This is a genomic window from Streptomyces sp. TBY4 (genome assembly GCF_024213195.1).
Classification (GTDB): domain Bacteria; phylum Actinomycetota; class Actinomycetes; order Streptomycetales; family Streptomycetaceae; genus Streptomyces.
The window spans coordinates 55,554-110,480 of record NZ_JANAVF010000019.1 but is presented as its reverse complement, the minus strand read 5'-3'; the positions used below and the strand labels follow the sequence as shown (position 1 = coordinate 110,480).

The following is a 54,927-nucleotide window of genomic DNA, read 5'->3' as shown; positions in this document are numbered from 1 at the left end:
GCTTCGCGGACATCCCCGGTCAGCGGTACCTGCACCGGCTCGGGCCGGTCCAGGTCGAGCGGATCCGTTTCCGGTTCGTCAACCGTGACACGGGCGAGGAGCACGTCGAGGAGTTCCCGTTCGACCAGTGGCTGGCGGCGGAGGCGCGCTGGTGGGTGGACCGGGTGATCGAGGCCCCGGCTCCGGAGGAGCTGCGCCGCGACCATGACGGGCCGCAGCTGTCCGCGATCTGCGACAACTGCGCCTTCCTGTCCGCGTGCTGGCCCGACGCGGCCCCGGGGACTCCAGCACAGACCCTGCTCATTCACGACGACGAGGACCGGGCGAAGGCCCTGGACCGCTACGTCCGTGCCCGCGAGCGCGGCAGGGAGGCGGAGCAGGTGAAGAAGCTCGTCCGCGCCATGGTCGACGACTCGCCTGAGGGCAACTACGGCCCCAACCATCTCGGGTGGGAGGGCGGCAAGGACAAGGAAGAGGCCGACGTCGAGGCGATGGTCGGCGCGTTCGAGGACGCCGACCTTGCCGTGCCGATGGTTCCCGACCAGGAGGCGATGGTCCGGATCATGCGCCGCGCCGGCATGACGGTGCCGATGCGCAAGGCGCCGGGCAAGAAGTCGCCCCGGTCGATCAAGGTCTCGAAGGCCCGTCCGGCCGCCTGATGGCACCCCTGGCCGCCTCGCGTGTGCGGGGCGGCCGGATGACCCCAACGCACCCAGCTACACCGCTCATATGCCCTTGGAGGCTCCCCGTGACCATTCTTCGCCGCCACCTCAGCACCGGGTACACCGTGCTGCCGACGGCCACGCTCGAGGATGCGCGGTTGAGTTTCCGGGCCCGGGGCATCTTGGCGTACCTGCTGGCCAAGCCGGACTCGTGGAAGGTTGCCGCCGATCGGATCTCGAAGGCGGGCAAGGAGGGCATCGAGGCGGTCAGGACGGCGCTGCGGGAGTTGCGGGATGCCGGGTACTACCGGGTGGTGACCGAGCGCCTGGCGGACGGCACGTTCCATCGGGTCACCGAGGTCTACGACCAGGCGCAGGAGTGGGCGGCGGAGGAGTTCCGGGAGGCGGAGCAGCGGCGGGCGGCACGCCGGCGGAAGGCCGGGGGCCCGGCTCCGGCGGGGCCGAGTCCGGCCGGGCCGGGGGCTGAGGGTGAGGTCGGCACCGAAACCGGGTTTTCGGGGTTCGGTTCGCCGGGGTCTGGTTCTCCGGCCGCTGGTTCGCCCGGGGTTATAGGTAGTAACCAGAGCAAGTACTCAAAGAAGAACCCCCCAACCCCCGCAGCTGGCGCTGCTGGGGAGCCCGCTGCCGCAGCAGAAGAGACCCCGGCAGCGCCGCAGGAGCCGGGGCGGTGCTCGGCGCATCCGGAGGGCGGTGGGCGGTCCTGCCGTGGCTGCGGGACGAGCCCTCGTCAGCAGCGGGCGGATGAGGAGCGGGCGAAGAAGGAGGCGGCTCGTGCGCGGGAGCGGGCCCGAGACGAGAAGGTGCTGAACGAAGTCCGTTCCGACGGGGCGCCGTTGTCGTCGGTGGCCAGGGATGCGATCGCGGAGATCCGTGTGCGGTCGCGGGCAGCGAAGGAGGCCTCGGCTTCGGTGAACCCCCGGAACAAGAAATAGGCCACGATCTTTCTGTATCCTGACGCCGTCGCCTGATTGACACCCCTACCCCACGTAGTAGAATTTAGATAACGCGGGAGGGGCCCGCGATGCCTCTTGGAGAGAACGCATGAACCAGCCTCAGATCAGCCAGGGCCGCGCCACCGTGACGCCGGAGTACTTGGTGGACGCCCTGACCCGCTCTTGGGAGATCCACGTCAAGAGCTCCACCCGGCGGCCGACGATCCACCTCTACGTCGACCACTTCCAGGTCACAGCACAGAAGCAGCAGGGAACGCAGGGGTGGACGCTGGTCTCCGTACGGGAGTTCACCGACCGCCGGCCCCGACTCGGACTGTCGATGACCGCGATGCCCTGGCAGGTCAGCTTCGCGCTGACGGCCGTGCTTGAGCAGGTACGGGAGCAGGAGTTCGCCGATTCCCGCCTGCTCCAGTACGCCTGACCCTTCAACCGCGTGTAGTGGCCTAGAAATAGGCCACTACTCATCACCTGGAGTAGTTTCATGGAGCCTCCCGCCGCCGCCCCGGCTGTCGGCACGGCGCTCACCGGTGACGACGTCCGGATGGCAGTCCGGGACTTCTTCACTCCGGCACAGCTCGCCGCGTTCGTGGACCTGCCGTACAACTACCAGCGCGCCCAGTGGGGTGAGCAGCAGCTCCTGGACCCCGGCCGGCGGCTACGGATGCGCCGCGTGCCCGGCGAGCCGGAGGCGGGAGCCCTGTGCACCTGGACCCGGGCCCCGCGCGGCTTCACCTACGAGGTCGAGGCACCCGCGGGGATCAGGTCGGGCCTCGTGGCCTGGGTCGACGCCTCCGAACTGATCGACCAACGCCTGACTCCCGTGCGCTACGGAGCACTTCGCCAGGCCGTGGACGACGAGGGAGGGCACGAGCGGGCCTACCACCGCGGACCGACCCCCTTCCGGGACCCGGAGGCGTGGCGGGCCCTCGCCTACGAGCCGTGGTCGCGCACCGCCGCACGCCTGGCCCTGAGGGCGTCGGCGGCCAAGGAGGCCATCACGCCCGCGCCGCACCCCCAGCCCGCCCTGTTCTGACCCAACCGCCCCGCCCGCCCGCCGAGAAGGTGCCAGCCGTGATCAATTCGACCGCCACGACGTCCTGGATGGACCTGGCGCCGTGCGTCGGCGTCGAGGAGTTCGTCTTCGACCCTCCCGCCACCCGCAAGTCCGCCAAGGAGCTGGGCGAGCTCACCGAGCCCCTGGTGCGCACCTGCTTGGGCTGCCCGGTGCTGGCCGAATGCTACGACCGGGTTCGGCCGCAGGGCTCGCAGTTCGATGGCGTGTGCTCCGCGCGGGTGTGGATCAACGGAAGGGTCGTCGCCTCGGCAGCGTCGGCGCCGGCCCTCCCGAAGGGGCTGCCCTCGCGGGCCGGCGTGTGCGGGGAGAGCAGCGGCGTCAAGGGGCACAGGCGCAACGGCGAGCCCCTCTGTGGGCAGTGCCGCGTGACAGCGCAGCGTGCAGAGTCCCGCGCCGCGGGGGCCGCCACGATCCGCAAACGGGGCGCACTCAGCGCCCGCAAGGCCGCGCCAGCCGCAGCCTAGCGTCGACACATCGGGCCTGTGACCTGCGGCTTTGCATTGACACCCCCTCTAAAGATAGTAGAATTTAGATACAAGGAAGGGGGGAAGCCCCGTCCGATGACCAGCCGGAAGGAAACCCGTGAACAGCATCCCGATCCCCGACCCGATCGCCGTCCTGCACGTCGCCCGCAACTACGCCATCACCGAGCAGCAGGCGGAAGTCACGCTCACGTGGGCCTCGGTCAACATGGCTGTCCAGTGGGCGGAGTTCGCCGTGGCCGCCGGGCTGGACGAAGCCGACGGCGAGGCGATGAGCCGCTGGAGCGAGCAGTTCCCGACCATCCGCATCGAGGTGCTCGAGGAAGCGGTCGCGAACGTCACGGCGGCCCCGGCACCCGTCCTGAACCCGGTCGACCGGCTGCTGGCCGAGGTCCGCCGCGCTCCCGCCCCGGCCCTGTGCCGCCCGGCGAGCCCGATGCGCACCAACCGCAGCCGCGTCCGTATCCGCTGAGCGCACTTCTCCCCGGCCCGCCCCGCCACCGGGGCGGGCCGCGCCATGCCGCCACCCGCCACACCACCTGGAGACCCCGATGGGCGCCATCACCTTCTTCGACGTCGTCACCGGAGACGACGTAGCCAAGGCCTTCATGAAGACCCGCAACGAAGCCCTGCACGAGCACGGTTCCGGGGGCTGTAGCGGATCCATCGCCGAGAAGGACCACTACGTCGTCATCGATGACGTCCGCCGCTCCGAGGCCTACGCCATCGGCTGGGCGTTGGAACTCATCTCCGCCAACGACCCCCGTATCGACGACAAGTGGGGACCGGCGGGAGCTCTGCCGGTCACCACGTCCAGCGCCGAGAACGGCTGGCTGTTCTTCGGCTGGGCCAACGACTGAACCCCTCGGCGCGCCCGCACGGGCGCGCCGCCCACACCTCTTGGACTCGGAAGAACCACATGTCCTTCAAGCACCTGCCGCTCCTCGGGACGGCGGAGATCATCGCAACGCTGAACCTGAGCAACGCGCAGACCCAGAGCGCCGCCTCCCTGGCGCACACCGTCGCCCGCCGCGCCTGGTCGCGCCGGCCGGGCCACAAGCACGGCCAGGACTACGAGGAGTTCGCCGCCGCGATACCGGCCTGCAGCTGGCTGACGATGTTCGAGGTCGGCGCGCTCCTCCAGCTCGGGCGTCGGTGCGAGGCCGAAAACCTGATGGCTGCGGCCCGCCTCGTGCACCCGTCCCGCGCGCGCAGCGGTGCCCGCCGATGACCCTCACCCCCGCTGGGCCATCGAAGGCCAGCTCGCCGACACCACGCCCGTCACGCCCGGAATCGAGTAGCCCCATGACTGCCGTACTCCTTGAACAGCTCCGCAACACGGCCCGGAACCTGGCAGCCAGCCCGCACCCCCACGCCCACCGGCTGCTCGCTGCTGTTCCGCAGATGCGGATGACCTGGTGGGGGCTGTCCCCTGAGGACCGCCAGACCGTCCTGCTCTTGATCAGCTGGTCGGCTCGTTCCGTCGAAATCGTGCAGGACGGCACCGATGAGTCCCTTCTCGCGGACGCCCTGACCTCCGCCGCTCGGGCCTGGGCCGCAGCCAACCCGGCGGGGAGCGCCGAGGACTTCGTAGAGACGAAGCACGAGGCCATGCTCCTGGCTCACCTCCTCGCCTTCGGCCCCGACCTTGAGGTCTCCCACCAGCTGTCCCTGGCGATGACCGCGCTCATCCCCTTCGACCAGTGACCGGCGCGACGCCTGCGGGCCGCCCGCACCTACAACCCCGGATGGAGCCAGAGGTGTTCGACCTCTACACGACCCGCACCGCCTTGATCACGGCCGCTACGCTCCTGCGCGTACCCGCCGAACCCCGTACGCCTCTTGAGCTCGCGAAGGACGGCGGGCTGCTGGAGCTGTGGCAGCACACCGGGCCGGAGACGCGCCGGACGCTGCTCCTCCAGGCAGCGTGGGAGGCCCGCGGCGCGTTCCTCGGCGAGGCCGAGGACGATGCCCTGCGCTACGCCTCATACCTGGCAGAGGCCGCGGACGCAGCAGCTCGGGCCGGCATGACCGAGCGGGCCCACTTCGCGCACCGCATCGGCCCTCACTTCCTGGTCGCCCAGTCACTCGCCTTCGACCGGGACGACTTGGAGATATCGCTCGTCGCAACCCTGACCCTCGCGGTCCACATGTCCGACGGGTGGCCGGTATGAACGCCGGGTCCCGCGTGTGGCTACGCCAGGAGGACGGTGAGAACGTCCGTGACCAGGCCGGGGACACCGTGGCCTTCTTCGTGACCGAGGTCCAGGCCCACCGTTGGGGAACGCTGTGCGAGCTCACCGCGGACGACCCCGTCATCCACATCCTCTACGCAGGCTGGCACCCCGTCGGCCGACTCACCCAGATCGGATCGGAAGGAACTTCATCGTGACCATCACGATTTCCCATACTCGCCTCGAAGGCACGCTTCTCAGTGGTTCTCGGAAGGGGGACGGCGTCTTCGAGATCGTCCGGGACCACGGTTTCTGGTTCTCCCGCTCCCTCGGCAGCCTCTACATCCGCCAGTCCCGGGACAAGGAGGCCGACACCTGGCGGATCAACAGCGCGGCCGCCGCGCTCCGCGAGGCCGGTCACGAGGTCACGGTCGAGATCGACGAGGACACCCGGCGCACCTTCAAGGAGGCGGAGGCCGACCGTGAGGAGCGCGCCGACGACCGCGCCGAGAGGTACGGCGACCGCGCGGACCGCGCCAGCCTCTCCTCCGGGGCCCGGCTCGACGCGGCCCGCCAGATCGCAAGGCGCATCCCGTTCGGCCAGCCCATCCCCGTCGGCTACTCCGGCGAGGGCCGCGCCCGCCGGGACGCCGCGCGGATCGACAGCAACATGCGGGCCGGGATAGCCGAGGCCGACCGGGCCGGCTACTGGGCCGACCGCACCCGGGCGGCCGAGAATTTCAAGACGCACCGGAACAACCCGCAGCGCACCCTACGGCGGCTGGAGAAGCTGCGCGCCGACCTGCGCCAGCAGGCTCGGCACCATTCGGAAGCGGCCGAGAAGGGTTGGGACACGGGCGACCGGCATTCCCGGTACGTCCGGGACCTGAAGGAGGAGATCGCCCACTGGGAGGAGGTGATCGAGAAGGCGAAGGCCGACGGGGTGAAGCTCTGGGAGCCCGACGACTTCGCGCCCGGCGACTTCGTGCTCTACCTCAACTCCTGGTACGAGGTGAAAAGGGTCAACCCGAAGACCCTGTCGGTCGCCTGGAATCTGCGGCTGGCCCCCAAGCGGGTGATGACCTTGGAGGACGCCACGTTCGACGGCGGTCGGGTCGGGTCGCATTCCGCGGACTACACCCAGGTGCAGGGGCGATGCCCGGGCGAGGCGATGCGCGTCTTCCTCGCGGACGGCGTGGTGCCGGGCACGAAGTCCGCCCGCGAAGCCTCGGAGGCGGCCCCGGCCGGCCTCATCCGCGAGGCGCAGGCGGCGGCGAAGGCGAAGAAGCCGAAGCAGCGCAGTGCCCCCGCGGGCCCGAAGCGGATCAAGCTCGAATGCAGGCCGGGTTCGCGCGTGGGGAGGGTCACGTGGCTCAACGGCCGTGGCCAGCCGCACAGGGATCACCCGCCGGTGACCATCCCGGGACCGGTGGACCCGACGTGCATCGCGCCCGAGTGGTCGGGAACGCTGCAATCTCAGATCGCCGAGCTGCTGATCGAGCACGGATACGCCTTCCGGAACAGTTGGACCGTCCACCGGGACGGCGGCATCGTCCGCGCCATCGAGCCCGCCCCAGCGTCCGCGGAGAAGCCGGTCACGTAGAGGGCTGCCCGGTGGGTTGAGCTGGCTTGACCCCACCTCATACATAGTAGAATTCATATATAAGGCGAGGGGGTGGCCCTTTCCACCACCCCCTCGCCGCCCTCCAAACATCCACTCCAGGGAGACGCGCATGCCCGATACCGACTACCTGAACGCCCACCTCTTCGAACTCCCGCCCAGCCCCCGCAACGTGACCTCCGCCGCGCTGGCCCTTGCCCGTATCGACGCCCTGGGATGGGCCCCACTGGGGGGATACCCGGGGGGCCGATGTGAACTGGCCCGTGGCCTGCATGTTGTGCGGCTGGCAGGGCGTCCGCTTCTACAGCCACCTGCGGCGAGCCCAGCCGCCGGGCAGGCACTCCGGGTGCGCCCCGAAGGCCGAGTTCCCTCGCCTCCTGGAAGCCCTCACCTCGACTGACAGCGGCTCCTGCACCTGCCGGGTCCGTCACGCCGTCACCGCGCAGGAGTTCTTCGCGGCCGCCCACCTGCTGCTCCTCGCCCACAACGACGGCGAGCAGGCGAAGGCCCTTGCGCTCACGGAACACCTGCTCGGCCCCTGCCCGGCCACAGCCCGGCGCGGCCGTGCCGCACTGAGGGCCTTCCCCCGATCCTGACCCGCCCCGACCCGAGAGCAGTCACATGACCCCGTACAAGATGGGCGACCGCGTGAGCGTCCTGTACCTGTCCACCACCTGCGGCACATGGCTGGCCTACAACCGATACGTACTGGAGGTCGCGCCGGATCCGACGTACGGCCAGCGCGTGTGGGTGGAGATGCCCGACAACTGCGCGGGCGGACCCATCCTCGAGATGCCCGCGCACTCGGACTTCCTCAACGCGATGGAGGCGGAGCCGATCACCTCCCAGACGCCTGGGCTTCTGGAGGCCAACTTGAACTGGCGCGTGGCCATGGCCGCTCCGGACTCCGAGGTCCCCTCGTGGCCCTCCGGGGTTCACGTGCCGGTGACCCCGCGGGAGCGCAGCACCCACGCCGCCAGGGCTGTGCTGCTGATGGAGCAGCTGCGCACCTGCGACCCGGCAGCGTACAGCCGGTGGAAGACGAAGCTCGACGCGAAGATCACCCTCCTGGAGGGCGGGCGGTGAGCGGCGCCGGCCGGGACGCCGCGCCGACGGGAGGCGTATGGCGCGCCCGCTTCCGCAAGCCGGACACCTCTCTGGAGTGGCGCAGCATCGTGCCCGCTCGCCGCATGGGCGCCCGCGGCTGGGCGCGTTCGGAGGCGGCGGCGCCGCACGACGCCGCGAGCACGACCTCGCCCGGCGACGACTGGCCGCAGGCGCAGCTGTACGAGCTGACGTACGTGCCGGTCCTCCGCTCGAAGGAGAGGGCGGTCGCCTGGGCGGCCCTGCGGGAGGTCGGTGCGGTATCAGCCTTCCATGGCTGGACATCCGGCGCCGACCTCGGGCGCGGCCCCCGTGACGAGGCATGGCGGGAGCTCTTGACGGACGCGCACGCGGAGTTCCGTGAGCGGCTGATCGGGCACGGGGATGGCCTCCCGGAGATCATGGCCAGCCTCAACGGCTCCCCGCAGCAGTGGGAGATCGAGGCGTACCGCGACACTTTCGGCGCGGTGAACTGGGTGGCCATGCAGGAGGACATCCACAAGGCGGCGATGTCGATGCTTCGGCAGACCCCCTACGGAATGGTCTGGGTCGACGAGGGCTGACCTGCCCGAGCCCATTTCGGGGAGGTTGACCCTCCCCTTATTCATAGTAGAATTTCGATACGAGTTGGAAGGGACTCCTTCCGGCTCCCGACCCGCCCCGCCTCCCCGGCGGGGCGGGGCGACCCGTTTCAGCACCCCCTCACCAAGGAGAAGCCGTGTCCCTGCAACTGGATCTCTTCGCGAACGCCGAGCCCGAGACCTCGCCGGTGCCTCAGACCTTCGCGGCCAAACCGGCCCCGGCTCCGCGGCCCGCTCCCACCGCAACCGCTGCCGCGACTCCGCCACTTCCGTCCGAGCCCAAGCCGAAGCCCACAGGGACGCACGATCTCCACGCCAAGGCCTTCGCCCTCGGTGAGGCCGTCACCGGGGCGTGGAACCGGGCACACGGCGGCCCGGACATCGCCGTTCCGATCGGGCTCGTGGCCGCTCTCGCCCTTGTGCGGCAGAAGGACTCCGCCGGACCGGACCTCAAGGCGCAGATCCTCGGCCTGAACGGTGGCGAGCTGATCGAGATGTACCGCCAGATCTGGGCGCAGCACTGGGCACACCGACCCGATCTCATCGAGCGGGCCCGCATCCTCCACGAGTGGCTCAACGACGGAAGAACCGTCGACGAACACCGCATCTACGCCGTCCGGGCCGTCACGCAAGCCGCCTTGAAGGGCGGCATCCTCGATCTGACCGGGCATGCCGACCCGTACGAGCGGACCCACACCGACACCCTGTCGCACGTGATGATGCTGCTGCGCAGCAACAGCGCCCAGCAGGGCCTCGGCGAGTACCACACCCCCGCGTCGGTGGCCGACGGGCTGGCCGAGGTGGCGGTCATGGTGTCGATGGAGGCGAAGAAGCCGGAGGCAGGCCAGCACATTTACGACCCGGCCGGCGGGAGTGGCGGCTTGCTGCGCGCGGCCGCCCAGCGGCTTCGCCGTCTCGGCTTCGACCCGGCCGACTTCCAGTGGTCGATGGTCGACATCGACAAGATCGCCGCCGCGTGCGCGGCCGTCAACATGATCGTCTGGGGCATGGGCATGCGGGTGACCGTGGCCTGCGATGACGCTCTGGCGAACCCGCGCGCCGTCGAGGACGCCCAGGCCCAGGCTCGCGCCGTGATAGCCCACCGGGACGAGATACTGGGCAAGGCGCGCATCATCGCCGGGATCCGGCGGACGCAGCAGCTGTTCGAGCAGGTCGTGGCAGCGTGAAGGCGATCAGCTTCGGTGGAGGCGCCCAGAGCATGGGGCTGATGGTCCTTGCGGCCCGCCGCCAGATTCCGCACCGCACCTTCCTCTTCGCCAACGTCGGCGCGGACAGCGAGGACCCGCGCACGCTCGACTATGTGGAGAGGGTCGCCGCCCCGTACGCCCGCGCGCACGGCCTCGACCTGCATGTCCTGGATCGGGTCACGCGTTCGGGGCGGCGTGAGACGTTGTGGGGGCGGCTGATGCGGCCGGGCTCGCGGTCCTTGCCGATCCCCGTGCGGATGTCGAACGGGGCCCCGGGGACTCGCTCGTGCACCAAGGATTTCAAGATCTCGGTGACGGGCAGGTGGCTGAGGGAGCGCGGCGCCGGCCCGGGTGCGCCCGCGGAGGTGGGGATCGGGATCTCCCTGGACGAGATCAGCCGGGCTTCGAACCGGCACGTCGAGAAGTACGAGCGGATCACCTACCCCCTGCTGGACCTGCGGATGCGCCGGACGGACTGCCTGTCCGTCATTGCCGACGAGGGTCTCGAACTTCCGTCGAAGTCGGCGTGCTGGTTCTGTCCGCTGAAGTCTCTGGCGGGCTGGTCGGAGCTGCTCCGGGACCGGCCGGTGCTGTTCGAGCGCGCCTGCGAGCTGGAGGAGACGCTGATCGCCCGGCGGGCCGCCCTGGATCGCGACCCGGTGTTCCTGACACGGACCGGCCGCCCCCTGGCAGAGGCGGTGACGGCGGCACAGGAGGAGCTGCCGATGGATGTCGGCTGCGATTCCGGCTGGTGCATGACCTAGCTTCCCCACCCCTGACCTGCGGCGATGTGATTGACACCCCCCTCAAGCATAGTAGAATTTAGATATGAGCTGAGGGGGAAGCCACCAGCCACAACCAGGAGGAGCACACCGTGACCGGACCGGAGATCGCGCTGCGGATCGACCTCAACGGCAACATCCGCGAGCTGGACATCGGCACCGTCCACAGCCAGCAGATCCGGATCATCGGCCGCGCCCTCCTGGACAACATCCAGGCCGTCGACTTCATCCGGCAGCCCACCGACCCCGACATCGTGATCCTGGCCCGCGCCCACCGCGACTGGCAGGAACCCAACATCCACGCCGCCCGCGCCGTGGACGAACTCGCCGCTCCACTGCCGCACTTGATCCAGGGCGAGGTGGTCTTCGCCGGATACACGGCCACCGGAGCCCTCACCGGCCTGCCTCACGACGCCGCCGAGACCATCCGCGCAGCCTGCCAGCCCAGCTAGACCAACCACCCTTCGGAGAAGACCACATGAGCACCGACACCGCACCCCGCCTGTCCCTCGTCGACCTCTACATCCTGGGCGACCTGATCGCCGCCCGGCTCGGCGACACCTGGACGAAGTCCGACGACACCACCGACGCCGAAGCCATCAGCTTCGACCACACCGCAGGCCACACCATCAGCGTCCGACGGCTGTGGGACGGCGTCGGCGCCCAGACCTCCCTGCACATGGAAGGCCAGCCCACCTACAACGCGGGAGCCGTCTTCAGCGACTCCGAAGCCACCAGCGACACCCTCCTCAAGGCCATCGAGAACCGCCTGCTCCCCGCCCTCGACGGCCACCGGCCCAAGCTCCAGCAGAGCGGAACCCCCCCACCCGCCGCCGGACGCGGACACCGAACGGGCCCCGGCCGGCAGCGAGCCCGCGCAGGACACCCCGACCGTCGACGAGACCGCCGAACCGAGCGACCCGCCCGCCGACACCACGCGCACGGCCCCGCCCGCCGCGAAGCACAGGAAGGCCCCCGCGGCCAAGCCGAAGAAGGCAGCCACAGCAGCGAAGCCCACCACCGTGCGCCGCACCGCCAAGGCCGCCGGGGCCCCCAGGGCCACCAAGCGCGCCACGACCCGCACGACGACCACCAGCGCCTGACAAGACCCCACCGGTGCGGGCGGCGACCCCGCCCGCACCCCCACCCGTAAGGACGAAGACCATGACCGCTACCGCGATCGAGCCCACCACCCCGACCACCATCGCCGCCTACGAAGGCCACTTCGGCTGGTACGACCCCCGCGAGCTGGTGATCGACCCCTTCAACCACCGCAAGACCCGAGGCGAGGACGACAACGGCACCGAGCCCGACCAGGCACTCATCGACTCCATCGTGGAGTTCGGCGTCAACGCCCCTCTGCTGCTGCGCCCGCAGACCGGCGCGCAGGACGGCGCCCTCGGCGTGGTCTTCGGCCAGCGCCGCATGAAGGCTGCGATCATCGCCGCCGAGCGAGCCATAGAAGCGGGACAGCCGATCCGCCTCGTGCCGGCCATCGTCCGCGAGGACCTCCGCGACGTGGACGACGAGGCCCTGGCCCTGTCCGTCATCGAGAACGTCCACCGCCGCCAGGCGACCGCCCTCGATGTCCTCGACGCCGCAGAACAGCTGTCCCTCATGCCGGTCGGCAAGCTGCGCAAGAAGCGTGCCGCCCGCGCCCTGGGCATCAAGCCCGAGGAGGTCGCCGCCGCCCCGCAGGCCGCCAAGCTCAGCGACCGCGCGCTGCGCGAAGCCAACGCCGCCGCCTTCGACCTGGTGGAGATGGCCGACTACCACTCCGTCGAGACCCTCGGGGGTGCCCTGACCACCCTCAAGGGCGCCAAGAGGAAGGACACGGAAGCGGGTGACTCCTCACGCGGCCACTGGGCACACGCCCTCGCCGAGCTCCGCCAGAAGCAGAAGGACGAGGAGGAGCGGGCCCGCCTCGTCGAGGGCTTCAAGGCCAAGGGCATCCCGGTCGTCGCCTGGAACGCGAACCGCGAGCACGGCACCTCGCGCCGCCTCAGCGACCTCGTCAGCGACATCGGCAACACCATGACGGCTGAACTGCACCAGGAGTGCCCCGGCCACGCGGTCGCCCTGGTTCCCGGCGACACCGAGGTGGAGTGGCTGTGCGCGGACTGGAAGCGGTACGACCACGAACTCACCGACTCCGAGTCCGCAGCGGCGAAGGCCCCCAAGTCGACGCCGGAGATGCTGGAGGCCGTCCGCAAGGTGCGGCGCTACAACAAGGCGTGGAGGACGGCCCGCGACGTGCGCCGCGAGTACATCGGCCAGCTCTGCGCGGCCGGCGGCGAGGCCAACGACGCGACGTGGGTGCTGATCCTGTCCACGATCACGGGGGCCTCCGCCAACTACGGCCGGGCGGCCTCCCGCCCGAAGACGGATCTGATCAGCTCCTTCCTCAACATGGCGGACCCGAACGAAGGGCTCAGCCACTGGGACCGTGTGGCCAACCCGTACGGGCCGGTGATCGCCACCACGGCGAAGACGCGGCGCTGGCGCCTGCTGCTGGCCCAGGTGGCAGCGATGTTCGAGAGCGAGGTCATGCACGACGGTGCATGGCGCCACATCGATCAGGACACGGTGACCTGGCTGTCGTTCCTCAAGGAGCAGGGCTACAAGCTGAGCGAGGTCGAGACCGAGGTCCTGGCGGAGGGCATCGAGAAGTACAAGCCCCGCCCGAAGAAGTCCAAGTAGAACCCCTCCCCCCACATCCCCGGCGGCGGCCTCACCGAGGCCGCCGCCGGGCGCACACCCGAAGGCAGACCATGAACGAGAACCTGAACACCACGGACAGCACCATGCCCACGACCTGGCACCGGCCTGAGTTCCAGGGCAGGGAGAAGGAACTCATCCACCTCGCAGCCGGCGCCAAGCTCGCCGGAGTAACCCGGTCAGCAGTCAGTAACTGGGCTGCCCGGCACGCCGACTTCCCCAAGCTCGTCCTGGAGACAGGTCCAAGGACCCGCCGAACCAAGTACGTGGTGGAGGGCGAGTTCATGGAATTCGCGGAGCTGAGGGGTTCGACGATCACCCCGCGGAGGGCCCCTTCGCCGCACAGGCCTGGCGCCGTCATCGACGCGGCGCACCTGGAGCACTGCGAGAGGCAGGTGGCCAGGCTCCGGGACCTTGAGATACGGAGGGCAGCCAAGCTCGCGGAGACCCGACGTGCGTTGAAGGCGGCGCGTGCGCGCCTCGCCGAAGCCGAGGCCACGGCGAGAGCAAGGTAGAGGCCCCCTCGCGGTGGCCCTCCGGCCAGTTGACACCCCCTCTAAGCATAGTAGAATTTCGATATAACAGGACCACCACAGAGGGAGCCCCCATGGAGATCACGATCCCCCGCATCTGCGACGAATGCGGACACCAGCTTGAGCGGCACTGCGCCAGCTGCACCGCGACCATCTGCGTTCCCTGCGGTGACGAGTAGAGGCCGCCCGGCTGGGGGGCGGCACCAAATTCCGCCCCCCGGAATCCATCCTCGGGGCGCCAACATCCGCGCCCATCAACCCCAGACAGGGGATATGCAGTGACCTATTTGAACGAACGCGCCATCAACATCAACGGCGTCTCCGTCACCATCCGCACCAGCAACCGAACCACCCTCGAACTCGACGTAGCCAGCACCGGCAACATCATCGTCCGAGGCCCCGACACCACCACCGACGAAGAAGCCCACGAGCTCGTCAACCGCCGACGCCGCTGGATATACCGCCAGCTCACCCACCTCTGCGAAACCGCACCCGACAACCCGACCAAGACCATCAAGAACGGCGAAACCTTCCCCTTCTTCGGCCGTCCCCACACCCTCCGCATCACCCGACAGGAGCCCGGCGCCAGCGCCGCCATCGCCTACACCCACCCCGACCTCGGCCCCACCCTCGACCTCCGCCACCACGCCGCGACAAACGAGGACGATGCCCGCCGAACCCTCATCAACCTCTACGCCAACGAGACCCGAGAATGGCTGAAAAACCACGGCCGCCGGATCACGCAACTCACCACGAAACCCGACATCGAACTCAAGGTGTCCTGGCGCGCCCGCACCCGATGGATCACCCGCCACAAGGACGGAAGCCTCACCCTCCACTGGGCCCTCAGCCAACTCCCCGCCATCCACCTCCGCGAACTCCTCCACCGCACCCTCGACATCCACTCCGTCGCCGACGGCCGCGAACTCGACCAGCACCTCCAATCACTCTGGCTCGGCCGGCTCCAGCTCGACCCGGCACCCGAACCCGAGCCGTCCACCAACCCCCAGAGCAACACCTGCCCGAAGTGCCACGCACACCCCGGCCACCTCCACACCGACAGGTGCACCCTCGCGCGATGCGCCCTCACCGGACGCCAGCGCAGGGACTGCAACCACCCCGGGACCGGCTGCCTCACGCTCTGGTCTGGACGCTGGCCCGGCGATGAGGAGTGCGAGGAGTACGGCTTCTACTACCGCGACGGCGCCGACGGCTCCGAGCCCTGCAACGCCGACGATGAAGACGCGGCATACGACCTGAACCGGCTCTACCGCGAGTGCACGTGGGACGTACGCCTCCAGCGCATGATCCTCCCCGGCTGAGATGCACATCGCGTGTTCATCACCCAGGGATCGCGAACTGATTGCGGTCGTCAGCACTCTGGAAGACGACCTCTCACCTGCGAATACGCCACCCGGAACTTCAATGCACAGTCACGGTGGACCAGGGCCGGGGGGACAGGCGGGGGACAGAACCGGGGAACGGCGGGGGACAGACGGGGGACAGAAGGGGAAGGAAGATCAAGGAAAGGCAGGGAAGACGTGGGCAGGAACAGGAAGGTCACGGCTCCCGCTCGGACCCTTCACACGCGGCCTGACCTGGGGGAATGCGGCCCGTAGATGCTCACCACCCCTATCGGGTAAGGTGATTGCCGACACAGACCAAACACCCGCCTTCGTAGCTCAGGGGATAGAGCACGGCTCTCCTAAAGCGGGTGTCGCAGGTTCGAATCCTGCCGAGGGCACAAGCGCAAAGGCCCCCAGTCGATCACGACTGGGGGCCTTTGACGTCGACGTCCACAGGTGACACCAACGGCGGCGATCACTGACAGCCCGGCGCCTCTCGAGCCGTCTGCGTCGGTAGCGTTCAAACGCGGAGGCCCCCAGCCGGTTTCGGCTGGGGGCCTCTGGTGTCTGTGCCCGGGGGGGTGGGTCAGAGTTGCTGGATCAGGCGGTGGAGGTTGGTGCTGGGGGCGTGGGGGGCGTTCGGGAGGTAGACGACCTCTACGCCCAGGGTGGTGAAGTCGTTCTCCCAGCGGGTGCTCCGGGGGGTGCCCCGCCAGTTCTCGCCCTTGAAGAGGCGGTGGAAGCCGATCTGCTGCCAGGCGTCCAGGCCCTCCAGGGTCGGGTCCACGATGGCCTCGTCCACGCAGGTCATGGAGCTGACGACCTCGAGGCGCTCGTGGAGGGGGATGGCCGGGGGGAATCCCTTGTGGCAGGCGGCCTCGTCGGTCAGTACCCCGGCCACCAGGTAGTCGCACTGCGCGCGGGCCGCCTTGAGCAGCTGGAGGTGGCCGATGTGGAAGAGGTCGAAGACACCTGAGGCGTAGCCGATGATCTGAGACACAGGGAGCCTCCCGGGCAGTGGGGTGAGGGGTGGGGGTGTAGGGGCGAGGTGGGTGGGTGGGCCGCCCGGGAGGGGGTTGCCCGGGCGGCCCGGTTGTCAGGCGGTGGACCAGCCGAAGGCGGTGCCGGTGGCCGGGAGGCCGTTCTGGCCGGGCTGGTGGGTGGTGACGGCGGCGGCGGCTCCGGTGCGGCCGGCCGTCGTGTTGCCCCACGGGAGGGCGTGGACGGCGCCGGACGGGGTGGCGTTCGGGACGCCGATGCGCAGGGCCGAGGTGGTGGCGCCCAGGTGGGAGCCGATGGCGTGGCCGGCCGTCGGGGTGCCGCCCAGGCCGGAGGCGTCGCCCGCCTGGATCCACTGGTCGGTGTCACCGGGGGCACCGAGCGGGTCGAAGGTCTGCACCGCGCCCGCGTCGGCCGCGCCGCCGATGTCCTTGCCGGGGATGCCGACCGCGAGGACGAGGGTCGCCGGGGTGGCGGGGGTCTCGGGGGCGAGGTTGACCAGGGCCACGCTGTGGCCGAGCTGGTCACCGGCGGCGGCCGTGCCGGTCACTCCGGCGACCTCGGCGGTGATGGAGGCGACCTTGGTGACGGCGCCCGCACCGGTGATGCGGAAGGTGTAGGCCTGGCCGGCGTGGTCGACGGGGGCCGAGGCGACCGTCAGGCCCTCGCCGGGCACGCCCACCGCGAGGAGGGTGTCGGTCGCGGAGGTCCCGCCGGACGGGGTGTAGGCGATGGCGGAGAGGGAGCCGCCGAACAGGTCCCCGGCCTCGGCCAGGCTGGCGACGAGCGGGTCGTTCTGGTTGAGGCCCACGAGGGGGGTCGGCAGGCCGCCGGCGTTCAGCTCGTGGGTGAGCAGCTGGATGTTGCCCGCGTCGGCCGCGGTGCCGATGGCCTCGTTCGGGGTGCCGATGACGATGTGGTTCGCGGAGGCGGTGATGGTCGAGCCGAAGCGGTCGCCGGTCTCGTTGTCGCCGTCCATGGCGGGCTTGTTCTGGTCGGTCACCACGTTGGTGGTCCCGCGCAGGTAGTAGACGGAGCCGGCGTCCTTGACGGCGCCGACGTCCTTGCCGGGCGCGCCGATCAGCAGGTACGGCTGGCCCTGGCCGGTGTAGCCGGCGGCGACGGCGTGGCCGAAGCGGTCCTCGGCCACGGACGCGGCGGCCTTGACGGCGCCTTCGCCGGTGCCCTGGAGCAGGTTGAGGGCGGTCTTGCCGGTGGTCAGGCCGCCGGCGGCACCGTAGAGGACGTTGACGGAGCCGGCGTCGGCGTCCGTGCCGTTGTCCTCGCTCGGGATGCCCACGACGAGGTCGGAGCAGCCGTCCTCGTCCTGGTCGAAGGTGGCGAGGTTCTCGCCGAAGGAGTCACCGGCCTCGGCGTCGTCCGGGACGGTGGCGAGGTCCTGGTGGAACTCGGCCGTGCCCTTGCCGCCGCCGTAGACCACGCGGACCACACCGGCGCCGGCGTCGCCGCCGACGGTCGCCTTCGGGTCACCGATGACGGTGTCCTCGATGGTGTCGCAGTTGAAGTCGGTGAAGCGGGGGCGCAGGGGTGCCGCCGGGACCTCGACCTTGAGGCGGGGGGTGACCGCGCCGGAGTACGTGATGGGCGTGCCGCCCTCCTTCAGGAGGGTCTCCAGCTCGGCGAGGGTCTTGCCGGGGTGGGCCTGGCGCAGGATCGCGAGGGCGCCGGCCACGTGCGGCGCGGCCATCGAGGTGCCGTTCTTGGAGGCGAAGGTGCCGCCGGGGACGGAGGAGGTGATGGCGGTGCCGGGGGCGAGGATGTCCAGGAGCGGGCCGCGGTTGCTGAAGCTGGAGAGCTGGTCGTCGTCCGTCGTCGAGCCGACGGTCAGTGCCGAGGGCACGCAGCCGGGGGAGTTGACGGCGTTCGTGTAGCCGTTGTTGCCGGCCGCGACGACGGTGGCGACGCCCTGGGCGAAGAGGGTGTCGATGATCGGCTTACGGGCATCCGTGTTGCAGGCGGCCGTCCAACGACCGCCGCCCAGGGAGAGGTTGGCCGCGATGACGTTGGTGCCGGCGCTCTTGAGGGCCGAGACCTTCTCCAGGGCCTTGATCTGCGAGCTGGTGAAGCTCAGGACGCAGGGGCTGGCGCCCGGGCCGCAGTAGGAGTCGGAGGTGAACTTGGAGAAGACCTGCATGGCGATGATGTCCGCGCCGGGCGCGACACCTCGTGCGGGGGCTCCGGCCACGCCGGCTCCGTTGCCCGCGGCGATGCCGGCGACGTGGGTGCCGTGGGAGCAGCCGGCGCCGACGGTGGTGCAGGGGCCGCTGTCGGCGTCGGCGCTGCCGGTGCCGTGCTGCTCGGTGGTGCCGTCGGGGCACAGGCTGGTGGCGCCGTAGGCGGGGTCGGTGACGGAGAAGCACGCCTCGGCCTTGACCCGGCCGGCGAGGAAGGGGTGGTTGGTGGCGACACCGGTGTCGAGGATCGCGATCGTGCTGCCCGCGCCGTTCTTTCCGGCGGCGACGGCCGCGTCGCTGCCGATCTTGGCGGTGGACTCGTTCAGCGTCGCCTCGACGGGGATGTCCTCGGTGACGCTGACGACGCCCGCCATCGCGCTCAGCGAGTCCAGGCCGGAGCGGTTCACCCGGAGGGTGACCATCGGCAGGGTCTCGTAGGAGACGAGGACCTCGCCCGCTTCGGAGGCCGAGGAGAGTTCCGACCGGCCGTCGAGGACCACGTTGACGCGGACGGTGCCGCCGTCCTGGGTCTCGTCGAACAGCGGCGGGTCGATGGCTCCGTTGTCCGCGGCGAACGCCGGGGCGGTGCCCGACACGGGGTTGAAGCCGACCGGTACGGCGGTGAGAACGGCGGCTACTGCCGAGGCGGCGAGCACGACCCGCATGGATCTCTTCACGCGTGACTCCATGGGAGGGGTGGGAACGGGGCGGGGGACGGGACTACGGGGCGCGGCCGGGGCGGAGGCCAAGGGCGCGGGGTGGAGCGGAAGTTCATGGGGTGGAGCGGGAGCGGGAGCCGTGGTGGGAGCGGGCGCATGAGCGGGGGCCTGGAAGGCGAGGGCTCAGGGGGAAACGCGCGCTCCGGTGACTCCGGCGGGCTCCGGGGACCTGGGGCCAGGAGTTCCGGGGCTTCCGGGGCCTGGGGCCAGGGGCTTCGGGGGACGCAGGGGCCGGGGCGCCGGACGGGTCGGGCGCCCGGCCCCTGCGTAGTCCTTCGAACGGTTCCGCCGGACGGTTCAGTCGGGCGGTTCCATCAGGTGGTGCGGTCGGACGGGTTCAGTCGGACGGTGCAGTCGGACGGTTCCATCAGGTGGTGCGGTCGGACGGGTTCAGTCGGACGGTGCAGTCGGACGGTTCCGTCAGATGGATCGGCGGGCCGATCAGGTGGCGTTGGCACCGTTCCGCGGGTGACCGTACTTGTAGACGAAGCCGTAGTAGGTGGCGGCCAGGGCCTTGCACTTGCTCTGCGACCACCAGGCGTAGGCCGGGCAGGTGTTGTAGCGCAGCAGGTTGTAGAACGCGGCGTCGGCGTTGTAACCCTGGTTGGTGTCCAGGTACCAGCCGTAACCCTTGTACCTGTTGCCGATGGTGCCGTAGGCGTAGTCGTGCGCGTCACACGCGGCGCGGAAGTCGAAGCCGTACGGGCGGTCGATCGAGGTGGTGCAGTGGTCCTCGTAGATGCCGCGGACCCAGTAGCCGGTGGGCGTCTGCTTCCAGGACGGCCACTTCCAGCCGTAGTGGGCGACCACGGTCGAGCAGTTGCCCCACCAGCGGATCCACGCCTGCGGGGAGGAGCAGGCGGCCGGGTAGGCCAGCGCGCCGCTGGGCTCGCCGACTACGAAGTTCTCGGCGGGCGGGGCCACACCGTCGGGGTTCTCCTGGACGCCGGCCACGATGGAGCCGGCGTCGGGGATGCCACCGCTGGTCTCCTGGGCCTGCGGGGCGGCGGCGTCGCCCGTGAAGGTCAGCTGCCAGTCGCCGCCGTCGCCGCTCGTCAGGGTCGAGAGGCGGTCGGCGCCGTCGTAGGTGTAGGAGCTGAGCTCGGTGCCCGCGGCCGGGTTGGTGACCTCGCGGAGCAGACCGGAGGCCTCGTAGGTGTAGCGGGCCAGCGTCTCGACGGTCTGGCCGGTGGTGACCGTGATGTCCTTGACCTGGCCGGCCACGTCACCGAGGGTCGTGCCCGCCGCGGTGGTCGCGGTGGCGTAGTTCAGGGCGAGGGACCGCGCCGGGTGCTCGCCGGCGGCGGGCTCGTTGACGGTGGCCACGCGGCCCTGGGCGTCGTAGGAGACCTGGGTGGAATTGAGCGCCTTGGTGCCGACGCTCGTGACGCGCCAGGTGTCACCGGTGCCGGACACCTGCTTCCAGGTGTACGTGGGGTGGAGGTCGGCCTCCGGGATGGGGGCGCCGTTCGCGTCGACGGGGCCGCTGTCGCCCTCGGACGCGGCGCCCATGCCGAAGTTCAGCGTCTCGGTGATGCTCGACTTCATCTCACCGGCGAGGTCGTCCCACGTCACGTTCTCGACGATGGTCGAACCGTCGGACGAGGTGTAGGTGTTGACGCTGCCGCCGCCCGGAGCCTCCAGGGAGTCGGTCATCTCGTAGCGGACGGACTCGCTGTTGTCGAGGTCGGTGGTGACGATCGCACCCGACTCCTGGGCCAGCTTGCGGTTCAGCTGGCCACCGACGAACTCGGCCTGCCAGCTGGGACCGAAGACTCCGAGGTCGGAGCGGGTCTGGGGGGCGTCCTGGGCCTGCGAGACGCCCACCGCCTGTCCGGTGATGGTGTGCTTGCGGCCCATGAGGCCGACCGAGAGGTCGCTCTCGAAGATCCGGTAGCTGTCGTTCTCGGACGTGTAGAGGCCGGGGCCGATGTTCGTGACATCGCCCGCGCTGAGAGGTGCGCTGGGCGCCTCTTCGGCGGCGGAGGCCGAGAAATTCTGCGGGAGCAGTAGGGCCATGGACATGGCCGCAACGATGGGGAGCGCGGATCTGCGCACGGTAAACCTCTCGATGGGTGTTCGGATGGAGTGCGAAAGTCTGTGTCTGCCTGTGCCTGTGCCTGTGCCTGTGCCACGGGCTGGGCGGGGCGGGGCGGGTGACCTTGGCATGGGCATGCCATGCCGCGGTCGGAGGGGTTCGGGTCAAGGGTGGGGCGGGGTGAGGTCCGGGCTCGGAAGATCGGACCGGAAGGAGCCGGACCGGAAGGGGCCGGATCCGAAGGGCAGGGTCGAACGCGCCGCCGAGACGGAGCGGTCAGGCGACCCTGGCCGCGAGGTGCGTGGGTTCCTCACGGTCCGCGAGGGGTGTGCGGTCCGCCAGGGGTGTCCGGTCCGCGAGGGCGGTGAGGCCCGGACGGTCCGTACGGTCGGTGCGGTCCGTGCGGCGGGTGTTCGCCGCCTCCGCCACGCGTTCGGCCCAGTCGCGGACCTGTGCGGAGATGTGGGGCGTGGACCGGGCGGTGGCCGCCATCCGGTTCCACAGGTCCTCGTCGGACCACTGGCCGAACCGCCGGTGGGCGTTCTGCCAGGAGACGGGGAAAGACTTCGGCAATGAGCGCCAGGACTCGCCGCTCACCAGGACGTAGAGCACTGCCGCGAAGACCGCCTCCTCGTCCGCTCGGGGAGTGCCGCCCCCCTGAGGGCGGACCGTACCGCTGGCGAGCAGGTGTCGGGCGAGCGGCCAGAGGACCGCCGGCGACAGCCAGGCGAATCGGCCGGTGGTGCGGGGAAGTGCTCCCCGTCGGGCCGGTGAGGTCACCATCGGTGCCTCGTGGACCCTCTTCCCGCCGGACCGGAGGGTCGTGTTCAGCTGTCCGCTCCGTCGAGTGTGACCGGGGCGGAGTCCCAGCGCCAGTCCGCCTGCTGCGTCACACCGGCGGAACCGGTGATCTGCGCGGCGACTCCGGTGACGGCTCCGGTGAGGAGCGCGGCGGCGGTGACGACGATGAGCGTGGCGGCCTTGAGACGGCTGATCATGACTGGATTCCCCCGAGTTTGCCTGCCGCGCTTTTCTGCGGCGTTTCCTGCTGACGTGATCAAGGTTGCCGCAGGTGAAGGGGGTGAACCAGGGTTCCGGGGTGTCCTGGACCCGACATGTCCTACACAGGACAGGGCCATCCAACAGACCGGTTCGTCAGGCCAATTCGTCGACGATCAGCAGCGGCGCCTCGGCCTTGCGCAGGGTCCATCCGGCGGCCCCGGCGATGCGCCGTGTCACGGCTCGCCAGGCCACCGCCGCCCAGAGTTCGGCGGCGTGCAGGTCGGGTGCCCGGACGTAGAGACCGAGCACCGGGGCCCCGTCCTCGCGCACGTGCCGGACGGCCAGGTCGATCGCCGGCTGGACCTCGTAGAGGACCTCCTCCACCCCGGACGGCAGGTCGCCGCCCTCCGGAGGGGGGCTGAAGTGCAGGTGGATCAGGTACATGAAAAAACCTCCCAAGCTGTGCTGTCTTCATCAAAAACGCTCCGCCGGCGGGAAGCGGGCTGAGCCCTGGCGCGAACCGGCCAACCCGCACGGTCCCATTCGTCAGATCGGCCGGATTTCTCCGTAGGATTCGACGCCCTCCGGCCTTCGCCCGGGCGGCGGATCAAGCTAGCCTGACGCTCGTACACAGGGCATGTGAGCTGCACCGATATGCCATACATGGTCTTCCAGGGGGTGGGCGACAATGTTCGGTCGACTAGAACTCGATGACGTAACCGCGACGGTCTACCGGAGCAAACTCGCCAATCCCCAGGACGGTGTCCTGGAGCTGGCCGAGCGTCTCGGGCTGCCCCCGGACGACGTACGCCGCTCACTGGCCGCGCTCAGCGAGATGGCGCTGCTGCGCGGCGGCGGGGGCGACCCCGGACAGGGCCGCGCCATCGATCCGCAGCTGGCCCTCCAGCTGCTCCAGGCCCGCCAGCAGGCCGAACTCGCCGCCCAGCAGCAGCGCATGGAGGCCACGCGCGCCGCCGTCGTCGGCCTGATGGCCGAGATCGCCGACTCCTCCTCGCAGGAGACCTCGAAGTCCGGCGTCCGCTACCTCGAGGGCATCGACGCCATCCGGGACCAGATCGAGCTGCTGTCCGCGGGGACCCGCTCCGAGGTGCTGTCCTTCGCGCCCGACTCGCAGATGTCGCAGGCGAGCATCGAGGCGGCCCGGCCGCTGAACCTTCGCAATGTCGAGCAGGGCATCGTGATGCGGACCATCTACCTCGACAGCATCCGCCACGACAACCAGGCCCGGGAGTACGCGACCTGGCTGGAGAGCATCGGGGGCCGCATCCGCACCAGCCCGGTCCTGCCCAACCGGCTCACCATCGTGGACCGGCGCAGCGCCCTGGTGGCCGTCGACGCGACCAACACCGCGGCCGCGGCCGCGCTGGTCACCAGTCCGGGCCTCATCTCCCTGCTCGTCACGCTCTTCGAGCACATCTGGGAGGCCGCGACCCCGCTCGGGCCGACGGCGGCGCCCTGCGAGCCGGAGCTCCTCACGCGGCAGCAGGCCGCGGTGCTCCAGCTCATGGCCGAGGGGCGGACGGACGAAGCCATCGCCCACAGCCTGGGCGTCTCCACGCGCACCGTGGGCCGCGTGATCACCGGACTGCTGACGCACCTGGGTGTCCGCAGCCGCTTCCAGGCAGGAATGCGCGCGGTCCAGTACGGATACCTGTCGCACTCCTCCCACTGACACAGGGCATCGCCTTCCTCGTCCTCGCCACTGCCGGTCGCCGACCATAGACTTCCGCCCCGCCCGCGGGTCAAGGAACTGTCTCGGGTGGTGGGGCGGCCGGGTAGCGAAAAGCCCTTCCGGCCTCAGCCGGAAGGGCTTCATCACGACATCACGGCGTCACTGCATCACGACATCACGGCGTTACGACATCACGACCGACCCCGCCTCAGCTGAGGCCTCTGCTGCGCTCCCCGATGCGGTCGCCCTGCGGGGTCCCGGCCCGCTTGAGTTCCGCCTTCGTGTGCGCTCCGCCCTTGACCTTGCTCCGGACCGGACCGGAGAAGCCGTGCGCGTGCTGCACGGCGCGGGGCAGGTGGGTCGCTTCCGCGGCCTTCGCGACAGCCGCCTGGAAGTCCTGCTTCTGCTCTTTGCTCATCCCGTCGTCACTCCCTAAAAAGACTCGGGGCACCCAATCGGACTACTGGGATCGTATGCACATAAAGGGCCGTACGCACCCGGACCGGACGTAAAGAATGCCCGGAGCGGAGGTAAAAGATGGTCGATCAAGGACCCGCCGGGTCCGGGCGCTCCGGCGGCCCCAGCACCTCGTAGAGCAGTTCCTCGGGACAGGGCGTACCCCGCGGGATCTGGTACTTCGCCGCGATCCGGTACTCCCCCGGCGCCGGGGCCAGCAGCTCCGTCCACTCGTCCCCGGTACCGTCCGAAGGCGCCTTGAACAGGCATCCCGCCGTGTTCGCGTAGACCTTCGGCGGGGCGACCTCGCCCTTCGGCAGGGTCACCTTCCCGGCGGCCTTCGAGGCCTCCGTCTCCTGCGGCGGCTCGACCGGCTTGCCCGCGCCGTCCACCAGGCCCAGCCACGGGGAGTGCGGGATGCGCACCTTGACCCGTCCTGCCTGTTTCACGTCGATGACCAGCTGATCGGCGCTGGCCCGGACCACCGTGGCGGGGCCGGCGACCAGGTTCGTCGGGTCCATGACCTTGAAGAGCTGCCAGTTCGCGTCGCCCCACACCTGCTGGAGGTACGGGAGCCCTTCGCGCACGAGCTTCGCCTCGTCCCGCCCGCCCTCGTCGGGTTTGTCGGCGGGCAGCACCACGTAGTGCACGGCCCAGCGGTCCAGCCACTCGCGGTAGGTGGAGGAGGTCAGGGTGTCGTCGTAGAAGAGGGGGTTCCGCTCCAGGTCGGCCTGCCGGTTCCAGCCGCGCGCCAGGTTGACGTACGCGGGGAAGGCGGAGGACTCGCGGTGGCTGCTGGCCGGGACCACCTCGACCCGGCCCCGGTCGGCGCCCGCCTTCTGCAGCTGGTCCACCAGCGGGGCCAGCTCACGGCTCCAGGAGGCCAACGGGGTGGTGCGGACGATGTCGGTGACGCTGTTGACGGTGATCCAGGCGGTCACCCCGGTCAGCGCGAGCAGCAGCCCGTACCAGCGGCGCGTGCGCGGGGCCTCGTACGGGAGCGCCGCGAGCAGCACCACCCCGCCGAACAGCATGGCCAGCCGGGTCACGTTCGACCCGACCTGGGAGTCGATCGCCCAGGTCAGCGCCACCCCGAGGGCGTAGATCGCGGAGGCGGTCCGGACCGACTTCCAGCCCTTCGGTACGAGGAACAGCGCGGCCACCGCGCACGCGAACGGCAGCGCCGCCGAGATCAGCTTCATCGGCTGGGTCCCCGAGAAGGGGAACAGCCAGGAGGACAGCCCGACCACCGCGGCCGGGGCCAGCCCCAGCGCGTACGCACCGGGGCGCCGGCCGTTCAGGAACAGCGCGGCCGCGATCACCCCGAGGAACAGGCCGGCGACCGGGCTGGAGGCGGTGGCGACCGCCGCGAGCGGGGCCGCGACGGCGGCCTTGGCCCAGCGCCGCTCGGCCCATTTGCGGGGCCAGCAGAAGACGGCGGCGACCGCCCCGAGGGCGAACATCACGCCGAGCCCGAAGGTGACGCGGCCCGACAGGGCGTTGCACAGCAGCCCGTACACCCCCGCCAGGGCGGGCCACAGCGGCTCGCGGACGGCCCCGCGGCAGCGGGTCAGGATCATCGCGAGCAGCCCGGCGGAGACCGTACCGGCGATCATCATCGTGGTGCGGACACCGAGCACGTGCATGACGTACGGCGAGACCACGCTGTACGAGACCGGGTGCATGCCGCCGTACCAGGCGAGGTTGTACGCCGAGTCGGGATGGCGGCCCACGAACTCCGCCCAGGCGTCCTGCGCGGCGAGGTCGCCCCCGCTGTTCGCGACGGCGAAGAACCAGATCAGGTGCAGCAGCCCGGCCAGCGCGGTGGCCACGGCGACCGGATGCCGGCGGGCCCACCCGAGGGCGCGGCCGACCGGCCCGGGTCCGGCCTGCGGGCCCGGGGCTGCGGGGGCCTCGGGGGCTCCGGTCGGAGCCCCGCCCCGGGTGCGGGGCTCGGCGCGGCCCCGGCCCTGGTCCTGGCCCTGGTCCTGCCGCTCAGCGGTGGTCACGCCGACGTACTCCCCACTCCGGTCCCTCGGGTCCGTCCCTCGGGTGCGTCCTTCGGGTGCGTCCCCCGGTTCGTAGACGCGGTCCGGCGCCCCCGGGTTGCCCGGGGGCGCAGGACCCGCTCCGCGCTCGTGCGCGGCGTAGGCCGGCGGCTCAGCCGACGCGCGTCAGCTTCTTGCCGATGCCGGGCGCCGTGAGGTCGCCCTGCAGCGCCACCGGCACCTTCACCTGGCTGGCGCCCTCGCCGACGGTCAGCATCCCGATCTCCGAGCCCGCCTTGGCGGTCTGGGGGAGCTGGGTGGTCCCGTCGGCCAGCTTGATGGAGATGCTGAGGCTCGGCCAGCCGACCGCCTGGACATCGGCGGTGGCCACGACCGGGACCTGGGTGCCGAGTCCGTCGTCCACGTAGCCGACGACATCGCCCTTCTTGAGGACGGGCGCGCTCGTGAGCATCTTCTGCGTGGCGAGCATGATGTTCTTGCTCGCCGCGATCGCGGTGCCGAGGATCGGCACGCCGTGCTGGCCGAGGACCGCGCCGACGATCAGCTGGTTGGTCTTGCCGACCTTCTTCTCGGCGGCGAAGAGCAGGTTGCCGCCGGCCTTGGTGGTGGAGCCGGTCTTGATGCCGAGCGAGCCGTTGAACGGAACCAGGTCGTTGTAGTTCCGCCACTTCTTGCCCGTGGGGTCGATCCACTCCGGCTTCATGGTGATGTCGATCAGCTCCGGCATCTCGACGATCTTGAGGCCGAGCTTGACCTGGTCCTCGGCGGTGCTGACCGTGGTCGCGTCCAGACCCGAGGGGTCCGTGTACGTGGTGTTGGTCATGCCGAGTTCCTTGGCGGTGTCGTTCATCTTCTTGACGAACGCCTCCTGCCCGCCGTCCCAGCGCGCGAGCAGCCGCGCGACGTTGTTCGCGGACGGGATCATGATCGCGGAGAGGGCGTCGTACTGCGAGATCTTCTCGCCCTCCTTCAGGTTGTTGACCGTGGACTCGCCCTCGGTCTCCTTCTTGCCGTCCTCGACCGCCGTCTTGTCGACGGGGATCATCTGACCCTTCTCCCCCTTCTTCATGGGGAAGTCCTTGAGGATGACGTACGCGGTCATGGCCTTGGCGACGCTGCCGATCGCCACGGGCTTCTGCTCGCCGAAGCTGCCGACGGTGCCGAGGCCGGCCGCGGCCATGTAGGCCTGGCCCTCCTTCGGCCACGGCAGGGACGGGGCCCCGCCCTGGAAGGTGTACGAGGTGTTCGCGGTGACCTTCAGCGTCGGCGTCGGCAGCGGGCGCACCAGCTGGACGACGGCGAGGATCACCGCGAGGAGCACCAGGATCGGCGCGTAGATCTTGAACCGGCGTACGGCGGTCCGGGCCGCGCTCGGCGGCGGGGGCGGGTTGTTGGTGAGGTCCGCCAGCATGTCGAGCGGCGGCTTGGGCGGCAGGGGCTGCTGCGTGGTCCGCTCCGGGGACTCCCGCGTCACCGGGGTCCGCGGCCCGGCGGGGGCCGGACCCCACGGCGGAGACGTGGCCGCGGCCGCGGCCCTCGGAGCACCGGGGGCGTCGTCGCTCCGCAGCGGTACGAAGGTGCTCGCCCTCTCCCCGCCGACGGCACCCGGGGGCACGGCCTGCGCCCCCCGCGGCCCGGCGGTGCCGGCACCCGCACCCGGGCCGGCCGTACCCGTGCCCGCACCCGGCTTGGCGGTACCGGGCTTGATGGCCCGGAACACGGCAGTCCGCTCACTGTCGACGGGCTCCCCGTCGGCGGGGGCGGTGGGACCGGCGGGAGCACCCGGACCAGCCGGACGACCCGGACCAGCCGGAGCACCCGGAGCACCCGGAGCACCCGGACCAGCCGGGGGCCTAACCGCCCGGAACACAGCCGTCCGCTCGCTGTCCTCCGCCGCACCCCCCTGCCCGGCGCCCGCCCCGCCCCCGGGCTTGACCGCCCGGAACACAGCAGTCCGCTCACTGTCGACGGGCTCCCCGACCCCCGGGACAGAGCCCCGGGTCCCCGGGGCACCCGGAGCGGCCGGAGCACCGGGAGCAGCCGGGCCACCCGGAGCGGCCGGAGCAGTCGGAGCGGCCGGGCCGCCCGTGGCAGCCGAGGGGGCCGAGGCAGCCGGAGCCGACGCGCCACCCCGAGCAGCCGGGGCATCCCCGGAACCCCGGGTTGCCGAAGAGCCCGGAGCCCTCGAAACGCCGGGCCCACCCGAGGCCGCCGGAGAGCCCGGCGCAGCCGGAGCACCGGGAGCCGCCGGGGATGCCGGGGCGCTCGAAGGAGTCCGGGCATCCGGAGAGGTCGGCGCAGGCGGGGTGTCAGTGGGGCGGCGGGTGTCGGACGGCGGCGGGGTGGGCGTCGTGCGGAACGCGGACGTGCGCTCGCTGTCGGTCGGCGCCGAAGCGGAGCGGTCTGCGTCGGCCGGCGGCGTGACCGTACGGAACACCGCGGTGCGCTCGCTCTCGACCGACCCGGCGGCACCAGCCGCGGAGTCGCCCGAAGCGGAACCCGTAGCACGATCGGTGGACGATGCCGTGCGGTCGCCCTGGAGCGACCCGGCAGCGGCAGCGGCAGCAGCAGCAGAGTCGTGCGAAGTCGAAGACGAAGACGAAGCGGAAGAAGATGTAGAAGCGGAACCCTTGGCGCGGTCGGCTGCGGTCGGCGCCGGCACGGCGCCGGAGGCGGTCGTACGGTCGCCCGCTGCGCGCGCGGCCGAGGGCTCGGGCTCGGAGGCGGGACCCGCAGGTCGGGCAGCATCCGCACCGGCCTCGGCCGCGCTCCCGTCGGCACGGGGAGCAGTCGCGGGCTCGGCATCCGAGGCGTCCGCAGGGGCCGCGGAATCACCCTGGGGCGCGTCAACCGGACGCCCGGAAGCGGAATCCGTGGAGGCGGCGGAGGCGGAGGGGGCGGCAGGCGCGGGCGTCGCCGTGCGGAACACCGCCGTGCGCTCGCCTCCGTCGCCGTCGCCGCCCGACCCCGAAGCGGAAGAGGAATCGGGATCGGAAGCCGGAGCCGCGGCGGAGGCCCGGGACGGGGCCGCCTCCGCGGGCAGGGCCTTGAAGACCTCGGTCTCCGCACCCGGTGCGGCCGGCGCGCCCGGCGCGCCCGCCTCGTCGGACTCCTCGCCCCCGGAGGGCGACGGCTCCGCCGTGGCCACCCACGCGGCCACCGCTTCGCGCAGCGGATCCCGCTCCGCGGACCCGTCATCCGAGTCCCTCGGGCGGAACAGCGACGCCCTCGGATCACGCCCCTCGGACGACTCCGTCGTCCCCGACGTTCCTTCATCAACCGACTTGTCGGGGGACTCGCCCGCCACCAGTTCCTCCTCGTTCGCCTTCACGTCCGGCTGTCCGAATGTCTAACAGTGTCCCGTCTAGGGGGCATCGCCCCCGTGCTAGACGAGAACGACATAGCTGACGGTTCCCCCACAAAGCGGCCAGGCGCTCTCGACAGATGAATGTGAGAGGCGTCACCCTGTCACTCATCCACGCGGGGAGGCATGGATGGGCAGGAGCCGCAGAACAATTCCGGAGGAGCTTCTGCTGCTCGCTTTGGACCCGGCCACGGGTACCACGGCGCAGCCGCAGTCGCTCGACCTCGGCCTGGCCGGGGCACAGCTAGTGGAGCTGGCTCTGGCAGGACGGATAGCCCCTGATGGGGATCGTATCGCCGTGGTGATGCCACGGCCGACAGGAGATCCGACTCTGGACTCCGCACTGGAACTGCTGCGCAGGCGCGGCAGCCCGGTTCGGGCCGTCCACTGGATCGGCGGACCCCGACTGGGGCTCCGTCAGATTTACCTCGCTCACCTGGAGCGCTGCGGCATGGTCCATGCCGTCGCGGGCCAGATGTGCGGGGTGCTGCCGACGACTCGCTACCAAGCGACCGACACAGCGATCAGCCGGGAGATCCGTGGCCGGCTGGACAGTGCGATCCGCACCGGCGTACCGCCGGACCCGCGGACCGCGGCGCTTGCCGCACTGGCCCACGCGGTCGGACTCGGCAAGCACCTGTACCCCGGCAACGAGGGTCGGTCGTCCAGGTCCCGGCTGCGGGACCTGATCCGGCACGACCCGATGGGCGGACTGGTGGCTCACGCCGTCATGGACGTCCAGAACGGCGTGGCCGCACAGCCGCGCCGCGACCGGGCACAGGCGCAGCCCGCACGGGCAACGGCGTCAGCCGTCCCGCTGCAGCCGCGCCGGACCGGTGCGATGGCCCGCGCGGCCGCGCACTGATCCACCAGCAGGACACGTAAGGCACGCAGGACAGCAAGGCAGCAAGGCAGCAGCAATCGCAACCGCCGACGCGCGGGGCGACGGGGCCGGTACGCCGGTCCCGCCGTCCCGCGCGTTTGCTTTTCCCGCCCGTTCCCCAGCGAGGCCGCGTGCTTCGGTGGCAGTCTGCTCACCAGCAGACACGCAGAGAGACAGCAAAGCGACAAGACACGACAGCAGCACACGACAGCAACAGAAGAAGGCGGAGGTGCCGTTCACGTGGCGTCCAATGTCAATCCCACCGTCCGACGCCGCCGACTGGGCATGGAGTTGCGCAAACTGCGCGAGGACAAAGGCATGACGGCCGAGCAGGTCGCGGAACGCCTGCTCGTCTCCCAGTCGAAGATCAGCCGGCTGGAGAACGGCCGCCGTTCCATCAGCCAGCGCGACGTCCGCGACCTGTGCGACGTCTACGAGGTCGAGGACCGCCGGCTCGTCGACTCCCTCATGCAGATGGCCAAGGATTCCCGCCAGCAGGGCTGGTGGCACGCCTTCGGCGACATCCCGTACAGCGTCTACATCGGCCTGGAGACGGACGCCGCCAGCCTGCGCACCTACGAACCCCTCGTGATCCCGGGGCTGCTCCAGACCCCGGAGTACGCCCAGTCGCTCGTCCGCGGCGCATGGCCGGAGACGGCTCCCGTCGACGTGGAGAAGCGCGTCCAGGTCCGGATGCACCGCCAGAAGCGGCTGCACGAGACCGAGAACAGCAATCCCGAGATCGGGCCGCTGCGCCTGTGGGCAGTCATCGACGAGGCCGCCCTGCGGCGGCACGTGGGCGATGCGCAGCTCATGATCCGGCAGCTGGAGTTCCTGATAGAGCAGTCGGAGAAGCCTCACGTCACGGTCCAGGTGATGCCCTTCTCGGTGGGCGCCCACCCGGGCGTCAACGGCCAGTACGCCATTCTGGAATTCCCGGACGCTTCGGACTCGACGGTCGTCTACATCGAAGGCGTGACGAGCGACTTGTACCTGGAGAAGGCCAATGACGTCCAGAAATACAGCGTGATGTACGAACATTTGCGCGCACAGGCCCACAACGTGGACCAGACGAGGCAGTTCATCGCGCAGATCATCGAGGACTTCGCGGGCAAGGGGAAATGAGCTCCGAAGAGAGGTCCGCAGAAAAGGCCGGTACGGTACACCGTCGCTCCCCGGCCGCAGAAGGCCTGAATGGAATATGCCACTCGGTCGGGTGAACGTCCTCTTCGCGCAACGGGAGCTGCCGGTAGCGTCGATCACGTCAGCCGGAGCAATGGCCGACACGACACCGGAACCACTCGCTGAACCGGAGAGAAACATGGCTATTCGTCAAGGTGCAACGGAAAACTGGACCAAGTCCTCGTACTCCGCCAATGGCGCCTGCGTCGAGGTCAAGTCCCCCGTCGTCGAGTCCATCGCCGTCCGCGACTCGAAGGTGCAGGACGGCCCGTCCCTCACCTTCGCGCCCGACTCTTGGACCTCCTTCGTCGCCGATGTGACCGAGGGTCGGCTGGGACGTCTCGTCTGAACGTCGAGGCGCCCCTCACGGCCAGAAGCACCATCACTACCAGCACCACCAGCACCACCAGCACCACCTGCACTACCTGCACCACTGACTGGAGCCCTCTCGACCGGCCCGCCGTCGCCTGCCGAGGGGGCTCGGCCATGTCCGGACCCCGGACTACCTCAGCTGATCCACGTACCGGTCCGTCCCCGGCACCGTCGGGATGAACGGCGCCACCAGCTCCACCCGCCCGAGCCCGGACTCCGCGACCTCCGCGTCCAGCCCCTGGAAGCGGTCCCAGCAGCTGCGCGGGTCGGCTTCCAGGAACCACAGCAGGGTCAGCCGGGTGTCGACCCCCTCCACCTGCTTGACGTACGTCATCCGGTCCCCGGGCAGCGGCGTCGGCCGGAAGACCGTGACCATCGCGGCCGGCGAGCCGGCCAGCCGCTTCGGCAGGGCCCGCGAGCGGAGCCACTCCAGCAGCTCGGCCCGCTGCTCGGGGCCCTCCGCGTCGATGACCTGCACCACGAGCCCGCCGTAGGGGTGGTCGAGGGCGTGGAAGTCGCGGGGGCCCGCGGCGCCGTCCCGGTAGACGGTGGCCTCGTGGTCCTGGAACGCGGTGAAGACGTGGGTGCGGTCCTGGTAGACCCGGCCGTCGCGGTTGAGGCGCTTGTTGATGCCGACGGTCCACTTCATGTGCTCGTCGTAGCGGCCCTCGGTGACCCAGTAGGTGGAGATGTAGCACCCGGCCGTGACGGGCTGGGCGACCGCCGACTTCTCCGGGTAGCGCAGCTCCTGGAGCTCGCGGGTGGCGACCCAGCGGCGGCCCGCGTACATCCAGGGCATGGCCATGGCGCCGGCGTAGTAGTGGTCGTCCTCGTACCAGCGGTTGTACGCGAACTCGTGGCCCGGGTGCGGTTCGACCATGGTGATCAGCGCGTGGCCGGGGTGGACTCCGTAGGGGCCGACCGAGGCGAGCTCGGCGTAGTCGTCGGCACGGGTGTTCCGCTCGTCTGCTGTCATGAGGGACGGTCTAGCTGATGTGACGTCAGATAGGGAGCCCCTGGGGGGCGTTCAGCATCCGATACATATGTGTCGTCTACATCTTCTTGCGGCTACGATGCCCGCACCCGCCTCCCGAAGGAGCCACCGTGCCCGCCTCAGCGCCCGCCGTTGTCACCCCACCGCCGGCCTTCGCCGCCCGGATCCGCACGACCGCGCCCTCCGCCGTGCGCGAGATCCTCGCCGTCACCGCCCAGCCCGGCATGATCTCCTTCGCCGGCGGCCTGCCCGCGCCCGAACTCTTCGACACCGAGGGCCTGCGGGCCGCGTACGACGCCGCCTTCGCGCGGTCCGCCGGCCGCGCCCTCCAGTACTCGACCACCGAGGGCGCCCCCGAACTGCGCGCGGCGGTGGCGGACCGGATCAGCCGGCGCGGACTGGCGACCACCGGGGACGAGCTGCTGATCACCACCGGATCGCAGCAGGGGCTCGGCCTGATCACGACCGCGCTGATCGAGCCGGGCGACACGGTGCTCGTCGAGAACCCCACCTACCTGGCGGCGCTCCAGGGGTTCCGGCTCGCCGGCGCCCGGGTGGTCCCCGTGCCCTGCGACGACGAGGGCATCCTCCCGGACGCGCTGGCGGAGCTCGTGGCCCGCGAACGCCCCAAGCTGCTCTACACGATCCCCACCTTCCAGAACCCCACCGGCCGCACCCTCCCCGCCGACCGGCGCGCGGAGATCGCGGCGATTGCCGCCCGGCTCGGCCTGTGGCTGCTGGAGGACGACCCGTACGGGGACCTCCGCTACGAGGGGCTCGAACTGCCCCGGCTCGCCGCGTACCCCGGGGCCGAGGACCGTACGGCGCTCCTCGGCAGCTTCTCGAAGGTCATGGCCCCCGGGCTGCGGCTCGGCTGGCTGCGGGCGCCGGCGGCGCTGCTGCGGGGGGCGGTGCTCGCGAAGCAGGCGGCGGACCTGCACACCTCGACGGTGGACCAGCTGGCGGCGGCGGAGTACCTCCGGACGGCGGACCTGGACGCGCACGTGGCGGTGGTCCGCGACGCGTACCGAATCCGGCGGGACGCGCTGCTATCAGGCCTGGCCGACGCGCTCCCTCTCGGCTCCAGCTGGAACCACCCGGAGGGCGGCATGTTCGTCTGGGCCCGCCTCCCCGAGTCCCACGACGCGACGGCCCTCTTCCACGCAGCCACCTCCCGGGGCGTCGCCTTCGTCCCCGGAGCCCCCTTCTTCGCCCACGACCCGGACCCGCGGACCCTCCGCCTCTCCTTCACAACCCACACCCCGCAGGAAATCCAGGAGGGCCTGACCCGCCTGTCCGGCTAACGCCTGGCGGGGGGCGACCCTGCGGTGCTGTCCCCGACCCGCCCTTCCCCCGTTCCCCGGACTCCGCCCGGACCCGCGCCTCAAACGCCGGCGAGGCTGGGTGTACCCCCGGGCTCCGCCCGGCCCCCGGTCCTCAAACGCCGGACGGGCTGACTGCAGGGCCCCCGGGCTGCGCCCGGCCCCCCTGGGGCTCCGCCCCAGACCCCGCGCCTCAAACGCCGGCGGGGCTGGGTGTACCCCCGGGCTCCGCCCGGACCGAAAAGGGCCCCCGGGCTCCGCCCGGACCCCGACCCCCGAGTTCCGCCCGGACCGGAAAGAGCCCCCGGGCTCTGCCCGGACCCCTCCTGGGGCTCCGCCCCAGACCCCGGTCCTCAAACGCCGGACGGCTGGATTTTCCAGCCCCTCCGGCGTTCACGTGCAGGCCGAGGCCAGCCAAATCCATCCCCTCCGGCGTTTGAGGAGCGGGTCCGGGCAGCGCCCGGAAAGGCCCGCGCAGCGGCGCCCCCCACCCCCAACCCGCACCCACGGGCCGACCCCGGCCACATCCAGCCCCTCCGGCGTTTGAGGAGCGGGTCCGGGCAGCGCCCGGGAAGGCCCGCGCAGCGGCGCCCCGCACCCCCGACCCGCACCTGCGGGCCGACCCCGGCCAAATCCAGCCCCTCCGGCGCTTGAGGCGATCTTTCAGCCCCGTCGGTGCTTGAGGCGCCGGGCACCGGGGGCCGGCCCCCGGGAACGGGGCTGTGCCGGGGGGTTCCTTCCCCGCGCGTCGCGTCGTAGCCTGACGGACCGTCAGATGTTGGCCGGGGTTCAGGAGGAGTCCGCACCATGTCGCTGCTGCTGCAAGGCAAGACCGTCATCGTCTCCGGCGTCGGCGCCGGGCTCGGGCATCAGGTGGCCGCCACCGTCGTCCGGGACGGCGGCAACGCCGTGCTCGGGGCGCGGACCGAGGCCAACCTCGCCAAGTCCGCCGCCGAGATCGACCCCGACGGCACGCACACCGCGTACCTGCCGACCGACATCTCCGACGAGCGCCAGTGCGAGGCCCTCGCCGCCCTCGCCCAGGAGCGCTTCGGCGGGGTCGACGCCGTCGTCCACGTCGCCGCCTGGGACTCGTACTTCGGCGGCCTAGAGGACGCCGACTTCGGCACCTGGCAGCAGATCCTCGACGTGAACCTGCTGGGCACGCTGAGGATGACCCGCGCCGCACTGCCCGCGCTCAAGCGGGCCGGCGGCTCCGTCGTCATCATCGGCACCCAGTCCGCCGTCGCCGCCCCCAACGAGGTGCAGCAGGCCGCCTACGCCGCCTCCAAGGGGGCACTGACCTCCGCCATGTACTCCATGGCGCGCGAGCTCGGCCCGCACCGGATCCGCGTCAACACCGTGCTCCCCGGCTGGATGTGGGGTCCCCCGGTGCAGGCCTTCGTCACCTTCACCGCGCACACCGAGGGCGTGCCGGAGGCCGAGGTGCACGCCCGGCTCACCGACCGCATGGCGCTGCCGGACCTGGCCACCGACGGGGACGTCGCCGACGCCGCCGCCTTCCTCGCATCCGACCGCGCACGGGCGATAACCGGCCAGTCCTTGCTGGTCAACGCCGGTGAGCTGATGCGATGACCCTCTCCGCGCCCGCGCGAGCGGATCGTATGCTCGGGCCATGACCACTCCGAGTGACGCTCCGACCGAGAACTCGATGCGCCGTGCGCTCCGCCGCGCCCGCGACGGCGTCGCGCTCGACGCCACCGAGGCGGCCGTGCTCCTGCAGGCGCGCGGCGAGGCCCTCAGGGACCTCGCCGCCTCCGCCGCCCGGGTACGGGACTCCGGACTCGAAGCCGCAGGCCGGCCCGGCGTCATCACGTACTCGCGCAAGGTCTTCATCCCCCTCACCCGGCTGTGCCGCGACAAGTGCCACTACTGCACCTTCGTCACCGTCCCCGGCAAGCTCCGCCGCGAGGGCCACGGCATGTACCTGTCCCCCGACGAGGTCCTCGACATAGCCCGCAAGGGCGCGGCCATGGGCTGCAAGGAAGCCCTGTTCACGCTCGGGGACCGGCCCGAGGACCGCTGGCCCGAGGCCCGCGAGTGGCTCGACGCGCACGGCTACGACGACACCCTCGCCTACGTGCGCGCCATGGCCATCCGCGTCCTGGAGGAGACCGGCCTCCTCCCCCACCTCAACCCGGGCGTGCTGTCCTGGTCCGACCTCCAGCGCCTGAAGCCGGTGGCCCCCTCGATGGGCATGATGCTGGAGACCACCGCCACCCGGCTGTGGTCCGAGCCCGGCGGCCCGCACTACGGCTCCCCCGACAAGGACCCGGCCGTCCGGCTGCGCGTCCTGGAGGACGCGGGCCGCTCCAACGTCCCCTTCACCACCGGGGTGCTGATCGGCATCGGCGAGTCCTACGAGGAGCGCGCGGACGCCTTCTTCGAGCTGCGCCGGATCCAGCGCAGCTACCACGGCATCCAGGAAGTCATCGTCCAGAACTTCCGGGCCAAGCCGGACACGGCCATGCGCGGCATGCCCGACGCGGAGCTGGAGGAGCTCGCGGCGGCCATCGCCGTGGCCCGCCACATCCTCGGCCCGAGCGCCCGCATCCAGGCCCCGCCGAACCTGGTCGACTCCGAGTACGCGCTGCTCATCGGCGCCGGCATCGACGACTGGGGCGGGGTCTCCCCGCTCACCCCCGACCACGTGAACCCCGAGCGCCCCTGGCCGCACATCGAGGAGCTGGCCGCACGCACCGCCGCCGCCGGCTTCGAGCTGCGCGAACGCCTCACCATCTACCCGGAGTTCCTGAAGCGCGGCGAACCCTGGCTGGACCCCCGCCTGCTGCCGCACGTACGGGCGCTGGCCGATGCGGAGACCGGGCTCGCCGACGAGTCCGCGACCGTGGAGGGCCGACCGTGGCAGGAGCCGGACGAGGGCTTCGCCTCCTACGGCCGCACCGACCTGCACACCACCATCGACACGCAGGGCCGTACCGGCGACCGCCGCGACGACTTCGACGAGGTCTACGGGGACTGGGAGGCCCTGCGCGAGGCCGCGGCCCCCGGCATGGTGCCGGAGCGCATCGACACCGACGTACGGGGCGCGCTGGCGCAGGCCGCCGACGACCCGACGAAGCTCACCGACGGGCAGGCGCTCGCCCTGCTCCACGCGGACGGCCCGGCGCTGGACGCGCTGTGCCGGATCGCGGACGACCTGCGCAAGTCGGTGGTGGGCGAGGACGTCACGTACATCGTGACCCGCAACATCAACTTCACCAACGTCTGTTACACCGGCTGCCGCTTCTGCGCCTTCGCGCAGCGCCGCACGGACGCGGACGCCTACACCCTCTCGCTCGACCAGGTCGCCGACCGCGCCGCCCAGGCGTGGGACGTGGGCGCGGTCGAGGTGTGCATGCAGGGCGGCATCCACCCGGACCTGCCCGGGACGGCCTACTTCGACATCGCGCGGGCGGTGAAGGAGCGCGTCCCCGGCATGCACGTGCACGCCTTCTCCCCGATGGAGGTCGTCAACGGGGCGACGCGCACGGGGATGTCGGTACGGGACTGGCTGACGGCGGCCCGGGAGGCCGGGCTCGACTCCATCCCCGGCACGGCGGCGGAGATCCTGGACGACGAGGTCCGCTGGGTCCTCACCAAGGGCAAGCTGCCGGCGGCGGACTGGATCGACGTGGTCTCCACGGCGCACGAGCTGGGCATCCGCTCCTCCTCCACGATGATGTACGGCCACGTGGACCAGCCCCGCCACTGGCTGGGCCACTTCCGCACGCTGGCCCGCATGCAGCAGGAGGCGCACGCGAAGGGGGTCGAGGGCTTCACGGAGTTCGTGACGCTGCCCTTCATCCACACCAACGCCCCCGTCTACCTCGCGGGCATCGCCCGGCCCGGCCCGACGGTCCGCGACAACCGCGCGGTGACGGCGATGGCCCGCATCCTGCTCCACCCGCACATCACCAACATCCAGACCAGCTGGGTGAAGCTGGGCTCGGAGGGCGCGGCCGAGATGCTCCGCTCGGGCGCCAACGACCTGGGCGGGACGCTGATGGAGGAGACCATCTCCCGGATGGCGGGCTCCAGCTACGGCTCGTACAAGTCCGTCCAGGACCTGATCGCCGTCGCCGAGGCGGCCGGCCGGCCCGCGAAGGCCCGTACGACCCTCTACGGGGAGGTCCCGGAGGAACGCCAGGCCGCGGCCCGCGCCTCGGACGGCCACCTGCCGGAACTGCTGCCGGTCCTGGACTGAGGGGCTGCACGCCCGACGGGCCCCGCGCACGCGTGCGCGGGGCCCGTCGGGCGTGGCCGGGGATCAGCCCACCAGCAAGTCCTTCTTCAGCTGCTTCAGCTCGCGGCCGTCGATGCCGAGGCCGTCCTCGAGGTAGGCGTCGAAGCTGCCGAACTTCGCCCGGACCTCCTCGTACCCGGCGTTGAGGTACTCGGGGCGCACGTCGAGCAGCGGCTTGTACACGGCGGCCTGGGCGGCCGGCAGGTGCGAGAGGATCGCGTCGTTGGCGGCCTTGCGGTAGTCGTTGCTGGCCAGGTAGTCGGCCATCACGGTCTCGCTCGGCACGCCCAGGGCGGTCAGCAGGGAGGCGTTCGCCCAGCCCGTACGGTCCTTGCCCGCGGTGCAGTGGAACAGGACGGAGCGGTCGCGGTCGCGCTCCATGCCCTCGAAGACCTGGGTGTAGGCCTTCTTGCCGCCCTCGCCGCTGACCATCGCCCTTTCGGCGTCGACCATGGCCTTCACGGCCTCGTCGGGGGTCCTGGGCATGACCTGGAAGGAACCGGAGCCCGCGAAGACGTCGGCGACGACGTAGTTGGCGCCGGCCGGGACCCTGTCGGCGTCCTTGGTGCGCTCGCTCTCCATGCGGAGGTCGAAGATCGTCTTGACCCGGAGGCGCTGGAGCTTGGCGAGGTCGTTGTCGGTGAGCTTGTTGAGGGCGTCGGAGCGGTAGATCTCGCCCATCTTGACCCACTGGCCGTTCGTGGTGCGGTAGCCGCCCGCGTCACGGAAGTTGGAGGTGCCGTCGAGCTTGATCAGCCGGTCGGCGAGGCGCAGGCCCTGACCGCGGTCGGGCTCGAAGTCGAACCACTGCCGGTCGGCGGAGGGCAGCCCGCTGACGAGGGCCTCGCCCCGGGCGCCGCCCTTGGCGACGACCTTGCCGTTCGCCCTGATCTCCACCCGCTTGGTGCCCTTGGCGTTCCACTTCAGGGTGTACGCCCCATCGGCCCCGGCGGTGACGGTGGCCTCGGTGAACGGAACGGCGGAGCGGCCGTGGTGGCGTCCGCCCCAGGGGAGGTCCCACCCGGAGGCGGAGGCGGCGGGGGCCGCGACGATGGCGACGGTGAGCGTGGAGGCGACGACGGTCGCGGCGAGCAGTGCCTTCTTCATGGCCCCGAGACTCTTGGCCTCCGAATAACGCAATGTGAACTCTGCATGGCCGAAATCGACCGGGCGTAAGTCCACTGACAAAACGTGCCACTCGCCTGGCCGCCAGGGAAAAGAAGACCGGCACCCGCCGATGACATCCGAGAAGAAACGTCACATCTGTACGTCGAAAGGGGAGATGTCCCCCTACGCGCCATAAGAAAGGCTTTTTCTCGCAGGTGGCTCCCGGCATCCAGCTGCTCTAGTGGAGGGAAGGAATCCACATGTTCCCAACCAAAGGCGGATCTTGTGATGTCAACGCGACGCTCCCTCCTCATCTGCACCGCTGCTGCGGGCCTGGTCATGTCCGCAGCACTCACCGCACCCGCGGCGGCGACACCCGCCGCCGAGACGCCCTGGCGGAACTGCGAGGTCGGCGAGTTCTGCGTCTACGAGCACGACAACGGATACGGCGGAGCGGCGTACTTCCGCAGCGGCACCAACAACCTGGGCGACTACCGCCTGAACGACAAGGTCTCCTCGGTATGGAACAGGACCGGCAAGACGGTCTGCACGTACGTGGACACCAACAAGCAGGGCTCCACGTGGCCGGTGGGCAACTGGAAGGGCAACACCTCCCAGTACAACCGGAATGACAACATCAGCTCCCTGTGGGTAACGGCCTGCTGAGCACCCCGCCCGGCTGGAACCGCCCGCGGGTGCAGAAGGATCGCGCCCGCGGGCTCCCCCGCGGACCGGCGGAATCCAGCCGTTCCCCGCCCCCATACCGCCCCCATGACCGACTGGTTCCGGACGCGATCGGTACTGTCCACTACAGTGCCGCCAGAGCACGCGCGGGCAGTCCGGGGGGATCGACATGGACACGGCGACGGAAACGTCCGGGGAGCGACAGGGCAGCCCCGGAGCAGCGGAACAGTCACCCGTGCCCACCGGCGGAGCCACCCGCGGAGCCACCAGCCTCGGCCCCGCCACCGGCCCCGCCGCCGGCGCCACCCTCGGCGGCCGCGCCGCCGTCACGACCGGCCTCTGGGGCCGCACCGAGCAGCAGGACTTCCGCAGCCGCGTCCGCGGCACCCTCCTCGGCTCCGCCATCGGCGACGCCCTCGGCGCCCCCGTAGCCCCCCTCTCCCTCCCCGAGCTGCTCGAGGCCCACGGCCCGGCGGGCCTGACGGAGCCGGCCCCCCGGGCCACGGTCACCGCCGCCACCCAGCTCGGCCTGTTCACCGTGGACGGCCTGATACGGGCCCACGTACGCCGGGACACCGGCGCCTGGCACCCGCCGACCGACGTGCACCAGGCGCACCTCCGCTGGTCCCTCACCCAGAGCGACTGGGGCCCCGACGAGCGCCGCGAGGACAACGGCTGGCTCGCGCAGGAGGAGTGGCTCTACGCCCGGCGCTCCCCCGAGCGCTCCTGCCTGACCGGTTTCGCCGACGGAGTCCTCGGCACGCTCGCCCAGCCGAAGAACCCGACCGCCGTGGACCCGGCCGCCGCCACCCGTTCCGCACCCTTCGGGCTGCTGGTCGGCTGGGAGCCGGCGCTCGTCCTGCAACTCGCCGTCGAGTGCGCCGTGCAGAGCCACGGGCACCCCACCGCCTACCTCTCGGCCGGCGCCCACGCCGTCATCGTGCACGGCCTGACCCGCGGCGAGTCCCTCGACGCCGCCGTCCAGCGCGCCCTGGGCCTGCTCGGCGTCCGCCCCGGCCACCAGCCCGTCACCGACGCCCTGCAGCGCGCGCTCGGCGCCGTCACCACGGGCGCGCCGTCGCCGCAGACGGTGGAGGGCCTGTCCCCCGGCTACGGCCGCTCCGCGGAAGAGGTGCTCGCCATCGCCGTGTACTGCGCGCTCGTCGCCGAGAACGTGGCGCACGGCCTGCGCCTCGCCGTGAACCACGGCGGCGACTCCGCGGCCACCGGCGCCCTGTGCGGCGCCCTGCTCGGCGCCCAGCACGGCGAGACGGCCCTCCCGGCGGCGTGGCTCGCCGGACTGGAGGGCCGCGCCACGGTCCTGGAACTCGCCGACGACTTCGCCCTGGAGATGACCCAGGGCCCCGCCCTGCACGGCCCGGCCGCCGCCTCCACCACCTGGCTGACCCGCTACCCGCGAGGGTGACACCGGCGGGCCGCAGACGGCCCGCGCACGGGCCGCGGACCGTGACCACCGCCACCACCGTGGCCGACGCACGCCCCTGCCCTCCGCACGCGCGAAGCCGTACTTTGGCCCTCCCCACACCACGGAGGTGTCAGCGCCCATGCGGATCGCCGCGACCGTCTTCCTCACCGACCGGACCATCGCCCCCGTCCCCCTGGCCCGCGCCCTGGAGGAACGCGGCTTCTCCGGCCTCTACCTCCCCGAGCACACCCACATCCCGGTCAGCCGCGTCACCCCGGCCCCCATGGGCGGCGAGCTCCCGGAGATGTACGGCCGCACCCTGGACCCCTTCGTCGCCCTCGGCCAGGCCTCCGCCGTCACCGAGCGGCTCCACCTCGGCACCGGCATCACCCTCGTCGCCCAGCACGACCCCATCGACCTCGCGAAGCAGGTCGCCACGCTGGACCACCTGTCCGGCGGCCGGGTCACCCTCGGCATCGGCTACGGCTGGAACGTCGAGGAGGCCGCCGACCACGGAGTCGACTGGCGCACCCGCCGCGAACTGGTCCGCGACCGCATGGCCCTGATGCGGACCCTGTGGTCCCCGCACCCCACGGCGTACGTCGGCCAGTTCTCCTCCGTCCAGGCCAGCTCCGCGCACCCGAAGCCGGCCCAGTCCCCGCGCGAACTCGCCCCGGGCGTCCCCCTGTACGGCCCGCGCACCCTGATCGGCGGCCAGGCCGGCCCGAAGCTCTTCGCGGCCATCGCCGACCACAGCGACGGCTGGCTCCCGATCGGCGGAGGCGGCCTGACGGAGTCGCTCCCGGCCCTCCGCCAGGTCTGGGAGGCCGCGGGCCGCGACCCCAAGTCCCTCCAGGTGGTCCCGTACGCCGTCCAGCCGACCCCCGGCAAGATGTCCCACTACGCCGACCTGGGCATCGAGGAGGTCGTCCTCCAGCTCCCCTCGGAGGAGGAGCCGGAGATCCTGCGCGTCCTCGACGACTTCGCGCAGTACCTCTGAGACATTCGCTGTATGAGTGAGCCTGTGACCGAGTCCCTGGCGGAAGTGCGCGGCCACGTGGCGGACGTCGTGGACCGCGCGCACCGCGAAGGGGTCCCCACGATCATCACGCGCGGCGGCGAGCAGGAAGCCGTCGTGATCGGCATCGAGGAGTACCGGCAGCTCCGCCGGTTCGTGGACGAGGCCGAGGACGCGTGGCTGAACGAACTGGCCGACGAGTCCGAGCGCGCGGGATCGGCGGGGTCCGCCACGCTCGACGAGATGGCCGCCGTCCTGCGTCACGAGGATTGCTGACCGATGGGACCCACCGCCTACGTCGCCCGCCTCACCCCGCACGCCCAGCGTGACCTGCTCGGAGTCCCCCGCCCCGACGCCCTGCGCATCCTGCAGCGGCTCACCGAGTTCCAGACGGCCCTCACGGCGGGGGACACGACGGCCTTCGACACCAGGCCCCTGCACGGGCACCCCGCACGCCGGTGGCTCCGCCTCCACGTCGGCGACTACCAGGCCGTCTACACGATCGAGGACGGCCGGCTCCTCATCTGGGTGCTCGCCTCCGAGCACCACCGCTCAGGGGGCCACTGAAGGCGCCCGCACCGTCAGCTCCGCCCAGACCGTCTTCCCGACCAGCCGGTCCCTGACCCCCCAGTCGGCGGCGACCGCCTCGACGATGCGCATGCCGTAGCCCGCCTCGGCCCCGTACGCGTGCGGCCGGACGGCCGGGCGACGGTCCTGGCGGGCGTCGGACACCTCGATGCGCAGCGCCCCGGGGAGCAGGCTCAGCCGGAGCTCGAAGTCCCGCCCGGGAACCCGCCCGTGGGCCACGGCATTGGCGGCGAGCTCGGCCACGAGCAGCCCGGCGTCCTCCGACAGCCCGGTCCGCTCGGGGATGCCCCAGTCGTGCAGCTCGACGAGCGCCAGCTGCCGCGCCAGGCGGGCGCCGCGCCGGGTGGAGCTGAAACGCTGAGTGAACGTGCGTGCGAGGGCCCGGTCGGCGCCCGAGGGTACGGTCATGGCACCAAACTCCCGTGTGGGCAGGGCCGTTCCCCAGCAAGCGAACCGCTACTTTTCATCTGTACGAGTTCGCGCTCTGGACAGTCGCGGTCACCGACAGTGAACATGGCGCCGGGGAGGTGACCTCCATGGCGAGTGTCGACGACAGCGGTGACGGCGGTGACCACGAGGTCGAGCCCGACGCCGACCTGCGGAACTTCGGCGAGACGGTCAAGGCCTTCAGGAAACGGGCCGGCCTGACCCAGGAGCAACTGCACCCGCTGATCCGGTACTCCGTGCAGTACATCGGGTCGGTGGAGCAGGGGCGACGGCATCCGTCCACGAGGTTCGTGGACCGGGTGGAGGAGGTGTTGGACGCCTTCGGCGTCATCCGCATCGCAGCGAAGCAGTTGACGCGGCGGCGGGGACTGGCGAAGTGGTTCCGGCGGTGGGCGGAGCTGGAGGAGGGGGCGGTGACTCTGAATACGTACGAATCGCGCTCGGTCCCGGGCCTGTTACAGCCGGAGTCCTACGCCCGTGCACTGATCGCCGCAGTACTGCCGCTACCGACGGCGGACGAAACGGAAGCCCGCATCACGGCACGGCTGAAACGGCAGAAGGTGCTGCACCGCACGCCGTACGCGATCTTCAGCTTCATCCTCGACGAGGCGGTGATCGAGCGACAGACAGGCGGCCCAGGGGTGACCGTCGAGCTGATCGACCACCTTCTCGCGTGTGCCCGACTGCCCAATGTCGATCTGCAGATCATGCCTCGGGTCAGCCCCGAACATGCGGGGCTAGGCGGAGCCTTCCAGCTCCTTGAAACGGAGGAAAACGACTGGCTCGGCTACAGCGAGGGACAGCAGATGGGTCAGGTGATCTCGAGCCCGAAAGACGTCAGCCTCCTCCACCAGCGGTATGCCAAACTTCGCATCCAGGCCCTCAATCCAGCGGACAGCGCGGGCCTGTTGATGCGATTGCGAGGTTCCCTGTGAACAGCTCCCGGCTCCGGTGGTTCAAGAGCAGCTACAGCAGCGGCGACGGCGACAGCTGCGTCGAGGTCGCCCTCTCCTGGCACAAGTCCACCTACAGCAGCGGCGACGGCGACGACTGCGTCGAGGTCGCCAGCTGCGCCGACTCCGTCCACATCCGTGACTCGAAGCTGACGACCAGCCCCGAGCTCGCCGTGTCCCCCAGGACCTGGGCCGCGTTCGTGGGCGGGGTCACCGGGCCCTGAGCTGCGGGTACTCCGTACAGTTGGATCTTCAAAGTGCGGAGCATGATGGGGAGTTCAGAGTGAAGTTCGCTGTGCGGGCGACCGTGTGTGCAGTGGCGTTGGTGGCGGCGCTGACCGGCTGCGGGGGTGACGAGGACGCCGCGAATTCGCCCGTGGGCGTTGCCCCTATCGGAGGCGGCGACGGGAAGGGCAAGAAGTCCGGTCCCCTGACCGTGGAGCAGGTCCGGGCGGCGCTGCCGACCAACGAGCAGCTGGGCGACGTCTACGTCGGCGACGACCTGGCGGCGATAGACGGAGAACCGGCGCGCCAGCAGTGCGCCAAGGACACCGGCACCCCGTGCACCGGCCTGGTGGCCGCAGGCCACAAGGAGGCTGCCGCGAGGGGGAACGCGGATGACGACGAGGTCGAGTTCACCCTCTTCTCGTTCGATTCGAAGGAGGCCGCGAGTGCCGCGATGAAGGGCATGGCGGCCAAGACGGCGAGCGGCGACCCCGCACCCGAGCCGACTCGGTTCACCACCGGCGCGGATGAAACCCAGGCGTTCTCCAACGGCAGTTCCGGCACCCGCACCGTCATGCGCGTCGGCACTGTCGTGGCGTACGTCCAGGCGAGCATCTACCACACCGAGAACAGGGACGGCATGTCCGCGCTGCAGGTCGAACTGATCAAGAAGGCCGGCTGACGGAGACGTCGGGCTTCCAGTCGCGGACCAGGAGGCCGAGCAGGACCTCGTCCAGGAACTCGCCCATCACCCACGCCGAGGAGCGCAGCAGGCCCTCGCGGGCGAAGCCGTTGCGCTCGGCGGCGCGGAGCATCGCGACGTTGTCCGCGAGCGTCTCGATCTGCAGCCGGTGCAGGCCGCGTACGACGAAGCCGTAGTGGCACAGGACCTCGACCACCTCGGTGCTGTGGCCCTTGCCCCGGGCGGCCGGCAGCAGCTCGACTCCGATGTGCGCGGACCGGTTGTGGTCGTCGATGCCCCACAGGGTCGCGGCGCCCACCAGCGCACCGCCGCCCTCCAGGTCCACGACGGAGAACTGCACCCGGTCCGGTTCCTTGTCGTCCACCACGAAGGGCAGGGCCTGCGAGCCGGCCTGGAGCGGCCGCCACGGGCGCACCGAGGCCCGCGAAGCGGTGACCACGTCGTCGTGCAGACCGGCGTGCAGGAGGGGAATGTCGTCCTCGTGCCGGGCCCTCAGCCCGATGGTGCTGCCCTTTAGCATGCGAGCTTCCTATCCGACGGCCCCGGCCGCGGCAACCCGTTTGAAATCCCCTTTCCCTCCCACCGCCCGTCCGGAACGATGGACCGCATGGTGTCCACTGACCGGCTGCTGGCGTTCGCCGCCATGTCGCTGCTGCTGATCCTCATTCCCGGGCCGAGCGTGCTCTTCGTCGTCGGGCGGGCGCTGTCCCAGGGGCGGCGGGCCGCGCTGATCACCGTGGCCGGGAACACGCTGGGCGCGTACGCGCTCGTCGTCGCCGTGGCCTTCGGGGTGGGGTCCGTCGTGGAGCGGTCCGTGCTCGTGTTCACGGCGCTCAAGCTCGCGGGTGCCGCGTACCTCGTCTACCTGGGGGTCAAGGCCTTCCGGCAACGGCGCTCGCTGCGGGCGGAGTTCGGTGCGGGCGAGGCCTCATACGGGAACTGGCGGTCGCTGTGGGAGGGCTTCGCCGTCGGGGTGGCCAATCCGAAGACGATCGTGTTCTTCGCCGCCGTCCTGCCGCAGTTCGTGGACCGCGAGCAGGGGCACGTCACCGCCCAGATGCTGCTGCTCGGGCTGGTGTTCAACCTGATCGCCGTGGTCTGCGACAGCGCCTGGGGCCTGGTGGCCGCGACCGCCCGGAACTGGTTCTCGCGCTCGCCGCGGCGGCTCTCCGCCGTGGGCGGGGCCGGCGGGCTCGCGATGATCGGCCTGGGCGTGACCGTAGCCGCTACGGGGCGCAAGGACTGATCCGGGGACGTGACCAAGGACAAGAACATGGACATGGACGCGGCCCCGGAGGGCCAGGGCCCGCTCGCTCTCCGCTTCGAGGAGCACCGCTCCCACCTCCGGGCCGTCGCCTACCGGATGCTCGGGTCGATCGGTGAGGCCGAGGACGCGGTCCAGGAGGGCTGGCTGCGGCTGAGCCGCACCGATGTCAGTGACGTGGAGAACCTCGGCGGCTGGCTGACGACGGTCGTGGCCCGGGTCTGCCTGAACGGGCTGCGGGCCCGCGAGGCCCGCCGCGAGGACTCCCTCGACGCCCGGCTGGACCCGGACTCCGCCGCTCCCCGGATGCCCGACCCCGTCCTGACCCGGGAGGGCGGCGCGGCCGACCCCGAGCAGGAAGTGCTGCTCGCCGATTCGGTCGGGCTGGCGCTGCTCGTGGTGCTCGAATCCCTCGCTCCGGCGGAGCGGCTGGCCTTCGTCCTGCACGACATGTTCTCCGTGCCCTTCGACGAGATCGCCCTGCTGCTCGACCGGACACCGACGGCCACCCGGCAGCTCGCCAGCCGTGCGCGGCGCCGCGTCCAGGGGCGGGCGCCCGTCCCGGATCCGGATCCGGGACGGCAGCGCGAGGCCGTCAGCGCGTTCTTCGCGGCCACCCGCGACGGGGACTTCGACGCGCTGCTGTCCCTGCTCCACCCGGACGTCGTCCTGCGTTCGGACGGCGGCCTGGGGCGGGCGAACCAGTCGGTGGTGCTGACCGGCGCCCGGATCGTGGGCTCGCAGGCGGCCCTCTACAGCGCGCTGGCCCCGTTCGTCCGTCCCGTGCTCGTCAACGGGGCGGCCGGAGTGGTGTGCGTGGTCGAGGGCCGGCTGATGTCGGTGATGGCCTTCACGGTCACCGGTGGCCGGATCACCGCCATCGACGTGCTCACCGATCCCGACCGGCTGGACCTCATCGACCTCGGCCCCCTCCTCTGACGGCCCGGACCCCCGCCCGTACCCTCTCCCCCATGATCGACTCACGCGCGCACGTCCGGATCGCCCGCCCCTCCCTCGATCTGGCCGCCGCCGAGCGGTTCTACGTGGGAGGGCTCGGGCTCGACGTGCAGTGGCGCTCCACGGAGCGGATCTCCGGGCACCACGACCTGCTGATGGTCGGGCCCCGCGGGGGCGGCTGGCACTTCGAGCTGACCCACGACCCGGAGAACCCGGTGGAGCCCTGCCCCACCGTCGAGGACCTCTTCGTGATCTACCTCGGCGAGACCCCCGACGAGGCCCTCGTGGCCCGGCTCGTCGAGCACGGCGGAACCCGTACCCCCGCCCACAACCCGTACTGGGACACCTACGGGGTCACCGTCACCGACCCCGACGGCTACCAGCTCGTACTGTCCTCCCGCACCTGGGGCTGACGCGACCGCCCCTCCTCCCGGGCGTCGAGCAGTTCGTCCCAGTGCTCCCGCGTCCACGCGCACGCCGTGTCCAGGGGGCCCAGCAGTCCCCGCCCGAGCGGGGTGAGGGCGTACTCGACCCGGCGCTCCGGGGTCTCGTACTCCGTGCGCGCCACGAAGCCGTCCCGCTCCAGCCCGCGCAGGGACTGGGTGAGGGACTTGGCGGTGATCCCGCGCAGCGGGACCTTGAGCTCCGAGAAGCGGCGGGGGCCGTCCTGGAGGCAGCGCAGGATCAGCGCGGCCCACTTGTCGCCGATCCGGAACGGCACCAGCGGCGAGGGGCAGACCGGGTCGAACATCTCGGGATCGAGGGGCGGGGGCGGCTGACTCATGATCCACACGGTAGGCCGGTATCCGATCGGTAACCACCCCTCCCCCTAGGGTCCGGAGCATGACGAACCAGGGGAACCAGGGGAACGGAGCGCCGCGCGAACGGCGCAGGATCATCGTCTTCGGCGCCGGCGGGCGCGTCGGCCGGGCCGTCGTCGCCGAGGCGCGGGCGCGGGGGTTCGAGGTGACCGGAGCCGGGCGCGGGGACGGGGACGTCACCTCGGCGGCGGACGTGGCGCGGCTCGCCGCCGGGCACGACGCGGCGGTGGCATCGGTCTACGACCCGGGAGCCGCCCCGGGCACCTTCTTCCCGGCGGCCGCCCGGGCGCTGGCGGCGGGGCTGGGCGGGGCCGGGGTGGGGCGGCTGGTGTCGGTCGGGCTGGCCTCGGTCCTGCCCACGCGGTCCGGGACACCGCTGATGGACACCCCGGGCTACCCGCAGGAGTGGCGGGAGTTCTACGTCGGCCACGGCGCCGGCACCGAAGCCCTGCGGGCGGCCGCCCCGGCGGCCCTGGACTGGGCGGTACTGAGCCCGTCGGGCGACTTCACGCCGGAGGAGGCCGGGACCGGGGCCGGGGCCGAGGCCGGAGCCAGAGCCAGCGCCGGAGCCGCCCCCGGCTACGCCTTCGCGCCCGCGGACGCCGATGCCCGCATCCGGTACGCGGACTTCGCCCGGGCCGTCCTGGACGAGGTGCTGGTCCCGACCGTGCACCGGACGCACGCGGGGGTGGCGGCGGCATGACCGGCACCCCGCCCGCAACGCCCGCGAGCCCCGCGCCCACGGGCCCGGCTCCCACCGACAGCCCGCACCCCTGGGTGGCGGAGCACATCCGCCGCTTCGAGGAGACCGGCGGGGTGCCACGCCCGGGGATCCGCGATCTGCTGCTGACCACCCGGGGGCGCCGCTCCGGGGTGCCGCGGCGCACGGCGCTGGCCTACGTGCCCGCGCCCGAGGGGGACGCGTACGTCCTCACGGCGTCCAACGCGGGGGCCGGGCACCACCCGGCCTGGTACCTGAACCTGAGCGCCGACCCGGCCGTCACCCTCCAGGTCGCCGCCGAGACCTTCCCGGCGCTCGCCCGCCCCGCGACCCCGGCGGAGGCGGAGCGGCTGTGGCCGCTGGTGGTGGCCGCGATGCCCTCGTACGCGGCCTACCGGGACGCGGCGGCCCGGACCGGCGGCCGCGAGGTCCCGCTGGTCCTGGTCACCCGTACGGGCCCCCGTACCGGCGGCTGAACCTCAGGCCTTCACCTTCGGCGGCTTCGGCAGCCCGGAGGAGAGCGCGTTCCCGGCTCCGCCGAGGGAGGCGTCGGCCGACTTCGACGCAGACCCGGCGGCCGAGGCCGTGATCTCCACCGCCGTCTTCGCGTCCTTCACGGCGCCCCCGGGGTGGTCGACGATCTCGCCGACGCGCTGGGTGATCGGGGGCCCCTGGATGGCGGGCTCGTCGGCGGCGTGCGCGACGGCGGGGCTGAGGGCGAGGGCCGCTCCCCCGGACAGGACGAGGGCGGCAAGGCTGCGCTTGATGACGTTCATGCCCCGCCCAACGACCCCGCCGCACCCCGGGTCACCGCTCCCGCCCACTTTGGGACGGGCTGACAACGCCCGCGGCCCCGGATCGGAGGATCGATCCGGGGCCGCGGGCGTGCATGACACAGCGGGTGGGGGTGGGGGCCGCGAGGGCCCCCGGGGTCAGTCCTGGACCACCAGGGACGGGGTGGACTTCGTCAGGACCTCGCCGCGGAAGAAGGCGGGGCTGCGGCGTTCGGTGATGAACATGACCACCAGGCCGAGGGCCAGCAGGCCGACGCCGATGACGAAGACGTTGCCGACGTCGAGGCCGGGGAGGGTGGAGCCGGAGCCGTAGGACGGGTCCCAGGCGTCGTAGAGGGTCTTGAAGAAGACCGAGGCCAGCAGCACGCCGCCCAGGATCGGGAAGACGCCCTTGAAGAACAGGTCGCGGGCGGAGTTGCGCAGGTCCTTGCGGAAGTACCAGACGCAGGCGAAGGCCGTCAGCGAGTAGTAGAAGCAGATCATCAGGCCGAGCGCGAAGATCGTGTCGGTCAGGACGTTCTCGCTGACCAGGGTCATCACCGTGTAGAAGGCACCGGTGGCGGCACCCGCCATGATCGTGGCGCGGCCGGGGGTCTTGAACTTCGGGTGGACCTTGGCGTAGGAGGGCGGCAGCGCCTCGTACGTGGACATGGCCAGGACCGTGCGGGCCACCGGGATGAAGGTGGTCTGCAGGGAGGCGGCCGCGGAGGCCAGCACCGCGATGAAGAGCAGGACGCCGAGGGCCGGGCCCATGACCGGGCCGGCGAGGGCGGCGAAGACGTTGCCGGAGGTCTCCTCGTTGGCGAGGCCGAGGCCTTCGCCGCCGGAGCCGACGGCCATCTGGGCGGCGATGCCGGTGGCCAGGTAGGAGCCGACGAGGACGACCATCGCGATGAGCGAGGCGCGGCCGGGGGTCTTCGTGGAGCCGGTGGTCTCCTCGTTGGTGGCCAGGCAGGCGTCCCAGCCCCAGTACATGAAGATCGAGAGCGAGAGTCCGGCGGTGAAGGCCGCCATGGACTCGACCGCGAAGGGGTTCATCCAGGACCAGGAGAAGTCCAGGCCGGTGTCGAAGGTGCCCGCCGAGGCCTTCTGGAAGGCCATCGCGACGAAGATGGCGAGGACCGCGAGCTGGAGGCCGACGAGCGCGTACTGGACGCCCTTGGTGGCCGTCATGCCGCGGTAGCTGATGGCGGTCGCGGCGGCGATCAGGGTGAGGCAGGTGACGATGTGGACGAGCTTGTTGTCGTCCAGGGCGGCTATGGACTCGCTGCCCGTGACCTCGCCGGCCAGCAGCCAGAAGTAGGAAGTGGCGACGCCGGCCAGGTTGGAGAGCACGATGATCGTGGCGATCACCAGGCCCCAGCCGCACATCCAGCCGATCCGCGGGCCGAAGGCCTTCACGGTCCAGGTGAAGGAGGTGCCGCAGTCCGGCATGGCCTTGTTGAGCTCGCGGTACGCGAAGGCGACCAGGAGCATCGGGAGGAAGCCCGCCAGGAAGATCGCCGGCATCTGCATGCCGACCTCGCCGGCGGTGGAGCCGAGGGTCGAGGTCAGGCAGTAGACGGGGGCAACGGTGGAGATGCCGATGACGGCGCTTCCCAGGAGGCCGACGGACCCCTTGCCGAGACCCTTGCCGCGCACATCACCCTCGGAGCCACCCAGGGGGGTGGCTCCGCTTACCGTGTCTCCGACCTGGGGCCGGGCGTCCAGCTGTGTCATACGTCAGGACGTTAGACGCTGCGTTTTCCACATCCGGAGGACTTTGGTCCGCAAGCCCACACGTCCAAGGCCCTTGGAATCTCGAGATCGAGACTCTTAACGAGGACGTAATGGAAGGTTCACAGGCCTGCCGATCATCGTTTCGGCAGGCCTGAACCAAACATTTCACTATGCGGAAACCGCAGCACTGTCCGTTTTGACCGGTTTCAAACTTTCCAGGTCAACTTTTGGTCAAGGCCATACGGTTTTCGGTCAAGCCCACACGATCGACTGCATCTCGCTGTAGGCGTGCAGGGCGTACGAGCCCACGTCCCGCCCCACCCCCGAGCGCTTGAAGCCGCCGAACGGCGCCTCCATGTTCCGCCCGATGGTGTTGACGCCGACCCCGCCCGCCCGCAGCCGCCGCGCCACCCGGAAGGCGCGCGCCGCGTCCGCGGACCACACGTAGCTGATCAGGCCGAAGTCGCTGTCGTTGGCGAGCGCCACCGCCTCGTCCTCGTCCCCGTCGAAGGGGACCACCACGACCACCGGCCCGAAGATCTCCTCCCGGACCACGCGCATGTCGTTGGTGCAGTCGACGAGCAGGGTCGGAGCCACGTAGAAGCCCTTCCCCTCCGTACCGACCACCGGGCGCTCGCCGCCGAAGGCGATCCGGGCCCCCTCCTTGCGGCCCAGCTCGACGTACGACTCCACGCGGTCCCGGTGCGCCGCCGAGATGACGGGGCCCACCACCGTGCCGCGCACCGCCGGATCCCCGACCTTCATGAAGGCCAGGTAGCCCTGCAGCTTCTCCACCAGCTGGTCGTACACCGACCGGTGGACGATCACCCGGGTCGGCGCCGTGCAGATCTGCCCGGAGTAGAAGGAGAAGGTGGTGCCGATCCCCATCACCGCCTGGTCCAGGTCGGCGTCGGCGAGCACGATCGCCGCGCCCTTGCCGCCCAGCTCCATCAGCTGCCGCTTCATCGTGCGGCCGCACACCTCGGCGATGCGCTGCCCGACCCCCGTGGAACCGGTGAAGGACACCATGTCCACGTCCGGGGAGTCCACGGCCGCCTCGCCCACCTCCACCGAGGTGCCGGAGACCACGTTCACCACGCCCGCCGGGACCCCGGCCTCGTGCAGCGCCTCCGCCATCCGGAACACCGACAGCGGGTCCTGCGGGGCCGGCTTGACCACCACCGTGTTGCCCATGGCCAGCGCCGGGGCCACCTTGCCCGCCGGATTGGCCCACGGGTTGTTGTACGAGGTGATGCAGGTGACGACCCCGACCGGCTGGCGCACCTCCAGCGCCCCGAGGATGCTCGCCGCGCCCATCGGGCCCGCGTCGGTGACCTGCGGCGGCAGCCCGCGCTCGACCGGTTCCAGGGCGCCCTTCGCGTACCGGCGGAAGCGGGACACGCCCACCCCGACCTGCATGCCGCGCGCGATCCCCGTGGGGGCGCCCGTCTCGGCCTGGGCCAGCGCCGCCCACGGCTCGTACTCGCGCTGGATGATGTCGGCGGCCCGGTCCAGGATCGCCGCCCGCTCCTCCGGCTTCGTCCGGGACCAGCCCTCGAAGGCCGCGGCCGCGGCGCGGGCCGCGTCCTCGACCTGGCCGCGCGAGGCCTCGGGGGCCAGGCCGACGACGGATTCGTCGGCCGGGTTGACCACCTCGTAGTGCCCGCCGGCCGGCTCGACCCACTCGCCGCCGATGAAGAGCTTCTGCGCACTGGTCACCTGGTGCTCACCGTCCTCGTGTCCCGGCCCGAACGGAGCACGATCCCGGGGATCGCCCCCGTGACCTCGTCGTCGCGGATGGTCTCCACGCCGTTGACGCGTACGGAGACCATGCCGATCGCCCGCGCGTCCAGCCGCGGGCTGTCCCCGGGCAGGTCGTGCACGAGCGTGGCCGGTCCCGCCTCGATCCGCTCCGGGTCGAAGAGCACCAGGTCCGCGTGGAACCCCTCCTCGATCCGGCCGCGCTCGCGCAGCCCGAACAGCTGGGCCGGGTCGTCGGTGAGCATCCGTACCGCCTGCTCCAGCGGCACCAGCTTGCGGCCGCGCAGGCAGTCCCCGAGGAACCGGGTCGTGTACGGGGCCCCGCACATCCGGTCCAGGTGGGCGCCGGCGTCGGAGCCGCCGAGCATGACGTCCTCGTGCTGCCAGGTCTCGGCGCGCAGCGCCCAGCTCGCCGGGTCGTTGTCGGTCGGCATGGGCCAGAGCACCGTACGCAGGTCGTCGTTGGCGCAGATCTCCACCAGGCACTGGAAGGCGTCCTGGCCGCGCTCGGCCGCGATGTCGTTGACCACGCGGCCGGACAGGCCCGCGTTGGCCTCGCTGTAGGTGTCGCCGATGACGTAGCGGCCGAAGTTGGCCAGCCGCCGGAAGACGCCGGCCTCCTTGCTGGCCGCGCGGCGCAGCATCTCGGCGCGCACCTCGGCGTCGCGCAGCTTCGCGATGCGCTCGGGGACGGGCAGGCCCAGGATCTCGCCCCAGCCGGGGATGAGGTTGAGGGCGCAGAAGGTGCCGAGCGACATGTTCATGGGGGTCAGGATCGGCATCGTCAGCGCGACGATGCGGCCGCCGGCCTTGCGGGCGCGCTCGCTGGGGATCAGCTGGCGCGGCACGCGCTCGGGGACGGAGGCGTCGATGGTGAGCACGTTCCAGTTCAGGGGCCGGCCGGCGGCCGCGCTCATCTCGACGAAGAGGTCGATCTCCTCGTCCGCGAACTGGTCGAGGCAGCCCGCGACGATGGCTTCGAGC

The 54,927-nt window shown here is 71.3% G+C and carries 60 protein-coding genes and 1 tRNA gene (2 of these 61 running past the window's edge); 43 read left to right on the top strand and 18 right to left on the bottom strand.

Annotated elements, in window-relative coordinates; translation table 11 throughout:
* The 23 genes from NLX94_RS32995 to NLX94_RS32885 all read left to right on the top strand — a co-directional run.
* Nucleotides 1-659 carry the 3' portion of a hypothetical protein gene (locus NLX94_RS32995; protein WP_254386813.1) on the top strand. Its footprint begins 493 nt before the window's first position, so only the last 659 of its 1,152 coding nucleotides appear in the window; the start codon falls outside the window, past its left edge; its stop codon occupies nucleotides 657-659.
* Nucleotides 660-748: 89 nt separating this feature from the next.
* Nucleotides 749-1,615 carry a helix-turn-helix domain-containing protein gene (locus NLX94_RS32990; protein ID WP_254386812.1) on the top strand — a complete coding sequence of 289 codons (867 nt, stop codon included), beginning with the start codon at nucleotides 749-751 and terminating at the stop codon, nucleotides 1,613-1,615.
* A gap of 109 nt (nucleotides 1,616-1,724) precedes the next feature.
* On the top strand, nucleotides 1,725-2,057 hold the full coding sequence (locus NLX94_RS32985; protein WP_254386811.1) for a hypothetical protein: 333 nt from the start codon (nucleotides 1,725-1,727) through the stop codon (nucleotides 2,055-2,057).
* 60 nt (nucleotides 2,058-2,117) lie between these two features.
* Nucleotides 2,118-2,669, top strand: coding sequence for a hypothetical protein (locus NLX94_RS32980; protein WP_254386810.1), 552 nt, complete (start codon nucleotides 2,118-2,120; stop codon nucleotides 2,667-2,669).
* 38 nt (nucleotides 2,670-2,707) lie between these two features.
* Nucleotides 2,708-3,175 (top strand): hypothetical protein, encoded by a 468-nt coding sequence (locus NLX94_RS32975; RefSeq protein WP_254386809.1) that lies wholly within the window; start codon nucleotides 2,708-2,710, stop codon nucleotides 3,173-3,175.
* Between the two features lie 118 nt (nucleotides 3,176-3,293).
* Nucleotides 3,294-3,665 carry a hypothetical protein gene (locus tag NLX94_RS32970; RefSeq protein WP_254386808.1) on the top strand — a complete coding sequence of 124 codons (372 nt, stop codon included), beginning with the start codon at nucleotides 3,294-3,296 and terminating at the stop codon, nucleotides 3,663-3,665.
* 79 nt (nucleotides 3,666-3,744) lie between these two features.
* The gene (locus tag NLX94_RS32965) at nucleotides 3,745-4,053 is read left to right on the top strand and encodes a hypothetical protein (RefSeq protein WP_254386807.1); all 309 of its coding nucleotides are present in this window, start codon (nucleotides 3,745-3,747) and stop codon (nucleotides 4,051-4,053) included.
* A gap of 59 nt (nucleotides 4,054-4,112) precedes the next feature.
* Nucleotides 4,113-4,424, top strand: a complete 312-nt coding sequence (locus NLX94_RS32960) for a hypothetical protein (RefSeq protein ID WP_254386806.1) — start codon at nucleotides 4,113-4,115, stop codon at nucleotides 4,422-4,424.
* 74 nt (nucleotides 4,425-4,498) lie between these two features.
* On the top strand, nucleotides 4,499-4,900 hold the full coding sequence (locus NLX94_RS32955; protein WP_254386805.1) for a hypothetical protein: 402 nt from the start codon (nucleotides 4,499-4,501) through the stop codon (nucleotides 4,898-4,900).
* A gap of 41 nt (nucleotides 4,901-4,941) precedes the next feature.
* Nucleotides 4,942-5,367 carry a hypothetical protein gene (locus NLX94_RS32950; protein WP_254386804.1) on the top strand — a complete coding sequence of 142 codons (426 nt, stop codon included), beginning with the start codon at nucleotides 4,942-4,944 and terminating at the stop codon, nucleotides 5,365-5,367.
* On the top strand, nucleotides 5,364-5,585 hold the full coding sequence (locus NLX94_RS32945) for a hypothetical protein (RefSeq protein WP_254386803.1): 222 nt from the start codon (nucleotides 5,364-5,366) through the stop codon (nucleotides 5,583-5,585). The genes NLX94_RS32950 and NLX94_RS32945 overlap by 4 nt, the downstream gene beginning before the upstream one ends.
* Nucleotides 5,582-6,970, top strand: coding sequence for a DUF3560 domain-containing protein (locus NLX94_RS32940; protein WP_254386802.1), 1,389 nt, complete (start codon nucleotides 5,582-5,584; stop codon nucleotides 6,968-6,970). Before NLX94_RS32945 ends, NLX94_RS32940 begins: the two co-directional genes overlap by 4 nt.
* Nucleotides 6,971-7,239: 269 nt before the next feature.
* Entirely contained in the window at nucleotides 7,240-7,584 is a 345-nt protein-coding gene (locus tag NLX94_RS32935) for a hypothetical protein (protein WP_254386801.1), read from the top strand.
* Nucleotides 7,585-7,609: 25 nt separating this feature from the next.
* Nucleotides 7,610-8,074 (top strand): hypothetical protein, encoded by a 465-nt coding sequence (locus tag NLX94_RS32930; RefSeq protein ID WP_254386800.1) that lies wholly within the window; start codon nucleotides 7,610-7,612, stop codon nucleotides 8,072-8,074.
* Nucleotides 8,071-8,655 (top strand): hypothetical protein, encoded by a 585-nt coding sequence (locus NLX94_RS32925; protein WP_254386799.1) that lies wholly within the window; start codon nucleotides 8,071-8,073, stop codon nucleotides 8,653-8,655. The genes NLX94_RS32930 and NLX94_RS32925 overlap by 4 nt, the downstream gene beginning before the upstream one ends.
* 155 nt (nucleotides 8,656-8,810) lie before the next feature.
* Entirely contained in the window at nucleotides 8,811-9,860 is a 1,050-nt protein-coding gene (locus tag NLX94_RS32920; RefSeq protein WP_254386798.1) for an N-6 DNA methylase, read from the top strand.
* Nucleotides 9,857-10,645, top strand: a complete 789-nt coding sequence (locus NLX94_RS32915; RefSeq protein ID WP_254386797.1) for a phosphoadenosine phosphosulfate reductase — start codon at nucleotides 9,857-9,859, stop codon at nucleotides 10,643-10,645. Before NLX94_RS32920 ends, NLX94_RS32915 begins: the two co-directional genes overlap by 4 nt.
* 110 nt (nucleotides 10,646-10,755) lie before the next feature.
* Complete coding sequence (locus NLX94_RS32910; protein ID WP_254386796.1) at nucleotides 10,756-11,115, top strand: hypothetical protein; 360 nt, start codon at nucleotides 10,756-10,758, stop codon at nucleotides 11,113-11,115.
* A gap of 26 nt (nucleotides 11,116-11,141) precedes the next feature.
* Nucleotides 11,142-11,816, top strand: coding sequence for a hypothetical protein (locus NLX94_RS32905; RefSeq protein ID WP_254386795.1), 675 nt, complete (start codon nucleotides 11,142-11,144; stop codon nucleotides 11,814-11,816).
* 11 nt (nucleotides 11,817-11,827) lie between these two features.
* On the top strand, nucleotides 11,828-13,363 hold the full coding sequence (locus tag NLX94_RS32900; protein ID WP_254386794.1) for a ParB N-terminal domain-containing protein: 1,536 nt from the start codon (nucleotides 11,828-11,830) through the stop codon (nucleotides 13,361-13,363).
* A gap of 71 nt (nucleotides 13,364-13,434) precedes the next feature.
* Nucleotides 13,435-13,896, top strand: coding sequence for a hypothetical protein (locus NLX94_RS32895; protein WP_254386793.1), 462 nt, complete (start codon nucleotides 13,435-13,437; stop codon nucleotides 13,894-13,896).
* 296 nt (nucleotides 13,897-14,192) lie between these two features.
* Nucleotides 14,193-15,236 (top strand): YgjP-like metallopeptidase domain-containing protein, encoded by a 1,044-nt coding sequence (locus tag NLX94_RS32890; protein ID WP_254386792.1) that lies wholly within the window; start codon nucleotides 14,193-14,195, stop codon nucleotides 15,234-15,236.
* A gap of 349 nt (nucleotides 15,237-15,585) precedes the next feature.
* Nucleotides 15,586-15,658 (top strand) — tRNA-Arg (locus NLX94_RS32885).
* A 188-nt stretch (nucleotides 15,659-15,846) separates the two neighbouring features.
* Here the strand turns inward: NLX94_RS32885 and NLX94_RS32880 are convergent.
* The 6 genes from NLX94_RS32880 to NLX94_RS32855 all read right to left on the bottom strand — a co-directional run bounded on the left by NLX94_RS32880 (nucleotide 15,847) and on the right by NLX94_RS32855 (nucleotide 22,657).
* Nucleotides 15,847-16,260, bottom strand: coding sequence for an adenylyltransferase/cytidyltransferase family protein (locus NLX94_RS32880; RefSeq protein ID WP_254386791.1), 414 nt, complete (start codon nucleotides 16,258-16,260; stop codon nucleotides 15,847-15,849).
* A 96-nt stretch (nucleotides 16,261-16,356) separates the two neighbouring features.
* Nucleotides 16,357-19,131, bottom strand: coding sequence for a S8 family serine peptidase (locus tag NLX94_RS32875; protein WP_254386790.1), 2,775 nt, complete (start codon nucleotides 19,129-19,131; stop codon nucleotides 16,357-16,359).
* Between the two features lie 483 nt (nucleotides 19,132-19,614).
* Nucleotides 19,615-21,198, bottom strand: a complete 1,584-nt coding sequence (locus NLX94_RS32870; protein WP_254386789.1) for a phospholipase A2 — start codon at nucleotides 21,196-21,198, stop codon at nucleotides 19,615-19,617.
* A 289-nt stretch (nucleotides 21,199-21,487) separates the two neighbouring features.
* Nucleotides 21,488-21,994 (bottom strand): transposase, encoded by a 507-nt coding sequence (locus NLX94_RS32865; protein ID WP_254386788.1) that lies wholly within the window; start codon nucleotides 21,992-21,994, stop codon nucleotides 21,488-21,490.
* Nucleotides 21,995-22,038: 44 nt separating this feature from the next.
* Nucleotides 22,039-22,209, bottom strand: coding sequence for a hypothetical protein (locus NLX94_RS32860; protein ID WP_254386787.1), 171 nt, complete (start codon nucleotides 22,207-22,209; stop codon nucleotides 22,039-22,041).
* Nucleotides 22,210-22,366: 157 nt separating this feature from the next.
* A complete protein-coding gene (locus tag NLX94_RS32855; RefSeq protein WP_254386786.1) occupies nucleotides 22,367-22,657 on the bottom strand; it encodes a hypothetical protein in 291 nt (96 codons plus the stop codon).
* A 244-nt stretch (nucleotides 22,658-22,901) separates the two neighbouring features.
* Between NLX94_RS32855 and NLX94_RS32850 the strand changes: the two genes are divergently transcribed.
* Nucleotides 22,902-23,906 carry a helix-turn-helix transcriptional regulator gene (locus tag NLX94_RS32850; protein ID WP_254386785.1) on the top strand — a complete coding sequence of 335 codons (1,005 nt, stop codon included), beginning with the start codon at nucleotides 22,902-22,904 and terminating at the stop codon, nucleotides 23,904-23,906.
* 208 nt (nucleotides 23,907-24,114) lie between these two features.
* Here NLX94_RS32850 and NLX94_RS32845 read toward each other — a convergent pair whose 3' ends face one another.
* From NLX94_RS32845 to NLX94_RS32835, 3 genes are all read right to left on the bottom strand, one after another.
* Entirely contained in the window at nucleotides 24,115-24,324 is a 210-nt protein-coding gene (locus tag NLX94_RS32845) for a hypothetical protein (protein WP_254386784.1), read from the bottom strand.
* Between the two features lie 127 nt (nucleotides 24,325-24,451).
* On the bottom strand, nucleotides 24,452-26,371 hold the full coding sequence (locus tag NLX94_RS32840) for an MFS transporter (RefSeq protein WP_254386783.1): 1,920 nt from the start codon (nucleotides 26,369-26,371) through the stop codon (nucleotides 24,452-24,454).
* Between the two features lie 151 nt (nucleotides 26,372-26,522).
* Nucleotides 26,523-28,091, bottom strand: coding sequence for a D-alanyl-D-alanine carboxypeptidase family protein (locus tag NLX94_RS32835; RefSeq protein WP_254386782.1), 1,569 nt, complete (start codon nucleotides 28,089-28,091; stop codon nucleotides 26,523-26,525).
* A gap of 1,774 nt (nucleotides 28,092-29,865) precedes the next feature.
* Between NLX94_RS32835 and NLX94_RS32830 the strand changes: the two genes are divergently transcribed.
* The 3 genes from NLX94_RS32830 (at nucleotide 29,866) to NLX94_RS32820 (ending at nucleotide 32,149) form a co-directional block, all read left to right on the top strand.
* On the top strand, nucleotides 29,866-30,600 hold the full coding sequence (locus tag NLX94_RS32830) for a GPP34 family phosphoprotein (protein WP_254386781.1): 735 nt from the start codon (nucleotides 29,866-29,868) through the stop codon (nucleotides 30,598-30,600).
* Nucleotides 30,601-30,858: 258 nt separating this feature from the next.
* Complete coding sequence (locus tag NLX94_RS32825) at nucleotides 30,859-31,743, top strand: helix-turn-helix transcriptional regulator (RefSeq protein WP_243341875.1); 885 nt, start codon at nucleotides 30,859-30,861, stop codon at nucleotides 31,741-31,743.
* 196 nt (nucleotides 31,744-31,939) lie between these two features.
* Complete coding sequence (locus tag NLX94_RS32820) at nucleotides 31,940-32,149, top strand: DUF397 domain-containing protein (protein WP_254386780.1); 210 nt, start codon at nucleotides 31,940-31,942, stop codon at nucleotides 32,147-32,149.
* A 153-nt stretch (nucleotides 32,150-32,302) separates the two neighbouring features.
* Here the strand turns inward: NLX94_RS32820 and NLX94_RS32815 are convergent, their stop codons facing one another.
* Nucleotides 32,303-33,148 carry a hypothetical protein gene (locus NLX94_RS32815; RefSeq protein WP_254386779.1) on the bottom strand — a complete coding sequence of 282 codons (846 nt, stop codon included), beginning with the start codon at nucleotides 33,146-33,148 and terminating at the stop codon, nucleotides 32,303-32,305.
* 128 nt (nucleotides 33,149-33,276) lie between these two features.
* Between NLX94_RS32815 and NLX94_RS32810 the strand changes: the two genes are divergently transcribed.
* From NLX94_RS32810 to NLX94_RS32800, 3 genes are all read left to right on the top strand, one after another.
* Nucleotides 33,277-34,470, top strand: coding sequence for a PLP-dependent aminotransferase family protein (locus NLX94_RS32810; protein ID WP_374684055.1), 1,194 nt, complete (start codon nucleotides 33,277-33,279; stop codon nucleotides 34,468-34,470).
* Nucleotides 34,471-35,295: 825 nt separating this feature from the next.
* A complete protein-coding gene (locus tag NLX94_RS32805) occupies nucleotides 35,296-36,084 on the top strand; it encodes an SDR family oxidoreductase (RefSeq protein ID WP_254386778.1) in 789 nt (262 codons plus the stop codon).
* A gap of 40 nt (nucleotides 36,085-36,124) precedes the next feature.
* Entirely contained in the window at nucleotides 36,125-38,716 is a 2,592-nt protein-coding gene (locus NLX94_RS32800; RefSeq protein ID WP_254386777.1) for a bifunctional FO biosynthesis protein CofGH, read from the top strand.
* A gap of 63 nt (nucleotides 38,717-38,779) precedes the next feature.
* Here NLX94_RS32800 and NLX94_RS32795 read toward each other — a convergent pair whose 3' ends face one another.
* Nucleotides 38,780-39,862, bottom strand: coding sequence for a tyrosine-protein phosphatase (locus NLX94_RS32795; RefSeq protein ID WP_254386776.1), 1,083 nt, complete (start codon nucleotides 39,860-39,862; stop codon nucleotides 38,780-38,782).
* A gap of 288 nt (nucleotides 39,863-40,150) precedes the next feature.
* Here NLX94_RS32795 and NLX94_RS32790 point away from each other — a divergent pair, with 288 nt between their 5' ends.
* From NLX94_RS32790 to NLX94_RS32770, 5 genes are all read left to right on the top strand, one after another.
* A complete protein-coding gene (locus tag NLX94_RS32790; protein ID WP_254386775.1) occupies nucleotides 40,151-40,528 on the top strand; it encodes a peptidase inhibitor family I36 protein in 378 nt (125 codons plus the stop codon).
* Between the two features lie 187 nt (nucleotides 40,529-40,715).
* Nucleotides 40,716-41,972 carry an ADP-ribosylglycohydrolase family protein gene (locus NLX94_RS32785; protein WP_254386774.1) on the top strand — a complete coding sequence of 419 codons (1,257 nt, stop codon included), beginning with the start codon at nucleotides 40,716-40,718 and terminating at the stop codon, nucleotides 41,970-41,972.
* A gap of 139 nt (nucleotides 41,973-42,111) precedes the next feature.
* Nucleotides 42,112-42,972 (top strand): TIGR03619 family F420-dependent LLM class oxidoreductase, encoded by an 861-nt coding sequence (locus tag NLX94_RS32780; RefSeq protein WP_254386773.1) that lies wholly within the window; start codon nucleotides 42,112-42,114, stop codon nucleotides 42,970-42,972.
* Nucleotides 42,973-42,984: 12 nt separating this feature from the next.
* A complete protein-coding gene (locus NLX94_RS32775) occupies nucleotides 42,985-43,266 on the top strand; it encodes a type II toxin-antitoxin system Phd/YefM family antitoxin (RefSeq protein ID WP_254386772.1) in 282 nt (93 codons plus the stop codon).
* Between the two features lie 3 nt (nucleotides 43,267-43,269).
* On the top strand, nucleotides 43,270-43,557 hold the full coding sequence (locus NLX94_RS32770; protein WP_254386771.1) for a type II toxin-antitoxin system RelE/ParE family toxin: 288 nt from the start codon (nucleotides 43,270-43,272) through the stop codon (nucleotides 43,555-43,557).
* Here NLX94_RS32770 and NLX94_RS32765 read toward each other — a convergent pair.
* Nucleotides 43,543-43,986 (bottom strand): ATP-binding protein, encoded by a 444-nt coding sequence (locus NLX94_RS32765; protein WP_254386770.1) that lies wholly within the window; start codon nucleotides 43,984-43,986, stop codon nucleotides 43,543-43,545. The genes NLX94_RS32770 and NLX94_RS32765 overlap by 15 nt on opposite strands.
* Nucleotides 43,987-44,114: 128 nt before the next feature.
* Here NLX94_RS32765 and NLX94_RS32760 point away from each other — a divergent pair, with 128 nt between their 5' ends.
* From NLX94_RS32760 to NLX94_RS32750, 3 genes are all read left to right on the top strand, one after another.
* Nucleotides 44,115-44,960 carry a helix-turn-helix transcriptional regulator gene (locus NLX94_RS32760; RefSeq protein WP_254386769.1) on the top strand — a complete coding sequence of 282 codons (846 nt, stop codon included), beginning with the start codon at nucleotides 44,115-44,117 and terminating at the stop codon, nucleotides 44,958-44,960.
* The gene (locus tag NLX94_RS32755) at nucleotides 44,957-45,202 is read left to right on the top strand and encodes a DUF397 domain-containing protein (RefSeq protein WP_254386768.1); all 246 of its coding nucleotides are present in this window, start codon (nucleotides 44,957-44,959) and stop codon (nucleotides 45,200-45,202) included. The genes NLX94_RS32760 and NLX94_RS32755 overlap by 4 nt, the downstream gene beginning before the upstream one ends.
* A gap of 152 nt (nucleotides 45,203-45,354) precedes the next feature.
* Nucleotides 45,355-45,885 carry a hypothetical protein gene (locus tag NLX94_RS32750; protein WP_254386767.1) on the top strand — a complete coding sequence of 177 codons (531 nt, stop codon included), beginning with the start codon at nucleotides 45,355-45,357 and terminating at the stop codon, nucleotides 45,883-45,885.
* Here NLX94_RS32750 and NLX94_RS32745 read toward each other — a convergent pair.
* The gene (locus tag NLX94_RS32745; RefSeq protein WP_254386766.1) at nucleotides 45,869-46,426 is read right to left on the bottom strand and encodes a GNAT family N-acetyltransferase; all 558 of its coding nucleotides are present in this window, start codon (nucleotides 46,424-46,426) and stop codon (nucleotides 45,869-45,871) included. The genes NLX94_RS32750 and NLX94_RS32745 overlap by 17 nt on opposite strands.
* An 87-nt stretch (nucleotides 46,427-46,513) precedes the next feature.
* On the opposite strand from NLX94_RS32745, the gene NLX94_RS32740 reads away from it, so the two are divergent.
* The 3 genes from NLX94_RS32740 to NLX94_RS32730 are packed head-to-tail and all read left to right on the top strand — an operon-like array spanning nucleotide 46,514 to nucleotide 48,540.
* Complete coding sequence (locus tag NLX94_RS32740) at nucleotides 46,514-47,152, top strand: LysE family translocator (RefSeq protein WP_254386765.1); 639 nt, start codon at nucleotides 46,514-46,516, stop codon at nucleotides 47,150-47,152.
* 33 nt (nucleotides 47,153-47,185) lie between these two features.
* Entirely contained in the window at nucleotides 47,186-48,109 is a 924-nt protein-coding gene (locus tag NLX94_RS32735; protein ID WP_254386849.1) for a sigma-70 family RNA polymerase sigma factor, read from the top strand.
* Nucleotides 48,110-48,141: 32 nt separating this feature from the next.
* Nucleotides 48,142-48,540: a VOC family protein gene (locus tag NLX94_RS32730; RefSeq protein ID WP_254386764.1), complete on the top strand. Its 399-nt coding sequence runs from the start codon at nucleotides 48,142-48,144 to the stop codon at nucleotides 48,538-48,540.
* Here NLX94_RS32730 and NLX94_RS32725 read toward each other — a convergent pair.
* On the bottom strand, nucleotides 48,504-48,911 hold the full coding sequence (locus NLX94_RS32725; protein WP_254386763.1) for a helix-turn-helix domain-containing protein: 408 nt from the start codon (nucleotides 48,909-48,911) through the stop codon (nucleotides 48,504-48,506). The genes NLX94_RS32730 and NLX94_RS32725 overlap by 37 nt on opposite strands.
* 59 nt (nucleotides 48,912-48,970) lie before the next feature.
* Here NLX94_RS32725 and NLX94_RS32720 point away from each other — a divergent pair, with 59 nt between their 5' ends.
* Both NLX94_RS32720 and NLX94_RS32715 read left to right on the top strand, forming a co-directional pair.
* The gene (locus NLX94_RS32720; protein ID WP_254386762.1) at nucleotides 48,971-49,651 is read left to right on the top strand and encodes an NAD(P)H-binding protein; all 681 of its coding nucleotides are present in this window, start codon (nucleotides 48,971-48,973) and stop codon (nucleotides 49,649-49,651) included.
* Entirely contained in the window at nucleotides 49,648-50,145 is a 498-nt protein-coding gene (locus NLX94_RS32715) for a nitroreductase/quinone reductase family protein (RefSeq protein WP_254386761.1), read from the top strand. Before NLX94_RS32720 ends, NLX94_RS32715 begins: the two co-directional genes overlap by 4 nt.
* Before the next feature lie 3 nt (nucleotides 50,146-50,148).
* Here the strand turns inward: NLX94_RS32715 and NLX94_RS32710 are convergent, their stop codons facing one another.
* The 4 genes from NLX94_RS32710 to NLX94_RS32695 form a co-directional block, all read right to left on the bottom strand.
* Nucleotides 50,149-50,445: a hypothetical protein gene (locus NLX94_RS32710; RefSeq protein WP_254386760.1), complete on the bottom strand. Its 297-nt coding sequence runs from the start codon at nucleotides 50,443-50,445 to the stop codon at nucleotides 50,149-50,151.
* Between the two features lie 156 nt (nucleotides 50,446-50,601).
* Nucleotides 50,602-52,182: an APC family permease gene (locus NLX94_RS32705; protein WP_254386759.1), complete on the bottom strand. Its 1,581-nt coding sequence runs from the start codon at nucleotides 52,180-52,182 to the stop codon at nucleotides 50,602-50,604.
* 252 nt (nucleotides 52,183-52,434) lie between these two features.
* On the bottom strand, nucleotides 52,435-53,901 hold the full coding sequence (locus tag NLX94_RS32700; protein ID WP_254386758.1) for an aldehyde dehydrogenase family protein: 1,467 nt from the start codon (nucleotides 53,899-53,901) through the stop codon (nucleotides 52,435-52,437).
* Nucleotides 53,898-54,927: the 3' portion of an amidohydrolase family protein gene (locus NLX94_RS32695; protein ID WP_254386757.1), read on the bottom strand. It continues 710 nt past the right edge of the window; only the last 1,030 of its 1,740 coding nucleotides appear in the window; the start codon falls outside the window, past its right edge; it ends in the stop codon at nucleotides 53,898-53,900. The genes NLX94_RS32700 and NLX94_RS32695 overlap by 4 nt, the downstream gene beginning before the upstream one ends.

Bases quoted from the DNA above. Each gene is read 5' to 3' on its own strand.
- NLX94_RS32895 (WP_254386793.1), top strand. From the start codon at position 13,435: ATGAACGAGAACCTGAACACCACGGACAGCACCATGCCCACGACCTGG.
- NLX94_RS32760 (WP_254386769.1), top strand. From the start codon at position 44,115: ATGGCGAGTGTCGACGACAGCGGTGACGGCGGTGACCACGAGGTCGAG.
- NLX94_RS32775 (WP_254386772.1), top strand. From the start codon at position 42,985: ATGAGTGAGCCTGTGACCGAGTCCCTGGCGGAAGTGCGCGGCCACGTG.
- NLX94_RS32705 (WP_254386759.1), bottom strand. From the start codon at position 52,182: ATGACACAGCTGGACGCCCGGCCCCAGGTCGGAGACACGGTAAGCGGA.
- NLX94_RS32930 (WP_254386800.1), top strand. From the start codon at position 7,610: ATGACCCCGTACAAGATGGGCGACCGCGTGAGCGTCCTGTACCTGTCC.
- NLX94_RS32830 (WP_254386781.1), top strand. From the start codon at position 29,866: ATGGGCAGGAGCCGCAGAACAATTCCGGAGGAGCTTCTGCTGCTCGCT.
- NLX94_RS32950 (WP_254386804.1), top strand. From the start codon at position 4,942: ATGGAGCCAGAGGTGTTCGACCTCTACACGACCCGCACCGCCTTGATC.
- NLX94_RS32805 (WP_254386778.1), top strand. From the start codon at position 35,296: ATGTCGCTGCTGCTGCAAGGCAAGACCGTCATCGTCTCCGGCGTCGGC.
- NLX94_RS32725 (WP_254386763.1), bottom strand. From the start codon at position 48,911: ATGAGTCAGCCGCCCCCGCCCCTCGATCCCGAGATGTTCGACCCGGTC.
- NLX94_RS32965 (WP_254386807.1), top strand. From the start codon at position 3,745: ATGGGCGCCATCACCTTCTTCGACGTCGTCACCGGAGACGACGTAGCC.
- NLX94_RS32780 (WP_254386773.1), top strand. From the start codon at position 42,112: ATGCGGATCGCCGCGACCGTCTTCCTCACCGACCGGACCATCGCCCCC.
- NLX94_RS32870 (WP_254386789.1), bottom strand. From the start codon at position 21,198: ATGTCCATGGCCCTACTGCTCCCGCAGAATTTCTCGGCCTCCGCCGCC.
- NLX94_RS32730 (WP_254386764.1), top strand. From the start codon at position 48,142: ATGATCGACTCACGCGCGCACGTCCGGATCGCCCGCCCCTCCCTCGAT.
- NLX94_RS32900 (WP_254386794.1), top strand. From the start codon at position 11,828: ATGACCGCTACCGCGATCGAGCCCACCACCCCGACCACCATCGCCGCC.
- NLX94_RS32800 (WP_254386777.1), top strand. From the start codon at position 36,125: ATGACCACTCCGAGTGACGCTCCGACCGAGAACTCGATGCGCCGTGCG.
- NLX94_RS32960 (WP_254386806.1), top strand. From the start codon at position 4,113: ATGTCCTTCAAGCACCTGCCGCTCCTCGGGACGGCGGAGATCATCGCA.
- NLX94_RS32785 (WP_254386774.1), top strand. From the start codon at position 40,716: ATGGACACGGCGACGGAAACGTCCGGGGAGCGACAGGGCAGCCCCGGA.
- NLX94_RS32765 (WP_254386770.1), bottom strand. From the start codon at position 43,986: ATGACCGTACCCTCGGGCGCCGACCGGGCCCTCGCACGCACGTTCACT.
- NLX94_RS32710 (WP_254386760.1), bottom strand. From the start codon at position 50,445: ATGAACGTCATCAAGCGCAGCCTTGCCGCCCTCGTCCTGTCCGGGGGA.
- NLX94_RS32770 (WP_254386771.1), top strand. From the start codon at position 43,270: ATGGGACCCACCGCCTACGTCGCCCGCCTCACCCCGCACGCCCAGCGT.
- NLX94_RS32905 (WP_254386795.1), top strand. From the start codon at position 11,142: ATGAGCACCGACACCGCACCCCGCCTGTCCCTCGTCGACCTCTACATC.
- NLX94_RS32845 (WP_254386784.1), bottom strand. From the start codon at position 24,324: ATGAGCAAAGAGCAGAAGCAGGACTTCCAGGCGGCTGTCGCGAAGGCC.
- NLX94_RS32945 (WP_254386803.1), top strand. From the start codon at position 5,364: ATGAACGCCGGGTCCCGCGTGTGGCTACGCCAGGAGGACGGTGAGAAC.
- NLX94_RS32820 (WP_254386780.1), top strand. From the start codon at position 31,940: ATGGCTATTCGTCAAGGTGCAACGGAAAACTGGACCAAGTCCTCGTAC.
- NLX94_RS32955 (WP_254386805.1), top strand. From the start codon at position 4,499: ATGACTGCCGTACTCCTTGAACAGCTCCGCAACACGGCCCGGAACCTG.
- NLX94_RS32865 (WP_254386788.1), bottom strand. From the start codon at position 21,994: ATGGTGACCTCACCGGCCCGACGGGGAGCACTTCCCCGCACCACCGGC.
- NLX94_RS32850 (WP_254386785.1), top strand. From the start codon at position 22,902: ATGTTCGGTCGACTAGAACTCGATGACGTAACCGCGACGGTCTACCGG.
- NLX94_RS32860 (WP_254386787.1), bottom strand. From the start codon at position 22,209: ATGATCAGCCGTCTCAAGGCCGCCACGCTCATCGTCGTCACCGCCGCC.
- NLX94_RS32855 (WP_254386786.1), bottom strand. From the start codon at position 22,657: ATGTACCTGATCCACCTGCACTTCAGCCCCCCTCCGGAGGGCGGCGAC.
- NLX94_RS32720 (WP_254386762.1), top strand. From the start codon at position 48,971: ATGACGAACCAGGGGAACCAGGGGAACGGAGCGCCGCGCGAACGGCGC.
- NLX94_RS32795 (WP_254386776.1), bottom strand. From the start codon at position 39,862: ATGAAGAAGGCACTGCTCGCCGCGACCGTCGTCGCCTCCACGCTCACC.
- NLX94_RS32735 (WP_254386849.1), top strand. From the start codon at position 47,186: ATGGACGCGGCCCCGGAGGGCCAGGGCCCGCTCGCTCTCCGCTTCGAG.
- NLX94_RS32815 (WP_254386779.1), bottom strand. From the start codon at position 33,148: ATGACAGCAGACGAGCGGAACACCCGTGCCGACGACTACGCCGAGCTC.
- NLX94_RS32980 (WP_254386810.1), top strand. From the start codon at position 2,118: ATGGAGCCTCCCGCCGCCGCCCCGGCTGTCGGCACGGCGCTCACCGGT.
- NLX94_RS32715 (WP_254386761.1), top strand. From the start codon at position 49,648: ATGACCGGCACCCCGCCCGCAACGCCCGCGAGCCCCGCGCCCACGGGC.
- NLX94_RS32790 (WP_254386775.1), top strand. From the start codon at position 40,151: ATGTCAACGCGACGCTCCCTCCTCATCTGCACCGCTGCTGCGGGCCTG.
- NLX94_RS32740 (WP_254386765.1), top strand. From the start codon at position 46,514: ATGGTGTCCACTGACCGGCTGCTGGCGTTCGCCGCCATGTCGCTGCTG.
- NLX94_RS32985 (WP_254386811.1), top strand. From the start codon at position 1,725: ATGAACCAGCCTCAGATCAGCCAGGGCCGCGCCACCGTGACGCCGGAG.
- NLX94_RS32745 (WP_254386766.1), bottom strand. From the start codon at position 46,426: ATGCTAAAGGGCAGCACCATCGGGCTGAGGGCCCGGCACGAGGACGAC.